The sequence below is a fragment of the Nocardia rhizosphaerihabitans genome, from assembly GCF_014646295.1.
Lineage (GTDB): Bacteria > Actinomycetota > Actinomycetes > Mycobacteriales > Mycobacteriaceae > Nocardia > Nocardia rhizosphaerihabitans.
On record NZ_BMNE01000002.1, the window covers coordinates 683440 to 740212 of the forward strand.

General features: G+C 68.1%; 55 protein-coding genes and 2 pseudogenes. 22 read left to right on the forward strand and 35 right to left on the reverse strand.

The genetic code is table 11. The features are described 5' to 3' along the window. The first annotated feature begins 51 nt into the window (after nt 1-51). The gene (locus IEY60_RS09585; protein ID WP_189026213.1) at nt 52-1188 is read left to right on the forward strand and encodes a Fic family protein; all 1137 of its coding nucleotides are present in this window, start codon (nt 52-54) and stop codon (nt 1186-1188) included. A 321-nt stretch (nt 1189-1509) separates the two neighbouring features. On the opposite strand, the gene IEY60_RS09590 is transcribed toward IEY60_RS09585, so the two are convergent. The 8 genes and pseudogenes from IEY60_RS09590 to glpX all read right to left on the reverse strand — a co-directional run bounded on the left by IEY60_RS09590 (nt 1510) and on the right by glpX (nt 11226). Next, on the reverse strand, nt 1510-2103 hold the full coding sequence (locus tag IEY60_RS09590; RefSeq protein WP_189026215.1) for a hypothetical protein: 594 nt from the start codon (nt 2101-2103) through the stop codon (nt 1510-1512). A gap of 63 nt (nt 2104-2166) precedes the next feature. Then, entirely contained in the window at nt 2167-2763 is a 597-nt protein-coding gene (locus IEY60_RS09595) for an IS5 family transposase (protein WP_308426093.1), read from the reverse strand. A 26-nt stretch (nt 2764-2789) separates the two neighbouring features. Beyond that, nucleotides 2790-2990 (reverse strand): annotated as a pseudogene (locus IEY60_RS35605) (transposase); the annotation flags it as partial. A gap of 416 nt (nt 2991-3406) precedes the next feature. Then, on the reverse strand, nt 3407-3667 hold the full coding sequence (locus tag IEY60_RS09600; protein ID WP_189026219.1) for a DUF7660 family protein: 261 nt from the start codon (nt 3665-3667) through the stop codon (nt 3407-3409). After that, complete coding sequence (locus IEY60_RS09605) at nt 3655-9066, reverse strand: putative T7SS-secreted protein (RefSeq protein WP_189026221.1); 5412 nt, start codon at nt 9064-9066, stop codon at nt 3655-3657. The genes IEY60_RS09600 and IEY60_RS09605 overlap by 13 nt, the downstream gene beginning before the upstream one ends. Beyond that, nucleotides 9067-9678 carry a hypothetical protein gene (locus IEY60_RS09610; protein WP_189026224.1) on the reverse strand — a complete coding sequence of 204 codons (612 nt, stop codon included), beginning with the start codon at nt 9676-9678 and terminating at the stop codon, nt 9067-9069. It lies immediately after the preceding gene. Between the two features lie 3 nt (nt 9679-9681). Next, the gene (locus IEY60_RS09615) at nt 9682-10080 is read right to left on the reverse strand and encodes a hypothetical protein (RefSeq protein WP_229739675.1); all 399 of its coding nucleotides are present in this window, start codon (nt 10078-10080) and stop codon (nt 9682-9684) included. Nucleotides 10081-10182: 102 nt separating this feature from the next. Beyond that, the gene (gene glpX / locus IEY60_RS09620) at nt 10183-11226 is read right to left on the reverse strand and encodes a class II fructose-bisphosphatase (RefSeq protein WP_189026226.1); all 1044 of its coding nucleotides are present in this window, start codon (nt 11224-11226) and stop codon (nt 10183-10185) included. A gap of 126 nt (nt 11227-11352) precedes the next feature. On the opposite strand from glpX, the gene IEY60_RS09625 reads away from it, so the two are divergent. Then, entirely contained in the window at nt 11353-11919 is a 567-nt protein-coding gene (locus IEY60_RS09625) for a DUF4245 domain-containing protein (RefSeq protein WP_189026228.1), read from the forward strand. 68 nt (nt 11920-11987) lie between these two features. On the opposite strand, the gene IEY60_RS09630 is transcribed toward IEY60_RS09625, so the two are convergent. From IEY60_RS09630 to IEY60_RS09640, 3 genes are all read right to left on the reverse strand, one after another. Then, on the reverse strand, nt 11988-12242 hold the full coding sequence (locus IEY60_RS09630; protein WP_189026230.1) for an exodeoxyribonuclease VII small subunit: 255 nt from the start codon (nt 12240-12242) through the stop codon (nt 11988-11990). Beyond that, nucleotides 12239-13555: an exodeoxyribonuclease VII large subunit gene (gene xseA / locus IEY60_RS09635; RefSeq protein ID WP_189026232.1), complete on the reverse strand. Its 1317-nt coding sequence runs from the start codon at nt 13553-13555 to the stop codon at nt 12239-12241. The genes IEY60_RS09630 and xseA overlap by 4 nt, the downstream gene beginning before the upstream one ends. 84 nt (nt 13556-13639) lie before the next feature. Next, on the reverse strand, nt 13640-14242 hold the full coding sequence (locus IEY60_RS09640) for a lipid droplet-associated protein (protein ID WP_189026234.1): 603 nt from the start codon (nt 14240-14242) through the stop codon (nt 13640-13642). A 114-nt stretch (nt 14243-14356) separates the two neighbouring features. On the opposite strand from IEY60_RS09640, the gene IEY60_RS09645 reads away from it, so the two are divergent. After that, nucleotides 14357-15376 (forward strand): 4-hydroxy-3-methylbut-2-enyl diphosphate reductase, encoded by a 1020-nt coding sequence (locus IEY60_RS09645; RefSeq protein ID WP_189026236.1) that lies wholly within the window; start codon nt 14357-14359, stop codon nt 15374-15376. A 56-nt stretch (nt 15377-15432) separates the two neighbouring features. Here IEY60_RS09645 and IEY60_RS09650 read toward each other — a convergent pair whose 3' ends face one another. Both IEY60_RS09650 and IEY60_RS09655 read right to left on the reverse strand, forming a co-directional pair. Further along, nucleotides 15433-16254, reverse strand: coding sequence for a DUF6542 domain-containing protein (locus tag IEY60_RS09650; protein WP_189026238.1), 822 nt, complete (start codon nt 16252-16254; stop codon nt 15433-15435). A gap of 51 nt (nt 16255-16305) precedes the next feature. Beyond that, complete coding sequence (locus IEY60_RS09655) at nt 16306-17454, reverse strand: DNA recombination protein RmuC (protein WP_189026240.1); 1149 nt, start codon at nt 17452-17454, stop codon at nt 16306-16308. 145 nt (nt 17455-17599) lie between these two features. Between IEY60_RS09655 and IEY60_RS09660 the strand changes: the two genes are divergently transcribed. Beyond that, a complete protein-coding gene (locus IEY60_RS09660; RefSeq protein WP_189026242.1) occupies nt 17600-18796 on the forward strand; it encodes an exonuclease SbcCD subunit D in 1197 nt (398 codons plus the stop codon). 40 nt (nt 18797-18836) lie between these two features. Further along, a complete protein-coding gene (locus IEY60_RS35610; protein WP_229739676.1) occupies nt 18837-22667 on the forward strand; it encodes an AAA family ATPase in 3831 nt (1276 codons plus the stop codon). A gap of 171 nt (nt 22668-22838) precedes the next feature. Here the strand turns inward: IEY60_RS35610 and IEY60_RS09675 are convergent. Further along, nucleotides 22839-24062, reverse strand: a pseudogene (locus tag IEY60_RS09675) (MFS transporter); the annotation flags it as partial. A gap of 77 nt (nt 24063-24139) precedes the next feature. On the opposite strand from IEY60_RS09675, the gene IEY60_RS09680 reads away from it, so the two are divergent. After that, complete coding sequence (locus IEY60_RS09680) at nt 24140-24766, forward strand: TetR/AcrR family transcriptional regulator (protein WP_189026244.1); 627 nt, start codon at nt 24140-24142, stop codon at nt 24764-24766. A gap of 9 nt (nt 24767-24775) precedes the next feature. Here the strand turns inward: IEY60_RS09680 and yczE are convergent, their stop codons facing one another. The 7 genes from yczE to IEY60_RS09715 form a co-directional block, all read right to left on the reverse strand. Further along, nucleotides 24776-25396 carry a membrane protein YczE gene (gene yczE / locus IEY60_RS09685; RefSeq protein ID WP_189026247.1) on the reverse strand — a complete coding sequence of 207 codons (621 nt, stop codon included), beginning with the start codon at nt 25394-25396 and terminating at the stop codon, nt 24776-24778. Nucleotides 25397-25509: 113 nt separating this feature from the next. Beyond that, the gene (locus tag IEY60_RS09690) at nt 25510-26022 is read right to left on the reverse strand and encodes a methylated-DNA--[protein]-cysteine S-methyltransferase (RefSeq protein ID WP_189026249.1); all 513 of its coding nucleotides are present in this window, start codon (nt 26020-26022) and stop codon (nt 25510-25512) included. A 24-nt stretch (nt 26023-26046) separates the two neighbouring features. Continuing rightward, nucleotides 26047-27498: a DNA-3-methyladenine glycosylase 2 family protein gene (locus IEY60_RS09695; protein ID WP_189027448.1), complete on the reverse strand. Its 1452-nt coding sequence runs from the start codon at nt 27496-27498 to the stop codon at nt 26047-26049. Between the two features lie 155 nt (nt 27499-27653). Continuing rightward, nucleotides 27654-27824, reverse strand: coding sequence for a YbdD/YjiX family protein (locus tag IEY60_RS09700; protein WP_189027450.1), 171 nt, complete (start codon nt 27822-27824; stop codon nt 27654-27656). Between the two features lie 95 nt (nt 27825-27919). Further along, the gene (locus IEY60_RS09705) at nt 27920-30172 is read right to left on the reverse strand and encodes a carbon starvation CstA family protein (protein WP_189026251.1); all 2253 of its coding nucleotides are present in this window, start codon (nt 30170-30172) and stop codon (nt 27920-27922) included. Nucleotides 30173-30297: 125 nt separating this feature from the next. Continuing rightward, complete coding sequence (locus IEY60_RS09710) at nt 30298-30708, reverse strand: VOC family protein (protein ID WP_189026254.1); 411 nt, start codon at nt 30706-30708, stop codon at nt 30298-30300. A 4-nt stretch (nt 30709-30712) separates the two neighbouring features. After that, nucleotides 30713-31555 (reverse strand): AraC family transcriptional regulator, encoded by an 843-nt coding sequence (locus IEY60_RS09715; protein WP_189026256.1) that lies wholly within the window; start codon nt 31553-31555, stop codon nt 30713-30715. Between the two features lie 228 nt (nt 31556-31783). Between IEY60_RS09715 and IEY60_RS09720 the strand changes: the two genes are divergently transcribed. From IEY60_RS09720 to IEY60_RS09740, 5 genes are all read left to right on the forward strand, one after another. Then, entirely contained in the window at nt 31784-32695 is a 912-nt protein-coding gene (locus IEY60_RS09720) for a quinone oxidoreductase family protein (protein ID WP_189026258.1), read from the forward strand. 80 nt (nt 32696-32775) lie between these two features. Continuing rightward, nucleotides 32776-33855, forward strand: coding sequence for a redox-regulated ATPase YchF (gene ychF / locus IEY60_RS09725; protein WP_189026260.1), 1080 nt, complete (start codon nt 32776-32778; stop codon nt 33853-33855). 158 nt (nt 33856-34013) lie between these two features. Then, complete coding sequence (locus tag IEY60_RS09730; RefSeq protein WP_189026262.1) at nt 34014-34379, forward strand: BlaI/MecI/CopY family transcriptional regulator; 366 nt, start codon at nt 34014-34016, stop codon at nt 34377-34379. Beyond that, nucleotides 34376-35326, forward strand: a complete 951-nt coding sequence (locus IEY60_RS09735; protein WP_189026264.1) for a M56 family metallopeptidase — start codon at nt 34376-34378, stop codon at nt 35324-35326. Before IEY60_RS09730 ends, IEY60_RS09735 begins: the two co-directional genes overlap by 4 nt. An 82-nt stretch (nt 35327-35408) precedes the next feature. Next, complete coding sequence (locus tag IEY60_RS09740; protein ID WP_189026266.1) at nt 35409-37373, forward strand: amidohydrolase family protein; 1965 nt, start codon at nt 35409-35411, stop codon at nt 37371-37373. 23 nt (nt 37374-37396) lie between these two features. Here the strand turns inward: IEY60_RS09740 and IEY60_RS09745 are convergent, their stop codons facing one another. Beyond that, nucleotides 37397-37975, reverse strand: a complete 579-nt coding sequence (locus IEY60_RS09745; RefSeq protein WP_189026268.1) for a TetR/AcrR family transcriptional regulator — start codon at nt 37973-37975, stop codon at nt 37397-37399. Between the two features lie 42 nt (nt 37976-38017). On the opposite strand from IEY60_RS09745, the gene IEY60_RS09750 reads away from it, so the two are divergent. Then, a complete protein-coding gene (locus IEY60_RS09750; RefSeq protein ID WP_189026270.1) occupies nt 38018-38872 on the forward strand; it encodes a phytanoyl-CoA dioxygenase family protein in 855 nt (284 codons plus the stop codon). A gap of 25 nt (nt 38873-38897) precedes the next feature. Here the strand turns inward: IEY60_RS09750 and IEY60_RS09755 are convergent, their stop codons facing one another. Further along, a complete protein-coding gene (locus tag IEY60_RS09755) occupies nt 38898-39047 on the reverse strand; it encodes a hypothetical protein (RefSeq protein WP_229739677.1) in 150 nt (49 codons plus the stop codon). A gap of 321 nt (nt 39048-39368) precedes the next feature. Here IEY60_RS09755 and IEY60_RS09760 point away from each other — a divergent pair, with 321 nt between their 5' ends. Continuing rightward, nucleotides 39369-40322 (forward strand): alpha/beta fold hydrolase, encoded by a 954-nt coding sequence (locus IEY60_RS09760; RefSeq protein ID WP_189026272.1) that lies wholly within the window; start codon nt 39369-39371, stop codon nt 40320-40322. On the opposite strand, the gene IEY60_RS09765 is transcribed toward IEY60_RS09760, so the two are convergent. Then, a complete protein-coding gene (locus IEY60_RS09765) occupies nt 40323-41456 on the reverse strand; it encodes a zinc-dependent alcohol dehydrogenase (protein WP_189026274.1) in 1134 nt (377 codons plus the stop codon). It abuts the gene before it with no gap. After that, complete coding sequence (locus tag IEY60_RS09770; protein ID WP_189026276.1) at nt 41456-41881, reverse strand: tautomerase family protein; 426 nt, start codon at nt 41879-41881, stop codon at nt 41456-41458. Before IEY60_RS09770 ends, IEY60_RS09765 begins: the two co-directional genes overlap by 1 nt. An 81-nt stretch (nt 41882-41962) precedes the next feature. Here IEY60_RS09770 and IEY60_RS09775 point away from each other — a divergent pair, with 81 nt between their 5' ends. Next, on the forward strand, nt 41963-42541 hold the full coding sequence (locus tag IEY60_RS09775) for a TetR/AcrR family transcriptional regulator (RefSeq protein WP_189026278.1): 579 nt from the start codon (nt 41963-41965) through the stop codon (nt 42539-42541). A 9-nt stretch (nt 42542-42550) separates the two neighbouring features. Here IEY60_RS09775 and IEY60_RS09780 read toward each other — a convergent pair whose 3' ends face one another. Further along, a complete protein-coding gene (locus tag IEY60_RS09780) occupies nt 42551-43159 on the reverse strand; it encodes a class I SAM-dependent methyltransferase (RefSeq protein WP_189026280.1) in 609 nt (202 codons plus the stop codon). A 145-nt stretch (nt 43160-43304) separates the two neighbouring features. Between IEY60_RS09780 and IEY60_RS09785 the strand changes: the two genes are divergently transcribed. Together IEY60_RS09785 and IEY60_RS09790 are read left to right on the forward strand one after the other, a co-directional pair. Then, nucleotides 43305-44288: a DoxX family protein gene (locus IEY60_RS09785; protein WP_189026282.1), complete on the forward strand. Its 984-nt coding sequence runs from the start codon at nt 43305-43307 to the stop codon at nt 44286-44288. Nucleotides 44289-44487: 199 nt separating this feature from the next. Continuing rightward, on the forward strand, nt 44488-44778 hold the full coding sequence (locus tag IEY60_RS09790; RefSeq protein WP_189026284.1) for a hypothetical protein: 291 nt from the start codon (nt 44488-44490) through the stop codon (nt 44776-44778). Between the two features lie 5 nt (nt 44779-44783). Here IEY60_RS09790 and IEY60_RS09795 read toward each other — a convergent pair whose 3' ends face one another. Together IEY60_RS09795 and IEY60_RS09800 are read right to left on the reverse strand one after the other, a co-directional pair. Then, a complete protein-coding gene (locus IEY60_RS09795; RefSeq protein ID WP_189026286.1) occupies nt 44784-45107 on the reverse strand; it encodes a hypothetical protein in 324 nt (107 codons plus the stop codon). Nucleotides 45108-45126: 19 nt separating this feature from the next. Next, on the reverse strand, nt 45127-45612 hold the full coding sequence (locus IEY60_RS09800) for a MarR family winged helix-turn-helix transcriptional regulator (protein ID WP_189026288.1): 486 nt from the start codon (nt 45610-45612) through the stop codon (nt 45127-45129). A 68-nt stretch (nt 45613-45680) separates the two neighbouring features. On the opposite strand from IEY60_RS09800, the gene IEY60_RS09805 reads away from it, so the two are divergent. Beyond that, nucleotides 45681-47117 carry an MFS transporter gene (locus IEY60_RS09805; protein ID WP_373291705.1) on the forward strand — a complete coding sequence of 479 codons (1437 nt, stop codon included), beginning with the start codon at nt 45681-45683 and terminating at the stop codon, nt 47115-47117. 7 nt (nt 47118-47124) lie between these two features. Here IEY60_RS09805 and IEY60_RS09810 read toward each other — a convergent pair whose 3' ends face one another. Both IEY60_RS09810 and IEY60_RS09815 read right to left on the reverse strand, forming a co-directional pair. Continuing rightward, entirely contained in the window at nt 47125-47856 is a 732-nt protein-coding gene (locus IEY60_RS09810; protein WP_189026290.1) for a helix-turn-helix domain-containing protein, read from the reverse strand. A 60-nt stretch (nt 47857-47916) separates the two neighbouring features. Continuing rightward, a complete protein-coding gene (locus IEY60_RS09815; protein ID WP_189026292.1) occupies nt 47917-48651 on the reverse strand; it encodes a helix-turn-helix domain-containing protein in 735 nt (244 codons plus the stop codon). Between the two features lie 421 nt (nt 48652-49072). Here IEY60_RS09815 and IEY60_RS09820 point away from each other — a divergent pair, with 421 nt between their 5' ends. The 3 genes from IEY60_RS09820 to IEY60_RS09830 all read left to right on the forward strand — a co-directional run bounded on the left by IEY60_RS09820 (nt 49073) and on the right by IEY60_RS09830 (nt 51866). Beyond that, on the forward strand, nt 49073-49657 hold the full coding sequence (locus IEY60_RS09820; protein WP_189026294.1) for a CHAP domain-containing protein: 585 nt from the start codon (nt 49073-49075) through the stop codon (nt 49655-49657). 188 nt (nt 49658-49845) lie between these two features. Then, complete coding sequence (locus IEY60_RS09825; protein WP_229739678.1) at nt 49846-50994, forward strand: hypothetical protein; 1149 nt, start codon at nt 49846-49848, stop codon at nt 50992-50994. A 161-nt stretch (nt 50995-51155) separates the two neighbouring features. Beyond that, nucleotides 51156-51866, forward strand: a complete 711-nt coding sequence (locus tag IEY60_RS09830; protein WP_189026296.1) for a DUF1906 domain-containing protein — start codon at nt 51156-51158, stop codon at nt 51864-51866. Between the two features lie 43 nt (nt 51867-51909). Here the strand turns inward: IEY60_RS09830 and IEY60_RS09835 are convergent, their stop codons facing one another. Next, nucleotides 51910-52305 (reverse strand): RidA family protein, encoded by a 396-nt coding sequence (locus IEY60_RS09835; protein ID WP_189026298.1) that lies wholly within the window; start codon nt 52303-52305, stop codon nt 51910-51912. Nucleotides 52306-52399: 94 nt separating this feature from the next. On the opposite strand from IEY60_RS09835, the gene IEY60_RS09840 reads away from it, so the two are divergent. Next, nucleotides 52400-53365, forward strand: a complete 966-nt coding sequence (locus IEY60_RS09840) for a helix-turn-helix transcriptional regulator (RefSeq protein ID WP_189026300.1) — start codon at nt 52400-52402, stop codon at nt 53363-53365. Here IEY60_RS09840 and IEY60_RS09845 read toward each other — a convergent pair. Beyond that, entirely contained in the window at nt 53362-53721 is a 360-nt protein-coding gene (locus IEY60_RS09845; protein ID WP_189026302.1) for a hypothetical protein, read from the reverse strand. The two genes, IEY60_RS09840 and IEY60_RS09845, sit on opposite strands and share 4 nt — an antisense overlap. A 100-nt stretch (nt 53722-53821) precedes the next feature. Continuing rightward, nucleotides 53822-54601 (reverse strand): Rv1157c family protein, encoded by a 780-nt coding sequence (locus IEY60_RS09850; RefSeq protein ID WP_189026304.1) that lies wholly within the window; start codon nt 54599-54601, stop codon nt 53822-53824. Nucleotides 54602-54856: 255 nt separating this feature from the next. On the opposite strand from IEY60_RS09850, the gene IEY60_RS09855 reads away from it, so the two are divergent. Further along, the gene (locus IEY60_RS09855; protein ID WP_268241463.1) at nt 54857-56140 is read left to right on the forward strand and encodes a mannosyltransferase; all 1284 of its coding nucleotides are present in this window, start codon (nt 54857-54859) and stop codon (nt 56138-56140) included. A 3-nt stretch (nt 56141-56143) separates the two neighbouring features. On the opposite strand, the gene IEY60_RS09860 is transcribed toward IEY60_RS09855, so the two are convergent. Both IEY60_RS09860 and IEY60_RS09865 read right to left on the reverse strand, forming a co-directional pair. Further along, nucleotides 56144-56437 (reverse strand): 4a-hydroxytetrahydrobiopterin dehydratase, encoded by a 294-nt coding sequence (locus tag IEY60_RS09860; protein ID WP_189026306.1) that lies wholly within the window; start codon nt 56435-56437, stop codon nt 56144-56146. 55 nt (nt 56438-56492) lie between these two features. Further along, complete coding sequence (locus tag IEY60_RS09865) at nt 56493-56669, reverse strand: hypothetical protein (RefSeq protein ID WP_181696559.1); 177 nt, start codon at nt 56667-56669, stop codon at nt 56493-56495. Between the last annotated feature and the right edge of the window lie 104 nt (nt 56670-56773).

Below are 56773 nucleotides of genomic sequence, written 5' to 3' on the forward strand. Positions count from 1 at the left end.
GCGCGATGGCGATGCATTGACGTAATGATCACGTCAATGCATCATGGAGGGATGTTGTATCCGACACCGCAGCTGAACAGCCAGGACGAGACGGTCCTGGCTGAGGTCGACAGCATGCGGGAGCGGCTGCGGCACCAGGTGCAGAGCGTCCCGGCGAAGTGGGCCGGTGGCCTCCGGAAGTTCCTCACCGCTGACGCCGTGGCGGCGTCGAACTCGATCGAGGGATTCAAGGTCTCCACCGTGGATGTCGAGGACCTGATGGCCGGAGAGCAGGACGTCGATGTGTCCGACGAGGACCGCGAGGAGACCCTGGCCTACCAGCGGATGATGACCTACCTGCAGACGCTGCACGACGCCCCGGACTTCCGTTTCAGCAAAGGGCAGTTGAACGCGCTGCACTGGATCCTGCAGGGCCACCGCCACACATCCCGCAAGCCCGCCGGTCAATGGCGCTCCGGTCCGGTCTACGTAACCGACGCGCGAGACCCCAGTATCGCGGCCTATACAGCTCCCGACGCCGAACAATTACCCGCCCTCGCGGACGAACTGGTGGCCTGGCTGAACACTCCCGACGACACGCACGCACTCGTCCGAGCGGCAATGGCTCACCTCCACCTGGTATCGATTCACCCTTGGTGTGACGGCAACGGCCGAATGTCGCGGTCCTTGCAGACCCTGCTGATCGCGAGGGAAGGCGTACTGGCGCCGGAGTTCTCGTCGATCGAGGCATGGCTCGGACGCCCAGGAAACACCTGGGAGTACTACCAGGTGTTGGCCCGCCGCGGCGCGCACTACCGACCTGATCAGGATGTCTCCGAATGGATAAGCTTCAACCTGCTCGCCTATCACCAGCAGGCGCAGACAGTGCACGCGCGGTTCCAACGGTCCGGCAGAGTATGGGAACAATCGTCGGAGTTCGCGGCGCAGACCGGACTCGACGATCGGATCGTCTCCGCCCTGCATGATGTGGCGATGGCCGGGCGAGTTCGCAGGTCACGATACGGGGAAAGCGAAGGGCTGAGCGTGCAGCAGGCCCAACGTGATCTGAAGGTACTGGCGCAGCGAGATGTATTGCAGCCGGTCGGGCGAACGAGAGCGCGCTATTACATTGCGGGGGAGAGATTTCCGCAGAACGTATTGGAGACGGCCCGAACGCCGACCAGTCTGGTGGATCCCTATCGGCCGTAGCGGGCATGTGCCGGGGCGTCGGTGCTGCCGGCTGGGCACCTATCGAGGCTCAGTCCGATGATTCGCGGACGCTCTCGCGTGTCTCCATAGATGCGATCAGGTCTCGTCGCGTGCGTGGTTCCGTTCGCCGAACATTCTCATCCAATGAAGGATTTCTGATGTCTCAAGATCTGCGAGGAGGAAGGTGTACCATCCGCTATGATCAGCGATATAAATCATCAGCAGCGTTCGGTGACGTCCCACCATGTCCATGCGCGGTATGGTATGGCGGGGGTGTATCGTTTCGTGTGTTTCCAATTTTTATGGAATAAAAGCTCGCCACTATTGGTCCCCGTAGAATCTTCTGCCGATGCGGAGCCATCGATGCTCCAACTCTGACGCAACTCTGCCAGTTATGTGTTGATTGCTTTCGAAACCCACTGTCAGGGCCACGACCTCCCATCCGTCGAGAAGATCGGCATCCGTCAGAAGAACTCGAAGATATCGAATGTTGAACTCGAATGGGAGACGTGATCCGATGTCTATTACTTCGGCGAAGGTGCCGCCTCTGTTCAAGAGATCACTAACCGAAGTTCTTAAAGCTGCAATCAGTGCGATCCGTTTGTCGGGACTTATCTCGACAGCTGGAATGACGATGTAGCGACTACCCGTATAGGTTTGTATCGATACTGCTACGCGATCTCCGGCGTCATAATCCACATTGTCTAGGTAGGGAGGGTGAATTTCGACGATGGCGCCACTATCGAGTTCGAGAACGGCTTTCATGTCCGAAACGGACACGATCGTGCCATCGACAACGGTGCCGTCAGGAATAGAATCTTTTGAATCGCTTGCCATCGACCCTTCCCTTTCCATAGTGTGTTGAAAATTGGCGTTCTGTCGCTGCGCGATTATTTCGAGTTCGCCCAGAACCACTCGGTTAGCTTAAAGTGCTCAATCCCTCTGTGATGTTTGCACCTCCAGCGCTAAGATCGTGTCTCATGTCGCGAGTCGGGCCTTGGCCAGCTTCTTGAAACAGGTGAATGCAGCGGCGAGGGTCAGGAACCCGAGGAAGTGTTCGGCTTTGCGGTCGTAGCGCAGGTTGAGCCGGTGGTAACCGGTCAGCCAGGAGAATGTGCGTTCCACGACCCACTGGTGCCGCCCGAGGCGGTCGCTACGCTCGACACCCTTGCGGGCGATACGGACTCCGATACCCCGGTCAGCGACCCAGCGGCGCAGCTCAACGATGTCGTAGGCCTTGTCCGCGTGCAGTTTCGCGGGCTTGCGCCGGTGCGGTCCTCGCCGCGACCGCACCGCCAGGACCGCCCGAACGAGTGGGCGTAGGGCTTCGGCATCGTTGGTGTTGGCTGCTGAAACAGCTACGGCCAGGCGGATTCCCGCACGGTCGGTGAGGATGTGGAGCTTGGAACCGGGTTTGCCACGGTCGACCGGACTCCGCCCGGTCTTCGGACCCCTTTTATCGCGCGTACCGACGCCCCGTCGATCACCGCGCGTGACCAGTCGATCAAACCCGACCCACCGAGTTCGTCCAAGACAGCGCGATGCAGCCGCCGCCATACCCCGGCCCGGGTCCATGCTGTGAACCGGCGATGCGCGGTCGGCACACTGACACCGAACGACGGCGGCAACAAACGCCACGCGCAACCGCTGGTCAGCACGAACACCACCGCGGTGAACACCGCTCGCTGATCGGTCGGCGCGGTACCACCGCCCTGGCTACGTGCCGGGAACACCGGCAGTAGCGGCTCGACGATCACCCACAACTCATCCGGCACCAACCGCCGCGACAGCTCGTCCACCACAACCGAACATCATGCCCCACAACCGATCACGACGTGAGAAATGGTCTTAACATCAATTCCGTGAAGATGATCGACTAGCTGCCTCAGCTGCTCCCTTTCGCGGTGAAGAAGGAGTTTCTTCTGCAGCTGTTCGCTGGCCATCTTTCCTATCTGGGGTGGTAGACGTGAGTTTGTCTCCGACCTACCGGTAGCGCTTGCCCATCATGCTGGCATTGTGGCCACCGCCCTTCGGCTTGCAGGCATGGAGGTGCGGATTGATGCTTGATGTCACTGGTCTGCTGCGCAACTACGCGAGTGCCGGGGGCGTCTCGCGCTGATAGTATCTGCCGCGGCTTCCTGGATTCTCATCGAAGACATAGTTGCTGACGCGATGACGTTGAGCTTGAAATCTGTGGCCCAAAGAGGCTTGTTTCTCCCTACTCGTACATTACGCCTGCGTAGATAAGGAGTGCGACGAATTTCCAATCCGATGGTCTGCCGGGAATTCCCATACGCTGTAGGTTATCCTCGCTATCGAGGTCGAGGTCATCTAGCCAGGCGCCCGAGCCTTCGAGAAAGGACTCCAGGGTGCCGTTTTCGACCTGCTCAGGATTAGTCTTCAGTAGCGAAGTTAACTGCTGGATGAACTCGACCAAGTCCGCACGGCTGGTGACGGTATCGTAGTTTAATTCGGCCATATCATCCCACCTTCTCCTCGAATTCTGATGCTCTGCCCGTCTGTCTTGCTTGTCATTTTAAATGCATCCCTGGCTACTTGAGCCGGGGTTGCGGCGGTAATCGGTACATCGACTCCAGCCATTTGAAACGCCGCCAACCTTCTGTTGTCAAGCGAATAGAGGTTTCCATCTCGTTCGAAAACTCTGATTGGTGGTATGTCGGAGGGTATCACCTGCCCGGTTCTAAGGGACTCTGATAGATCAAATACTGAACTTCCATCGCGGAAATTTTGGCTAATCGAATCCTGGGTGAATCTGATCTCGCGAGGATTCGCGTAGTCTGGGATCAGTCCGAGTGGATCGATCCAATATGTAGGGTTGTGGGGGTAGGCGAATGGGTTTGATGCTGCGGTTAGGCCGAGCGGATCGGAGGTGAGGAAGCGGGCCGTATTGGGATCATACGTTCTGTAGTCGTTGTGGTGGAGACTGGTTTCGTGGTCGTGGTATTGACCCGGGTATCGGATGGGGATCGTTGTGCCAGACCAGGTGGTGTATCCCCAATGGTTCTGCGATGCGGCTCCATCTTCTTCTGCGGTAACCGGATTGATGAGGGTGGTGGGTATCCCTGAAACGCTTCCAAGAACAACGGAATTTACTGTATCGGTGTGTGTTTGGAGCGATTGGGTGAGAGGGGTATTCGTGCCCGGCCTGTAGTGCCAGCGGGAGGTTACGGAGGTGGCGGTGTCATACTGCTCAGCGAGTTCGCGCGTGTCGTATGTGAACTCAATGCTTTGGCGGATTTCGTCGGTGTTTCCGTCGCGAAGCTGCTTGGCGGTTCGGCGGCCGTGAGCGTCGTACGAATATTGCCACCATTCCTGGTTTGGTGAATAGACATCCGTCAACTGGTCGAAGGCGTTGTAGCGGTAGTGCCAGACGGCGGATTTGCGGGAGAGTCGGGTGGTGACTTTGCGGATGAGGCGGCCAGCGGGGTCGTAGTAGTAGTGGTTACGGCCTTCTCTCACGAGGAGGTTGTTGTGGTATTCGCGGCCCTCCATCTGGCGATGTGCGGGCGGTGCGGCGGGGGCGGGGTCGACAGCGGCGGGGATGCTAGCGGTGATGTTGGAGAGGGCGTCGTACTCGTAGGCTTCGGATATGTGGTTGTTGCGGGTGATGGTGTTGACGCGGCCGATGGGGTCGAGGGTGTAGGTGGCCCGGGTGGTGGCGGTGTCGGGGCGGGTGGTGGTGGTGTGGTGGTGGGTGAGGTAGCCGTCGGGGCGGTAGATGTAGTCGTCGCGGCGGATGGTGAAAGGGTCCGGGCGGTTCGTAGTTGGTGAGCCGAAGTCGCCTAGATCGAGGGTGAATTCTCGTGCCGGGAAGCCGGTGACGTGTTGGGAGGCGATGTTGCCGGTCGGGGTGAACGTGCGGTCGACCTGGACTTCTCCGATGCGCCAGCCTGTGAGGCGGCCTGCCGAGTCGTGGTTGAAGGTGATGTCAGTGTCATCGGCGGTCATGGCGGTGACATGGCCGAGGGCGTTGTGCCGCCAGGTTGTAGTACCGCCGGTGGGGGTGGTGCGGCGGATTCGGCGGTTGCGGTGGTCGTATTCGTTGACCATCGGCGGCTGGTCGTCGAGCTTTTGGGTCGCGACCTGGCCGGTGGGGGTATAGGTGAATTCGAGGGTGTGGGTGCGGGTTTCGCCGGTGCCGTTGATGGCAGTGAGGATTCGGCCCAAGGGGTCGTGGGTGTAGGCGAGGTATTCGCCGGTGTCGGCGGTGATCGAGGTGAGGTTGCCGAGGAGGTCGTAGCGGTGGTGGCGAGTGACGCCGGTCGCGGGGGTTACGGTGGCGATTCGACCGGTGGCGGTGTGGGTGTAGGTGGTGGTCGCGCCCGTGTAGTCGGTTTCGGATTGCAGGCGACCCGCGAGGTCGTATTCGTAGGTCCAGCGCTGGCCGAGGGGATTGATGACAGCGGTGAGGGCTCGTTCGGTGTTGTAGAGGTAGCGGTGTACCGAGCCGTCGGGGTCGGTGCGCGTGGAGATCTTGTCGAAGCCGCCGTAGGTGTACGACGTGACATGGCCTGCGCGGTTGGTATGGGTGAGGAGGTTGTTTTCTCCGTCGTAGGACCAGGCTTCCGAGTGGCCGTCGGGGTCGATGCGGCGGGCGGGCCGGCCTTCGGGCGTCCATTCGTAACGGGTGACGGCACCGAGTTGGTCGGTGACCTGGATGGGGCGGCCGAAGAGATCGCGCTGGATTTCGGTGGTCGCGCCATACGGGTCGGTGACCTTGATCGGCAGACCCGCCGAGTCGGCTTCGATGTAGGTGCGGGCGCCGTCGGGATCGCGGATTTCGGCGACGGCACCGCATTGGTGGTGGTGGTACTCGGTTCGTGCGCCCGCGGGGTCGGTGACGGCGACGAGGTTGCCTGCCTTGTCCCACTCGCGGTGCTGGGTAGTGCCGTCGGCGTTGGTGATTGTCGACGGACGGTTGGGATATGCGTAGTCGATAGTGATCTGGCGGCCGTCGGGGCGGGTGATGGCGGCGACATCACCGTCGGAGGTGTAGATGTAAGTTGTTGTCGCGCCGTCCGGTTCGGTCACCGTGAGGGGTTTGCGGGCGGCGTTGTAGTCGATGTGGCGGTGGCCGCCATCGGGGGCGCGGAGATCGCGCAGGCGTAGGTCGCTGTCGAATCCGTAGCCGGTGACACCGCCGCGGGAGTCGGTCATACGTGTCAGCCGGCCGGTGCCGTTGCCGAATTCGAGATATTCGTATTCGGCGTCGAAGACGCCATCGGCGCCGCGCTGGGAGACAACCCTGCCGGATTCGTCATAGGTGTTGGTCACCCAGCTGCCGTTGGAGTCCGTCCACGACAGCATGCGGTGTTGGTCGTCGTAGGCGAAGCGGGTGACTCCACCGACACCGTTGGTCACGGAGGTCAGTTCGCCGTTGTCGTATCCGAATTCGCGTACCAGGGTGGAGGTTTCGGTGCCGTCGACCTCGCCGGCGACTGAGATCGCAGTGATCCTGCCGTCGGCGGAGTCCAGGACGACGCGGTAGCCGCCGGAGTGGGTGACCTCGGTCGGGTCGCCGTTGCTGTTGTAGTGGAATCTGATTCGGTTGTGGTGGCGGTCGGTGATCGCGGAGATCGCGAGGTTTCCCAGGAGTGTGTCTAGGCCGCCCAGAGCAGATTCGGGGGCAAAGTGCCACACCAATTCCCGGTCCGGGTCCCACAACCGATAGCCGCCGGTGTCGGTGCGGGTCAGCTTCCAGCGTTGGCCACCGGTGATCGGTTCCACCCCGACGCCTACCTCGGCGTGGGGGTAGGGCAGGAGCATGCCGTCTTCGAACACGACGGTGACACACTCGTCTTCGACGACAACGCGCATGTCGAGGGTGGCCGACCAGGATGAGCCGAACCAGCGGCCGTACCGATAGTTGGAGTGGTGGGCTCGTTTCAACGCGAGGCGCAGGATGCCGGGTAGATCGAGATCGGTGAGGGGGAGCAGGAACTCGCCGGTCGCGATATTGACCGGGTCTCCTCCCTCGGTGGTCTGATCGCGGGTGGAGTCGGTTTCGGGTGGATTGCGTTGCCCGGTATCGCCGACACTGGGTTCGCCGTTTCCACCGTTGTCGTTGTTGGCGCGGAGTTCGGGCTTGGTGTTGTCGGGTTGATCGGGCGTGTTGCCGTTGTCCGGACTGAGACCGCCTGGCTGGGTGCCGTCGTTGCTGTCACCTGGGTTGGCGTCGCCCTCGTCAGGGCGGGAAGCCGGACTGCCAGGATCGGCGGCACCTGGAGAGTTGTCACCGTCATTGTTGGTCGGCGGGTTGTCGGTGTCGGGCGTGGCGGCGGGGGAATCGCCCTCCGGTGATGTCGCCGCCGGGTTCGGCCCTGCCCCGTCGGGTTCCGGCGTCGGTCGAACCGGTGGTGAATCGTCGGCACCGTTCGTCGTGTCCGGTGAACCATCGTGGGGCGAGGATGAATCCGGATCCGGGGTACGCGGAGCGTCAGGCGTGTCGGGAGTCGACGGGGCATCGGGGTTTGCGGCCGGGGAATCCGGGCTGGTCCCAGCAGGATTCGTCGCCGGGGCATCACCCGTTTGCGCAGCAGGGTTCGGGGCGCTCTCCGGAGTGGGAGCTGCTGGGTTGGTGCCTGGGCTTTCCGGTGTGGGTGCAGGTGCATCACCGGTCTGGCCTGCGGGATTTGTCGCGGGGGAGGCCGGGTTGTCCGGCGTGGTGGTTTTGGGTGTGTCGGGGACGTTTCTCCCGGCAGTCCCGGCCGCGTCGTCGACGACATTGCGGCCCGCATTGCCGAGGCGGGCGGCATCGGAGGCTTTGTCGACAACAGTCGCACCCGCCTTGGCCGCACCACCCGCACCACCGGTCGCCACGGTCAACAACGCGTCGCCGGTGAGCGCGCCCAACGCTTCGGACGGGTTCGTTTTGAACCCCGCCAGCATCGCCGCCCCGGTCGCTTTCGGGTCGGCCGCGGCCAACACCATGCCGGTGCCCAGATCCGACATGCTCGACATGTACTCGGCCGGGTGGGTGATGTTGTAGGCGTCGATCGGAGAGATCGAGCGCACGAACTGCACCATCCCGGTCAGCGAGGTCAACAACCCGGTACTGAAGTTCAGCCGCGCCTGGTCGATTGCCGCGCCCAGGTCTTCGAAATTGCTGCCCCATCGCGATAGAAACGGTGGTTCGGTCGGCGCGGTCGCGGTCGCCGCGCTGATCGCGGCCACCGCGGCATCGGCGGCATTGTCGCGTTGCGTGCGGGCGCCGGTCAGGATCGCTTTCGCGGCGTTGCGGATGTCGGTCCAGGTGTCGGTGAGGTTCTTGCCCTTGCGCTGATCGTCGGTCAGCGCGTTCCACTCGTTCTTGCGGTCGCGTTCTTCGCGATCGGCGGCTTCCCATTTCGCGATCGCGTCGGCGGCCTTGGCCTGGGCGGCGGTGACCTCGTGTGACCAGGCGTCCAGTGCGGTCTTGGCCTTGCCCATCGCATCCGCGCCGTCCCACCACAGTTTCGGCTGCTTGGCGAACTCCTCGTCGAATGCTGTCGCGGCTTCACCGGTCCAGTCGGCGGTGTCGATCTTGCGCAGCGCGTCACCGGTTTGATCGATCGCGGTGCCGATCTTGCCCAGGTGTCCGACGACCTCGTTGATCTTGCCGACATCGCCCCGGATCAATTCCTTGGGATCGCTGGTCTGCCCGAGTTCTTTCTCCGGCACCGCACCGCCGGTCGCGTCGACGACCTTGTCGCCCAGATCATCCAGCCATTCCGACAAGCCGTCGGCGCCAACAGCTTTCGCAACCTTCGACTCGGCATCGAGGACCGTGTTGTAAGCCTGCCCGACCTTTTCGGTGGCGGTCTCGAGCCCGTCTTCGATCTTGTCGCCGACGCTGTTGAGGAAATCCCCGATTCCCATCTACGGTTTTTCCCCCGTCTTGGCCGCAGGCTGCTGTGATTGCTGGATCTCGGCGAGGTGGGCGGCGACGCCGGTATCGAGGCTGTAAGCCTTGTCGGGGTTGTCGAGCAGGTACTGACCTGCCTCCCCCAACGTGGACACGTTGTCTCCTATATGGGAGAACGCCTCGGAGAACGACGAACCGCTGTAGTCGGGCTGCGCGGCCAGATTCCAGGTGTTGTTCGACAGCACCTGACCCCAGTCCATCTCCTCGATGTCGGCCTTGCTCATGTGCGGGTTGCCGGCCAAGTGGGTGAACATCTGCTTGAACGAGTTCGAAATCTGCTCGTCCATGAGGTAGTAGCGGCCCGCGGACAGGTCCAGGATCTTGGCGATCTCGTTCCCGGACTGGACCAGCGCCCGCACGCCCCACGACCACCGCTCGGCGAACTCCTCGAACGTCGACTGGACGTTCGCCTTGCCCGCCTCCATCGCCGACAACGTCAGCTGCGCGAAGCCGCGCCCGACCGCACCGGTTTCCCCGATACCCAGCTCGGACAGTTCACTGATGATCCCGGTGATGCCGGTCGCGGCTTGAGTCAGCAACGCGGGATCGACATTGATATCCGACATCGGTTACTCCCGGACTCTGCCGGCGGAATCGTCGGGTACGTCCGGTGGGAAGGTCATCGGGCGGGCGCCGAGCATGTCGACCGCCACGCCCGTCGGATCTGTCTGCGCCGCCGCGAACTCGCGGAGACGACGGCCCAAAAAGGTGTGGAAGCGGTACTCCTGGTCGGCGACAACGCCCCTCGTGGTCATGAACCGCGCGTACTCGGCGACACCGGTGAACGCACATAGCCAGGCGATACCGCCGGACTCCAACGTGAAGACCCGGTCTTCCGGGCCGGTCAACGGCACCAGCAGCGCCGAGGACTCGAACGCCGCCGTCAGCTCGCCCGGCGCACCGAACCCGGCGTAGAACGCCGCGATCTCCGACCGCAATCGCCCGGAGTCCACATCAACGACACCCACGTCTTTACCCCCCGTCCCCTCGAACCCTGCCAGCCACCGTAGTGAACCGTGCTGGGGTCGATCAAGGATCGGGCCGCGCACCGGGGTGCGCGGCCCGTCACATCACGGCAGTGGCGGGTTGGCGCTGTCGTCGCCGTCGAAGTCGACGGAGGAGTATTCGCGGAGTTTGGTGAGGCGGTGGTAGGCGTCGATCATGCGGACGGTGCCGGACTTGGAGCGCATGACGATCGACTGGGTGGAGGCGCCGCCGCCGAAGTAGCGGACGCCGCGCAGCAGGTCGCCGTCGGTGACGCCGGTAGCACAGAAGAAGACGTTCTCGCCGGCGACCAGGTCGGTGGTGGACAGGACGCGGTCCAGGTCGTGGCCCGCGTCGATGGCCTTCTGGCGCTCTTCGTCGTCCTTGGGGGCGAGCATGCCCTGCAGTTCGCCACCGAGGCAGCGCAGCGCGGCGGCGGCGATGATGCCCTCGGGGGTGCCGCCGATGCCGACGAGGATGTCGACGCCGGACTCGGGGCGCGCGGCGGCGATGGCGCCCGCGACGTCACCGTCGGAGATCAGGCGGATGCGGGCGCCCGCGTCGCGGGTCTGCTGGATGATCTCGGCGTGGCGGGGGCGGTCCAGGATGCAGACGGTGAGGTCGGAGACCGAGGACTTCTTCGCCTTGGCGACGCGGCGGATGTTCTCGCCGATCGGAGCGGTGATGTCGATCGAGCCCGCGGCGTCGGGGCCGACGGCGATCTTGTGCATGTAGAACACGGCCGACGGATCGAACATGGCGCCGCGCTCGGCGACCGCGAGCACCGAGATGGCGCCGGGGGAACCCTTCGACATCAGGGTGGTGCCGTCGATCGGGTCGACGGCGAAGTCGACGTCGGGTCCGGTGCCGTCACCGACCGCCTCGCCGTTGTACAGCATCGGCGCTTCGTCCTTCTCGCCTTCGCCGATGACGACGACGCCCTTCATGGAGACGGAGCTGACCAGCTGGCGCATGGCGTCGACGGCCGCGCCGTCGCCGCCTTCCTTGTCTCCGCGGCCGACCCAGCGGCCCGCTGCCATCGCGCCTGCCTCGGTGACGCGTACCAACTCGAGTGCGAGGTTGCGGTCGGGTGCCTCGCGGCGGCTGGGGGCGGGCGATGATGCCGTCATTGCGGAGTGCCTCCTTGGCGTTGGTGTACGGGGGCAATTGTCGCATTCAGATCTGGCACGCTCGTGCACCACCTCCTCGGACGCCCGCTGACAGCCCTGGTCGGCGTCGAGTGGATACTGGTAGCCGTGGCCCAGCAGAAGCACCGGATCTTCAACGACTATCGCGACCTTTTCTGGTCGCTGATCCCGTTGGTGCTGATCGCGATCGTGCTCGCGGGCGCCGCGAGCCAGTGCACGGTGGCCACGAACGGCCCGACGCAAGGTCAGGTGCCGCATTTCGACGCCGACTCGGCGCTGCGCGCCGACGCCAAGTCGCTGCCGTTCCCGATCCGCAAGCCGGAGCTCCCGCAGGACTGGGTGTCGAACTCGGGCAGCCGCGAGACCATCGTCGCGGCGGGGGGCGGCCCCATGAGCACCGTCGGCTACCTGACCCCGCAGGGCACCTACATGCGGTTCTCGCAGAGCTCGGCGTCCGAGGAAGCGCTGGCCAGGCACGTGCTCGGCTCGCGCTACGCCACCGGAACGCAGGACGTGGCCGGGCAGAAATGGGTCGTCTTCACCGAGCCGACCGAGGAGTCGGCCTGGATCGCCGACCTGGGCGGTGTCCGGGTGCTGATCACCGGCGCCGGCAACGAGGCCGCGTTCACCACGCTGGCGAAGGCGGTCACCACCGCGCAGCCGCTGTCGAAGTGAGCTCCGCACGCTGAATACCGGTTGTCGAGCCCGCAGAACTGCCGAGTTCCACCGGTAGGTCGGCGGACCTATTCGCCGGTGTCGTCGGCGTGCGACGCGATGGCATCCTCCACGCGCTTGCGCGCACCGGCCAGGTGCTGCTCGCAGCGGGTGGCCAATGCCTCGCCGCGCTCCCAGAGGGCGAGCGAGTCGTCGAGGTCGAGGCCGCCCTGCTCGAGCATCTTGACCACGTTGACCAGTTCGTCGCGGGCGCGTTCGTAGCCGAAGGCGGCGATCTCGGCGAGGGTGTCGGCGGGCTCGGTTCCGGCGTCGGGCACGGTCATTTCCTCTTGTCGTCGGTGGCGGGTGTCAGGCGCTGGGTGCCGAGCGCGGCGGCGGTGACGGCGCCGTCGGCGACGCGGATGCGGAGCTGGCTGCCCGCTGGGGCGTCCTCGATCGCGCGAACCACATGACGTTCCGGTCCGGCGACGCGTTGCACGACAGCGTAGCCACGGGCCAGCGTCGCGGCGGGACCGACAGCGGTGAGCTTTTCGCGCAGGTGCACGGCCGCGGTGGATTCGGTGCGCAGCGTCTGCTCGACCGTGCGGCGCGCCGCCAGGCGCAGCCGCTCCACCTCGTCGTGGCGGTGCCGCAGTTCGCGCAGCGGATCGGCGAGGACGGGGCGCGAGCGCAACTGGGCGATGATGTGGGTCTCGCGCTGCACCCAGCCGCGCAGCGCGGCGGCCGAGCGGGCCCGCATCTCGCGCACACCCGCGAGTTCGGCGGCGGCGTCGGGGACGATGCGTTTGGCGGCGTCGGTGGGCGTCGCGGCGCGCACGTCGGCGACGAGATCGCTGAGCGGGGCATCGGGTTCGTGGCCGATCGCGCTGACGATGGGGGTGGTCGCGGCGGCGATGGCCCGGCACAGCGCCTCGTCGGAGAACGGCAGCAGGTCTTCGGTACTGCCGCCGCCGCGGGCGAGCACGATCACGTCGACGGCGGGGTCGCGATCCAGCGCGGCCAGCGCGTCCAGCATCTGCGGCACCGCTGTCGGCCCCTGCACCGCGGTGTTCTTCACGACGAAACGGACTGCGGGCCAACGGTTCTGGGCGACGGTCAACACATCGCGTTCGGCCGCGCTGGCTCGTCCGGTGATCAGCCCGACGGTGCCGGGCAGGAACGGCAGCGGCCGCTTGAGTCGCGGATCGAACAGCCCTTCGGCCGCCAGCAGCGACTTCAATCGCTCGATCCGCGCGAGCAGCTCGCCGATGCCGACCGGCCGGATCTCGGTGACCCGCAGCGACAGCGTGCCGCGCCCGGTGAAGAACTGCAGCTTGCCGTAGACGACGACGCGGCTGCCCTCGGTCAACGGGACGGGACTGCGCCGCAACAAGTCCGGATCGCACGTCACCGACAGCGACATGTCCGCCGAGGTATCGCGCAGCACCAGGAACGCGGTGCGCGTGCCGGGGCGCAGATTGATCTGGGTGACCTGCCCCTCCACCCACACACTGCCGAGCCGGTCGATCCACTGCGCGACCTTCACCGCGACCGAACGCACCGGCCACGGCTGCTCCGCCGAACTGCCCGGTGCGCCTGCCTGCGCGGCTGTGCCGGAGGCCGCCGGGGCGGTGGTGCCGGAGCCGTCCTCAGTCATAGGTCAGGTATACGCGGCGCTACCGACACAAACAAAAGCGACCGCAATCAGCGCGGATTGCGGTCGCTTCGAGACGGAACAGGCTTACTGCGCCTGGACGGTGGCGATGCGGTTGGTCAGCATGGTGACGAAGGGGGCGCGGGCGCGGGTCTGCTGCTCGAAGGCCAGCAGCTGGGCCAGCTCCTCGACGGTCAGCATGCGCAGCCGGGCGCGCAGCTGGGCCAGCGTCATCGCCGGGTAGTCGTAGCGGACGGCGACCTCGGGGGCCTGCACCTCCTCGGGCTCCGGCTCGGCGGCGGGCTCCTCGGCCTCGGCCTCGGTCTCGAGCAGCAGCAGCGACGCGGGCGTGGCCTTGCCGTTGGCCTGCTCGGCCGGGTGCTCTTCGGTGTACAGATCGAAACGGCTGGCGTGGCCGTTGGTGGCGACCGCGGGCTCGGGCGCGATGTCCTCGTCGAAGGTGGCCCACTCCGGCTGTTCCTGCGGAGTCGAACCTAGACGTTCGAACACGAGGTCACCCTTGAGCGCGAGGCTGGTGACGAACTGCTGCACATGCATGGTCGTCTGCAGCACGCGACTCAGCGCGGTGATCGGGAAATTGACCGCGGCGACGGGTAACCGCCGGGTCTCTTCTAAGGCGTACACGGCGGCGCCGGCGGCGACCCGGGCCACGAACGGAGGACGGAACATGGTCCCAGCCTGCCGCAAACCGCCTGTGATGCAAAGGTCCAGGCTGCCCAGATGTGACTTTCGCCCCTTGATCCGCCCTGATCCCGCCCGCGCGACGCACGTAAGCTGTGGATCATGACCTCGGCAATTCCCTTGAACGTCGGTATCACGCGCTCCGCGGGCGCGTCCGCTGCCGGTGGCAAGCGCGTGCTGCTGGCCGAGCCGCGCGGCTACTGCGCAGGCGTCGACCGCGCCGTCGAGACCGTGGAGAAGGCGCTGGAGAAGCACGGCGCCCCGATCTACGTCCGTAAGGAGATCGTGCACAACCGGCACGTGGTGGAGACGCTACGTGAGCGCGGCGTCATCTTCGTCGACGAGACCGACGAGGTGCCGGAGGGCGCGCTGGTCGTGTTCTCCGCCCACGGCGTCGCGCCGATCGTGCACGAGACCGCCGCCGAGCGGAACCTGCGCACCATCGACGCGACCTGTCCGCTGGTCACCAAGGTGCACCAGGAAGCCAAGCGCTTCGCCCGCGACGACTACGACATCCTGCTGATCGGCCACGAAGGCCATGAGGAAGTCGAGGGCACCGCCGGTGAGGCGCCCGAGCACGTGCAGCTGGTCGACGGCCCCGATTCGGTGGACAAGGTCTCCGTGCGCGATCCGTCGAAGGTGATCTGGCTGTCGCAGACCACGCTGTCGGTCGACGAGACCATGGAGACGGTCCAGCGGCTGCGCGAACGGTTCCCCACGCTGCAGGACCCGCCCAGCGACGACATCTGCTACGCCACCTCCAACCGCCAGACCGCGGTCAAGGCGATGGCACCCGAATGCGATCTGGTGATCGTGGTCGGCTCGCGCAACTCCTCCAACTCGGTGCGCCTGGTCGAGGTCGCCCTCGGTGCGGGCGCACGTGCCGCGTACCTGGTCGACTACGCCCGCGAAGTCGACCTCGCCTGGCTCGACGGCGTGCAGACCATCGGCATCACCTCGGGCGCGTCGGTGCCGGAGATCCTGGTGACCGGTGTGCTCGATCTGCTCGCCGAGCACGGCTTCGGCGAGGTGCAGCCGGTGACGACGGCCAACGAGACGCTGGTGTTCTCGCTGCCGCGTGAGCTGCGCGCCGCGCGTCGCGATGCCGCGCCGCAGGACTGACAGAGGCCCAGAAAGAAAGAATCCCCGTCGCGAGATCGCGGCGGGGATTCTTCGTTTCACACGTTGTCGGGTCGGCGCCGTTCGGTGCGGCCGGTGTCGGCGCGGTCGCGATAGCGCACGGTCGGCTGTGGGTGCGGCTGCGGGTCGGCCCTTCGGCGCGGCGTGCGCGCAGGCTCGGCCTCCCGCGGTGCGGCGCCACGGCCCGTTCGCGGTGTCCTTGCGGCGGCGGGGGCGCGCTTGGGTTCGGTCGCGCGCGGGGCGCGGCGGGCCGGGCTGGCCATGTCGACTTCGGTGACCGGCTCGTCCAGGACGGCGGTGGCGCGGCGGGTGCGCCTGCCGCGGGTGGCCTCGTCGAGCGTCTCAGGCCTGCGTCGGCTGGCCGGCTTGGATTCGGTTTTGCGTTCGGTCCGGCGTTCGGCGGCGGGCCGCGCGGTGCCGGGGGCGCGCTTGGCGATCGCGATCCTGGCGCCGCCGATCGCCAGCACGAGCACGGTGGCCAGCATCATCGTCGGGAAGCGCTCCACCAGCGGGATGATGAGGTTCATCAGCACGTCTTTGATGGAGGTGGTGGCGCGCCCACCCAGCATCTGGCAGGCCAGCGGCACCGCGACGAACAGCAGCAGCGGCGGCATCACCATGGTGGAGAACAGGCCGCGGAACCGCACGGCGCAGACGGCGAGCACGCAGCCGAGCACATACAGCGCCGAGAACGTGCCGGTCGGGTAGGTCTCGCCCCCGAGCCCATCGATCAGGAACCCGAACATCGTCATGCCCGCGGCAAGCAGAATCGCGGCCCAGGCGGGGATGCCGGGCACCGAGGGCATGATCGAACGTTGCGGCGCGGGCACCCGGGGTCGCGCACGTTGGGAAGCAGCCACCCTATGACACTAACCGCACAACGCGCCGTCAGGCGCTGCGGCACGGGGATCTCAGACGCGATCCTCGGCGTCGGCGAAGGCCACGACCCGCGGTCTGGTCTCGGTCAGCCGGATTGCCGGGAGCTCCTGATCGGCGATCCCGAGATCGTGCATCCGGCGTGCCGTGACCATCACCCGCGACTCCACGGAACCGACGGTCGCGTTGAAAGCCGCTACTGCCTTACCGAGATTCACGCCCAGATTGTCCAGATGTTCGGCCACCTTGCCGACCCGCGTGTAGAGCTCCTTGCCCAATTGCTGCACCGTTGCCATATCGCGCGACAGCGCTTCCTGCCGCCAGCTGAACGCGACCGTGCGCAGCAGCGCGATCAGCGTAGTGGGGGTTGCCAGGATCACGTTCCGGCCGAACGCGTACTCCAGGAGCCCCGCATCGGTGGTGAGGGCGGCGTCGAGGAACGGGTCGCCTGGCACGAACAGGACGACGAACTCGGGTGCCGGATCGAAGGCCGTCCAGTACGCCTTGTCGGCCAACTGGTCGACGTGGGCGCGCAGATGCTTGGCGTGGCGGGCCAGCAGTTGGTCGCGTGTGGTGGGGTCGTCGGTGGTCGCGGCGTCGAGATAGGCGGTGAACGGCACCTTCGCGTCGACGACGATGTGCCTGCCGCCGGCCAGCCGCACCACCAGGTCGGGCCGCACTCCGGCGCGATCGTCGCCGCCGGCGCGGTGGACCTGGGTGTCGAAATCACAATGCCTGGTCATGCCCGCCAGCTCGACGACCCGCTCCAGCTGGATCTCGCCCCAGCGGCCGCGGACCTGCGGCGCGCGCAGCGCCGCGACCAGCTGACCGGTCTGATCGGAGAGCCGATGCGAGGTGCGCTGCATCCCCGCGACCTGCTCCCGTAATCCCGAATACGCGTCGATCCGGTGATGCTCGACCTGGCGGATCTGCCGCTCCAACGCGCCGACCGCATCACGCAGCGGATCGACCATCGCCCCGATCGCGGCCGAATGCCTGCGCGCCGCATCCTCGTTCGCCGCGTGCAGCGATTGCTGCAGCAACCGTTGATTGTCCCCGGCGGCGGCGAGCCGGGCTTCCGCCGCGGCGGCGCGTTGCCCGCCCCGGGCGGAATGCCCCAACCAGCCGAGACCGAACCCGGCAGCGAATACCAAGACGAGCGCGACGAGCATCGAGGCGGTCATAGCGGCGATAGTGCCCGAGCCCACCGACAAACTCGCAATCGCCGAGCAACCCGGCGTGGTGACTCGCCGGGCGCCGCGCCGAGGAATTACACGTGTGTAGTGCGTCGATTGAATTCTGTCGGGGGTGTGGCCTAAGTTTCGCGGCATGCGCATCCTGCACACCTCCGACTGGCACATCGGGCGCACCTTCCACGGTGTCGACCTGCTGGCCGACCAGGCGCGGGTGCTGGCATCGATCGCGGAACTGGTCGCGACCGAATCCGTCGACGTGGTCGTGGTGCCGGGCGATGTCTACGACCGGTCCATTCCGAATGCCGATGCCATCGCGGTCTGCAACGGCGGCTTCGAGGCGATCAGGGCCGCGGGCGCGCTGATCGTCGCGACCTCGGGCAACCACGATTCCCCCGCCCGGCTCGGTGCGGGCGCCAGCTTCGCGGCGGCGGGCGGGCTGCATCTGTGCACCCGGGTGTCCGACGCCGACCGGCCGGTCCTGCTCGCCGACGCGCACGGCGAGGTGGCCTTCTACGGCATCCCGTACCTGGAGCCGGAGATCACCCGCGCCGAACTGGGTGTGCCGCAGGCGCGGTCGCACGCGGAGATCCTGGATGCGGCGATGGGGCGTATCCGCGCCGAACTCGCGGGCAGGCCTGGCACGCGCACGGTGGTGCTCGCGCACGCGTTCGTCGTCGGTGGGGAGGCGACGGGGTCGGAGCGGTCGATCTCGGTGGGCGGGGTCGAGACGGTGTCGATGTCGGCCTTCGACGGGATCGACTATGTGGCGCTGGGGCACCTGCATTCGCCGCAGACCCTCTCGGAATCGGTGCGCTACAGCGGTTCTCCGCTGCCGTACTCGTTCGCCGAGAATTCCCACCGCAAGGCGGTCTGGATCGTCGACCTCGACGCGGACGGTCTGGCCGCGGTGCACCGCCACGATCTACCGCTGGTGCGCGGGCTCAGCAGGCTCACCGGCACGCTCGACGAACTGCTCACCGACGCCGGATTCGCCGACGCCGAACAGCATTACGTCTCGGCCACCCTCACCGACAGCGCCAGGCCGGTCGACCCCATGCGTAAGCTGCGCGAGCGGTTCCCGCACGCGGTGCACGTGGAATGGGCTCGCCCCGAGGGCAATCCGGAGTTGCACTATCGCGAGCGGGTGCACGGCCGCCGCGATGTCGAGGTGGCGGCGAGTTTCCTGACCGACGTGCGTGGCGAGCCGAGCGAGGGGGAGATGGTGTGGGTGGAGCGAGCCTTGGCTGCCGCGGTGCGCGAAACCGACTCGGGGCGTGTCGAATCGGAACGAGAGATCGACGGCGCGGCTGCCATGGAAGTATCCGCGTGAGCATCGAGACCATGTCCGGCGCGGTAGCCGGTGGTGCGGCATGAGACTGCATCGACTCGAGATGGTCGCCTTCGGTCCGTTCGCCGACAGCACCGTCGTCGACTTCGACGCGCTCGGCGCCGACGGACTGTTCCTGCTGCACGGGCACACCGGCGCGGGCAAGACCACCGTGCTCGACGCGATCGCGTTCGCGCTGTACGGCCGCGTGCCCGGCGCGCGGGGCGAGGGCAAGCGACTGCACTCCGATCACGCCGACCCGCAGACACCGCCGTGCGTCACCCTGGAAGCCACCCTGGGCGGCAGGCGTCTTCGCCTCACCCGGAGCCCGGCTTTCGAACGGCCGAGCCGGGATGGCACCAAGACCAGGGAGATCCAGGCCAAGGGCACTCTGGAATGGCTCGACGGCTCGGGCGAGAACCTGTCCAGGCTCACCGATATCGGTGACGAGGTGCTGCGCCTGCTCGGGATGAGCGCCGACCAGTTCTTCCAGGTCGTCCTCCTCCCGCAGGGCGAATTCGCCCGATTCCTGCGCGCCGAGAACGAGGACCGCGAGAAGCTGCTCGAAAAGCTCTTCGACACCCAGCGATTCGGCACCGCCGAACAGTGGCTCGCTGATCGCCGTCGCGCGGCCGCGGCGGACCTCGACACCCGTAAGCAGGGCATCGACCGGCTCATCACCAAGGTCGGCATGGCCGCCGGCTACAGCGGTTCGGAGTCGGTCGGCGTCCTGGACGCGGTCCGTTGGTCGCAAGATCTGCTGGCGACGGCCCGCACCGAGCTGGCCGAGGCCAACACGAATACCGAACTGCGCCACAAGGAATCGGCCGAAGCGCGCACCGAGGCCGAGGAGCAGCGGCGTATCGCCGGGCTGCACGCCCGGATGGCAGCAGCCCGCGCCGAACTGGCGACCTACACGGCGGATGCGCCGCGCCGCGCCGAGCTGGAACGTGAACTCGAACAAGCCCGCCGGGCCGAGCCGGTCGTTCACGCCATCGACGAGGCTCGTTCGGCGGTCCGCGCACTGCGTCGTGCCGAGTCGTCGACCCGAACCGTCGCCGGTGAGTTGGCCGTCCAGCTGGGGGCCGAGGCAGCTGCCGACATCGCGGGGATCGACCTGCTGACGGTTGTTCTCGACGAGCAGACCGATGCCGCTGTGAGCCGTGATGTCTCGGCTGACGCGTCGGACGGACGGCCCGCGCAATCAGGTCCTGGCGCCAGGCGGCCCAGCCGATCGGTCGCCCCGGGCGGCTCAACCGACGCGGACGATGCGCAGTCTGCACGCCGATCGGTGCCGGGTGCCGGGAAGTTCGCCACGTCATCCGAGGCGGAGGTCATACCGCACTCTCGGCCGGGAGCCAGGTGGTCTGTCGACCCCCTCCGTGTGCGGGACGTCGAGGGTGACCTCGATGGCGCGGTCAGCCAGTGGAATGGCCTGCTCGGTGTGCTCGGTGAGGTGCGGGCCGATGCGGAGACCGCGCATCAGCTCACCGCCGACCTCGCCGCGCACGAGGCCGAAGCGGCTCGCCTGACCGAGCGGGCGACGGCGCTGGCCCAGCGCCGCGTCGAGTTGCCCGCGGTGATCGCCGGGGCGGGGGAGCAGTTGCGGGAGGCGACCGATGCGGCCGCCGCACTGCCCGGACTGCGCACCGAACTCGGCAAGTGGCAGGAATCGGCGGCCGCTGCCGTCGAATTGGCCAAGCAGCGAACGGCTTTGGATCGGGCGCAGGCCGAGTTCGATACCGCGCGGCGAAACCACCTCGACGCCAGGGAGCGCGTACTCGACCTGCGCACGCGCCGGTTGGCCGGTATGGCCGCCGAGCTCGCGGGCGCGCTGACCATCGGCGCACCCTGTGCGGTGTGCGGGTCTGCCGAGCACCCCGACCCCGCACGGCCCACCGACGACGCGGTGTCCAAGGACGCCGAGGACGCCGCCACCGCTGCCGAGCAGGCGGCCGAAGCGGCTCGCGACCGGATCGCCGAGCGCATCGGTGTCATCGAACGCGAGATCGAGGCACTGATCGCACGCGGTGGCGATGCCGACCCGGTCACCCTGGCCGATGCCGTCCGCACCGCCACCCACCGCTTCGACGACGCCGCCGACACGGCCGACCGCGTCGCCGCGCTCACCACCCGCCTCGACACCCTGCGCGCCGAGGAAACCGCCCTGCACGAGCAGTCCCGCGACCTCGACACCCGCCTCGGCACGGTCACCGCGACCATCGCCGCCACCCGCACCCGGCTCGACGAACTCACCCTCCGCCTGCGCGCCGCCGCGGGCGCCGACGACTCGGTCGACGCCCGCACCACCCGCCTCGAATCCCTGATCACCGCCGCCACCGCCCTGCGCACCGCCCGTCTCGAGGAGTCCACCGCCCGCGACGCCGTCCGACAGATCGCCACCCGAGTCGAAAACCTGGCCCGCGCAGCCGGTTTCGTCCCCGTAGGATTCGAGGAGGCTGGCCCTTCGGCGAACGCCCAAGCCGCGCCCCCCGCTGCGAAAGCGGATGCTTCCGTGGCCGACAACGGCACCGGAACACCGGCCGCTTCGGCGACCGATGGAGGTGCCAGTTCGGGGAATGGATCGCCAGCCGACGCCAGGACGGTGGCTACTTCCGCCGCCGACGGCGCTGCCGGGTCAGTGCATGGTTCGGTGGCCGGGCCCAGTGGGGCGGGTACTGCGGCGGCCGAAAGGGGTCCAGAGGCGGCGGATGCGTCCGAGACAGACCGTGCTGTCGGGCCAGGGAGTAGTTCGGCGGTCGATAGTGGCGTCACGGCATCGGACGCTTCGGAAACTGACGGCGGTGTCGGAGTGCAGGCCGCTTCCTTCGACGGCGATTCGACCGATGGCCGAGGTGAAGCACCATCGCGTCCCGGACGCGGTGCACGTCCGGTGCGTGTCGAGCCCGATATGCCCACTCTGTTCGACCTTTTCGACGACGACCTGGTCGACGACGAGCCGGAACCGGAGGCCGAACCCGCGCCGCCGCGCGACGACGTCGCCCTGCTCACGGCCTACGCCCAGGTCGTCACCGCGGTCGCCCGCACCGCACAGCAACAGTCGGCCATCGAGACCGAACTCACTGCCGCCGACCGGGCCCGCGCCCATGCCGACGCGGTGCTGGCCGAACCGCAGATCCAGGCCGTCGCCGAGCAGGTCCCCGGCGATCTGACCGCGCTGGAACAGCGCTTCGCCGAAGCCCAGCACGCACTCACGGCGGCGGTCGCCACGCAGTCGGCGGCGGCGGAGCGGGTCGCGCAGCTGGAACAGCTCGGTACCCAGCTGTGGGGTGAGGTCGAGCGGATCGCGCCCAGACAGCAGGAATTCGACGAACTGGCCACGCTGGCCGAGGTGGTCGCGGGGCGTGGTGAGAACAATCGACGGATGTCGTTGCGCTCCTACGTGCTTGCCGCTCGTCTCGAGGAAGTCGCGGTGGCGGGATCGCTGCGGCTGCGCCGGATGTCCGGCGGCCGTTACGAATTCGTCCACTCCGACAAGGCGGGGCCGCGCGGCAAACGCGGTGGGCTCGGCCTAGACGTCCGCGACGACTACACCGGCGCCATCCGCTCCGCGAAGACCCTCTCCGGCGGCGAAACCTTCATGGCCTCACTGGCTCTCGCCCTGGGTCTGGCTGATGTGGTCGCCGCCGAATCGGGTGGTCTCGTCCTGGATACGCTGTTCATCGACGAGGGGTTCGGCAGTCTGGACGCCGACACCCTCGACGCGGTGATGGGCGTCCTCGACGAGCTACGCGCGGGTGGTCGCGTCGTCGGCGTCGTCAGTCACGTCGACGAGATGCGCCAGCGCATCCCCAGCAGGCTCCACGTCGTCCGTGGTCGTTCCGGTTCCCGGCTGGAGGCCACCGTCGCCTGAACCGGTGTCCCGCAGCATCGCGACGGCGAGCACCGAGCCGGCCGCCGCCAGCGCGGCCGCGGCGAGGAACGCCATGGCCAGCCCCGTTCGGTAGGCGATGCCGGGTCCGGCCGCCGACGACTCGGTCACCTTCTGTGCCAGCAGCAACAGCGCCGTGACACCGATCCCGGACCCGATCCGGCCCGCCGTGTTCACGATCCCGGCCGCGGTGCCCGCCTCCTTCTGCCCGACCGCGGTGACGGCGGGCTGGGTGACCCCGACGAACGCCGCGGGCAGTCCGATGCCGAGCAGAAGCGCGCCGGGCAGCACATCGACGACGTAGCTCGCCTGCTCGGGCATCCGGGCGAACAACAGCATCGCCAGAGCCTGCAGCCCGAGCCCCGCCGCCAGCACCCACCGTGCCCCGAACCGGTCGAGCATCGCCGGCAGGACGGTGCGCGACACGATGATGTTGACCACCGCGACCGGCAGCACCGCGAGCCCGGACAGCGTGGGGCTGTAGTGCTGCGTGTGCTGCAGGTAGAGCGCGAGCAGCGCGAACACCGGCACATGCGCGGCCCCGACCAGGAAGTTGACCACCGCGGACCCGCTCACCTGCCGCACACCGAACATCGACAGCGGCATCAGCGGATGCGGGCTCCGCAGCTGGATCAGCACGAACACCACCAGCAGCGCGACGCCCGCGCCCAGCAAGGCGATCGGACGTACACCCTGATCGGGAGCGCCCAGCGCGCCGATCCCGTAGCCGATCAGCAGCAGCGACACGGTGCCGGTGACCGCGCCGGGCAGATCGAGCTGCCGTAGGGCCGCTCCCGCGCGCTGAGTGTCGCCGGGCAGCAGCCGGATTCCGGCGAGGGCGAGCACTCCGACGGGCACATTGATCAGGAAGATCGACGGCCAGCCGAAGACATCGGTGAGTGGTCCGCCGAGCGCGGTACCGAGGGCGGCGCCCGCCGCGCCCATCGCACTCCACGTCCCGAACGCGCGGTTGCGGGCGGCCGGTGTGGTGAAAACCGCGGTGAGCAGCGCGAGCTGGGCCGGAATGAGCAGCGCGGCGCCGACGCCCTGCGCGGCGCGGGCGCCGATGAGCACCGCCGCCGACGGTGCCAGCCCGGCCAGACCCGAGGCCAGCGTGAACACACCGAGCCCGAGCGCGAACATGCGCCGTGCGCCGATGAGGTCGGTGGTGCGGCCGCCGAGCAGCAGGCAGCCGCCGAAGGCGAGCAGATAGGCGTTGGTCACCCAGCCGAGCCCGGACTCGGTCAGACCGAGATCGGCGCCGATGGTCGGCAACGCCACATTGAGCACCGTCGTGTCGAGGAAGACGACGAGTTCGACGGCGGTGATGAGCAGCAGGATCAACCGCTCGCGCGGTGACGGAAGGGAACCTGACATGTCCGAACCTCTCACTAGAGCATTACTCTAGCGAGAGTGTCACTGGAGTTAAGCTCTAGTCAAGTAGGATCGAAGACATGACGGAACGCACCGCCGGGGTTCGTGCGGCCAAGACCATCGCCAACCGGGCCAGGATGCTCAGCGCGGCCAAGGAGTTGTTCATCGACCGCGGGTACGCGGCCACCACGATGAAAGCCATTGCCGAGCGGGCGGGCATGGCGGTGCAGACGCTGTATTTCACCTTCGCGAACAAGCGCGCGATTCTGCTCGAGTTGCTCGACACCGAGATCGCGGGCGACGCCGAACCGATCGCGACGATGGACCGCCCGTGGTTCGCCGAGGCGGTCGCCGCGCCGCCCGCCGAGCAGATCCGGTTGCAGGTGGCCGCGGCGGCGCGGATCCACGCCAGGGTCGCGGCCATGCTCGAGGTGGTGCGCTCCGCCGCCGCCACCGATCCGGAACTGGCCGAGATCTGGCAGACCAATCTTGCCCAGCGGCTGACCGTACAGCAGCGGCTCGTGACGGAGCTTGCGGCAAAAACTGAACTGCGAGAAGGTATTTCGGTGGATCGTGGTGCCGATATCGCACTCGCGCTCACCGCGCCGGAGACCTACCGGCTACTCGTCGGCGAGCGCGGATGGTCGGCTCAGGAGTGGCAGGAATGGGTCACCGGCGCACTGACCGATCAGCTCCTCGGCCGATAGCGGCCGAGGTCACGCGGCGACCGGCTGTGGTTGCGGCTTCGGGGCGAACCCGGGCAACCACCCGTCGACATACGGAATCATCAGCTGGATCAGCGGCCCGATGCCGAAGGCGTAGACCAAGGTGCCGATTCCCACGCTGCCGCCGAGCAGCCAGCCGGTGATCAGCACCGTGGCCTCGATGCCGGTGCGGACGGACCAGACCGGCCAGCCGGTGCGGGCGACCAGTCCAGTCATCAGTCCATCGCGGGGCCCTGGACCCATACCCGCCCCGATGTAGAGGACGGTCGCGGCGGCATTCACGATCACCGCGACGACCATCGCCAGCACCCGGACCCACAGGGCCTCGGCCGCCGGGATCAACCACAGGCCGGCGTCGACCGCGATCGCGATGACGACCACATTGCTGACCGTGCCGAGCCCCGGCCGCTGCCGCAACGGAATCCACGCGAGCAGCACGGCGAGGCCGGTCACCGCCGTCACCGCGCCGAAACTCAGCGGCACGTGCGCGGCGACGCCCTGATGGAAGACGTCCCACGGATCGAGCCCGAGCCCGGCCCGGATCATCACCGCCATCGACGTCCCGTACAACCACAGACCGGTGTAGAGCGCGATCAGGCGACGAGTGAGCATGCGTTCCAGCATCCGGTCCCACTGGACCTCACAAAAGAGCCAATCACCAGATACTGGCCTGATCGACGACGGCGATTCGGCAATCCAGCCGGCGGGACACCAGCAACTACTGCTCAACTCTCGTGCGCGAGCAACCACCGCTTCGCCTCGAGCCCCCACCGGAACCCACCCAGCTGACCGCCGATCCGCAACACCCGATGACACGGCACGAACAACGCCGCCGCATTACGCGCGCACGCGTTCGCGGCAGCCCGGGTCGCGGCAGGCCGACCGGACAGCCCGGCGAACTCGGTATAGGTGACCGGCTCTCCCGCAGGCACCTTGCGCAGGATTTCCCAAGCGTGGGTGAGGAATTCACCCGAGTGCTGACGCACCGGGATCGAGTCGATCGCGGTCAGATCGCCCGCGTGATAGTCGATCACCGCCTGGGTGACCTCGCCGAGGGAGTCCCGCAGCCGCAGTTCGGTGGGACGCAACGAGGAATGGACGACGCGAGCCAGCTCGGTCGGATCGCCGGTCCAGCCCGAGGCGAGCACCGCGCCGTCGGTGTCGACGACGGCCGTGAACGGTCCGATCGGCGTGGGCACCGTCGCGACGTCGGCGAGGCGAGTGATGGTGGCAGTCATGGTTTTTCGCTTCCAGTCGAAGGTTCACACGTGGACGAGCACGGCGCCGCGATGCGCGAGCGCCCGCTTCCACAGATGCATGGACAGGTAGGAACGCCACGGCGCCCACCTGGTGGTGTTGTCGAGTTCGATGCCGGTCAGCGTCGCGCCCTGGCGGACCACCAGGTCGGTGCCGAGCAGGATGTCGGGATCGGCGAGCAGCCGCATGGTCACGTAGTCGGCGGTCCACGGCCCTACCCCGTCGAGCGCGAGCAGGTCGCGGCGCAGGTCGGCCGCGGTACGGCCGGTGTGCAGGGCCAGTTCTCCGTCGGCGATCGCCCGCGCGGCCGCGACGACGGCGGCGATGCGTCGCGCCGGTCCGGTGAGCACCTCGGCGCCGCGCTCCGCGATCACCGACGGCGTCGGGAACAGCTGGGGCACCGCCCCGTCGATCCGCTCGCCGAGTGCCGCCACCAACCGCGCCGTGTGGGTGGCCGCCGCCTGCACCGAGATCTGCTGGCCGATCATGGTGCGCAGCAACAACTCCGGACCGTCGAGGCAGCCGGGAACGCGAATGCCCGGCGTGAACCCGGCCGGGTCAGGATCGCCGATTCCCAGCGCGTCGTCGATGCCTTGCGGATCGGCGTCCAGATCCAGCAGATGCCGCACCCGCGCCACCGTCGGCGCGAGATCACGCATGTCGCGCAGCGCCAGCTCGGCCCGCACATGTCCCGGCTGGAACGACAGCCGGATCGTCGCGTGCCCGTGCGGCGTGCGCAGGCTGCGCGTGTAGACGCCGTCTTCCCAGATCTCCATGCCCGGCACGGTGTGCGCCGAGAGGAACCAGGCCAGCCAGCCGGTGTCGAGTGGCTCCCGGTACGGCAGCCGCAAGGTCAGCAGGCCGGGCGTGGCCGGGGCGACGACATCCGAGCGCGGGGAACGTCGTGATTCGGTCCGCATGGTCGTCGGGCTCACCGCGAAGACCTCGCGGACGGTGTCGTTGAACTGGCGGATACTCGCGAACCCGGCCGCGAAGGCGATGTCGGACATCGGCATCTCGGTGGTCTGGATGAGCAGCCGCGCGGTGTGCGCGCGATGCGCCCTGGCCAGCGCGAGCGGGCCCGCGCCGAGTTCGGTGGTGAGCACCCGGGTGAGCTGACGCTGCGAATAGCCCAACGTCGCGGCCAGCGCCGGAACGCCACCGCGCTCGATCACCCCGTCCCCGATCAACCGCATGGCCCGCGCGGCCAGATCGGCCCGCACATTCCACAGCGGCGACCCGGGCGCGGCGTCCGGCAGGCACCGGCGGCAGGCGCGATACCCGGCCTGCTGCGCCGCCGCCGCGGTCGGTAAGAACGAGACGTTGGCGCGTTTGGGCGTGATCGCCGGGCACGAGGGCCTGCAGTAGATACCGGTCGTGCGCACCGCTGTGAAGAACTGCCCGTCGAAGCGGGAGTCCCGGGTCGACACCGCTCGGTAGCAGCGCTCGAAGTCCATCGCCGTGATCGTCACGGGTACCACAATGCCCGCATCCCGATCGGGGTGCTAGCGGAAATCGGCCACTTATCCCCGAGGCTCCGCGACGGAATTTCGTCGCCGATGAGGTCGCCCGGTCGGCATTGCGGCGTGCACCACCGACACGTCGGCGACTCTCAGCAGCAGCGGGTCGTCGGGTTTCGCTCGGCCTCGTCGTAGCGGTCGCGCCAGTACTGGCGCTCACTCGGCACCGGGCAGCCGGGGTGAGTGCGGCGCAGATGGTCGACGTAGCGCTGGTAGTCCTGCCCGCCGTTGATCGCGCTGTACCACCGGGCGACCCCGCGCACGCCCGCCCACAGCCGCGACAACAGTGCCCGCGTCGTGGCCGCAGGGGAGTGGACAGCCGATCCGACGAACCGGCCGTCCATCTCCCGCGACGCACTCACGACACGTGCGCCGATCCGGGCGCGGTCACCTTGCCCTCGGCGATCAGCACATCCCACTCCTTCTGCACGTCCTTCTCCGCGGCGGTGGCGACAAAACCGCTGGGCGCGAAGATCTTCGACGGCTGCTCCTCGGTCTCGGAGCTCGACACCGTGCCCGAACGGATCGCCCGCGCGCACACGATCGCGCCGACCACGGTGACGATCAGCACCAGCACCGCGAACACGATCGAGAGCGTGCCCTGGATGAAGGTGTTGCGGATCGCGATGTCGACCTGCTCGGGTGTCTTCGCCGTCAGACAGCCCTTTCCCGCATCCTTGGCGGCCTGGCACAGGCTGTGCTGCTTCCAGTAGCCGAGCTTGGGATCGTCGGAGAAGATCTTCTGCCACGACGCGGTCATCGTGACAAGCAGATCCCACGCCAGCGGAACACCCGGAATCCACGCCCACTTCCACTGCCCGCGCTTGACGATGATCGTCAGCACGACGGTCAGCGCGATCGCGGCGAGCAGCTGGTTGGCGATACCGAACAGCGGGTAGAGCGCGTTGATGCCGCCGAACGGATCGTTGACGCCCATCAGCAGCACGCCGCCCCAGCCGGCGACGACCAGCAGCGAGCACACCCACGCGCCGACCCGCCAGGACGGATCACGGAACTTCTTGAACCCGCCGCCGAAGTTGCCCAGCGCGTCCGAGACCAGGAACCGCGCGACACGGGTGCCCGCGTCGATCGTGGTGAGGATGAACAGCGCCTCGAACATGATCGCGAAGTGGTACCAGAACGCCTTCATCGACTCGCCGCCGAGGAACTTGTGGAAGACCTCGGAGATGCCGACCGCCAGGGTCGGCGCGCCACCGGTGCGCGAGATGATCGAGTTCTCACCCACATCGGAGGCCGCGTCGGCGAACAGCTCCGGCGTCGCGGGCGGGCCGGACAGGCCGAGCGTATTGGTATAGGCCGCAGCCTTTTCCGGGGTGCCGCCGGTGAGACCGAGCGGCGCGTTCATGCCGAAGTACAGGTGCTGATCGATGATCGAGGCCGTGATGATCGCCATCACCGCGACGAACGACTCCATCAGCATGCCGCCGTAGCCGATCATCCTGGCATTGGATTCCTTGGCCAGCAGCTTGGGCGTCGTCCCCGAGGACACCAGCGCGTGGAAGCCCGACAGCGCACCACAGGCGATGGTGATGAACAGGAACGGGAACAGGCTGCCCGCGAACGCGGGACCCGTTCCGGTGTGCGCGAATTCGGAGACCGCGGGCGCCTTCAGCACCGGCATGGTGATCAGGATGCCCGCCGCCAGCAGCACGATGGTGCCGACCTTCATGAATGTCGACAGGTAGTCGCGCGGGGCGAGCAGCAGCCACACCGGCAGCACCGAGGCGAAGAAGCCGTAGGCGATCAGGCACCAGGCGATGGTGGTGCGCGAGAGGGTGAACCAGTCTGCGCCCCACTCGGTTTCGGACACCCAGCCGCCGCCGACGATCGCCGCCAGCAGCAGCACGATGCCGATCGCGGAGACCTCGCCGACCTTGCCGGGGCGCAGGAACCGCAGGTAGACGCCCATGAACAGGGCGATCGGGATGGTCATGGCGATGGAGAACACGCCCCACGGGCTCTCGCCGAGGGCGTTGACGACGACCAGCGCGAGCACCGCGAGCAGGATCGTCATGATGGCCAGGATCGCCACGATCGCGGCGACACCGCCGACCGCGCCCAGCTCGTCGCGGGCCATCTGCCCGAGGCTGCGGCCGCGCCTGCGCGTGGATGCCCACAGCACCAGGTAGTCCTGCACCGCGCCGGCGAACACGACGCCGACCACGATCCAGATCGTGCCGGGCAGGTAACCCATCTGCGCGGCGAGCACCGGGCCGACCAGCGGCCCGGCGCCCGCGATGGCGGCGAAGTGGTGACCGTAGAGCACCCGCCGGTCCATCGGCATGAAATCTTTGCCGTTGTCGTAGATCTCGGCAGGCGTGGCGACGTCGTCGCGCGGCTTGGTGATCTTCCATTCGATGAACCGCGCGTAGAACCGGTACGCGATGATGTAGGTACAGACCGCCGCGATGACGATCCACACCGCGTTGACCGACTCACCGCGCACGAACGCGAGGATCGCCCACGCGATGGCGCCGAGCACGGCGATCCCCGCGAACACGGCCTTCTTGGCGGGCGTGATCGGCGTGCGATCGACGACACCGACCGGAGGCAAGTCCGGGTCGGTCCGCAGATATTCGATGGTCGCCATCAGTCAACTCTCCTGGTATAACGCGCAGAGCCTTGGGGTGAAACATCGACAACGTAGCCGATCGGCCCAGCGCGCCGGACAGGATCACACACGTCCGCGGCCATTATGAAATTTTGTTCAGGCGCTCATTCGCCGCGGTAGGTGCCGAAGCTCCAGAGGTTGCCTTCGGGGTCGGCGGCGCTGAAACCGCGGGAGCCGTAGTCCTCGTCGCGCAGGCCGCGAATGACGCGGGCGCCCGCCGCGACCGCGCGATCGTGCAGGGCATCGGGTTCGTCGGTGACCAGGTAGAGCGAGGCGACGCCGGCCGGTCGGGTGCCGAAGGGACTGTCGTCGCGGCCGGTGGAGCCGAACATGATGCCCCCGCCCGCGGGCCAGCGCAGTTCGCCGTGTTCGACGACCGAGGCGTCGTCCTCTCTGGCGTAGACCGCCGCGACTTCGAAACCGAAGGCGGTGGTGAGGAATTCGATCATGGCGCGAGCGTCGTCGAAGGCGAGGCAGGGCCACACGGTGGTCTGGGTATTGGTGGAAGTGTCCATGTCTTCAGCCTTCCGCCGCGGGGGCGTTCGGGTCTTGGACGGATGGAATCTCCTCGGCCAGCCAGGTCGTCGGTGCGCAGCCGGCGAGCTCGGCGAAGTCGCGGTTCAGGTGCGCCTGGTCGTAGTAGCCGCAGGCGGCGGCGACCTGGGCGATGGAGACATAGGACGGCGTGTTCGCGAGCATCCGGCGCGCCCGTTCGAAGCGGATGATCCGCGCCGCCAGTTTCGGGCTAGCGCCGAACTCGGCGGTGAACTTGCGGGTCAGGTGCTGGCGGCTCCAACCGATCCGCTCGGCCAGCGGGGTGATCTCGCAGGTGCCGCCGGTGCCGACCAGCGTGCGCCAGGCCCAGGTGAGTTCGGGGCCGGCGAGGGCTTCGGAGCGCGCGGCCGCGGTCAGCGCGCGATCGCAGGCGGCGAAGCGGCCGGGCCAATCCGGTTGCGACTGCACGGCATCGGCGAGTTGATCGCCCAACGGTCCACTGGCATCGGCACATTCGATCGACATGTCCCACAGTTCGCTCGCGGGCATCCCGAACAGGACCCGGCTGCCCAGCGGAGTCAGTTCGATCGCGACGCCTTCCTGGAAGCCGGTGTGCGCGATCATCGCCGGGGTAGCCTGCAACCCGCTCAGCACGCAGCGGTAGTTGCCGGGGGCCTGGTGCGGATCGGTCTGCTCGACGACGTCGATCGTGGGGCCGATGGCGACGATGAAGGTCATGTGCCGTGACGGCAGGCCCCGGTGCAGGCCGGGTTCGAATCCCGCGAGCCGGTAGCCGATATAGCGGTCGATGAATGCCGCCAATATCGGCGCGGGGGCCGCGGTCACCACCTCCGTGGTCGCCTCCATACGGTCACGCTACGCCGGAGACGGCCGCGGCGACCAGGGCTCGAGGACGGTCGTGACGGTGTGGCGTGACGCACGCGTCCCGGGTGCCCCTGCGGGGTAACCATTCTGTGAAGGTGCTCTCCGTGCCCAGCGCACGGCGGTGAGATTTAGCACTCACAGGTCCGTGAGCTGTGGTTACGCGCACTCGTCCGGTTACCGTTGCGCCTTCGCCCAATCTCAGGAGGTGTCATGCGGCGAGTTCGGTACGAGCGCAGCGGTGGTCCGGAGGTGCTGGAGGTCGTCGCGGCCGAGGTGCCGGTGGCCGGTCCCGGTGAACTACTGGTCAAGGTCGAGGCTGTCGGGGTCACCCTGTCGGCGATCCGGCGGATCAGTGGTCCGCAGGAGTTGCGGGCCGAGGTGGCCGGTGAGGTCGTCGCGGTCGGTGACGGGGTGGACGGATACGCGGAAGGTTACCGAGTCGTCGGCCTGTGCGCCGACGCCTACGCCGAGTACGTCGTGCTGCCCGCCGATCAGGCGTCCGCGATTCCCGACGGCGCCTCCGCGGTCGACGCGGTCGCGTTGATGCGCAGCGGTCTGGTCGCGCTCGGCGCGCTCGACACCGCCGCACCGCGCGAGGGCGAGACCGCCCTGATCACCGCTGCCGCCGGTGGCGTCGGCCACCTGGCCGTGCAGCTGGCCCGCGTCCGCGGTGCGGGCTGGGTCGTCGCCGCGGTGTCCGACGAGACCAAGGCCGATTTCGTGCGCGGCCTCGGCGCCGACGAGGTCGTCACCTACGACCGGCTGCAGGCCGCCAAGCAGGCCGACTTCGCCCTCGACGGCGTCGGCGGCACCGGTCTCGGTGCGGCGATCGGCGCGCTCGCCGAGGGCGGCCGGGTCGTCACCTACGGCACCGGCGGCGGACTCATCGACACCGAGGACCTGCTGGCAGGCGGCAAGACGCTGTCCGGTTTCCGCATCGGCCGCCTCGCCCAGCGCGACCCCGCCCGCTACGAGGACCTGCGCCAGGAGGTTTGGCAGTTCTACGCTTCCGGCCTGCTGCACCCGGTCGTGCACGCCGAGTTCTCGCTCGACGACGCCGCGGCCGCGCACGCGGTCATCGAGCAGCGCGTCAACCTGGGCAAGGTCGTCCTGGTTCCGTGATCACCGTCGGCCCGCCCTGCCTGTGCGGGGCGGGTTCCGGTGGTTCGGCGGCAGGCCGCACCGCGTAGACTCTGCTCCTCGTGAGCCTCACCCTCGGAATCGTCGGCCTGCCCAACGTCGGAAAGTCGACGCTGTTCAACGCGCTGACCAAGAACGACGTGCTGGCCGCGAACTACCCGTTCGCGACCATCGAGCCCAACGTCGGCGTGGTCCCGCTGCCGGACCCGCGCCTGAACAAGCTGGCCGAGATCTTCGGTTCCGAGAAGATCGTGCCCGCCGTCGTGTCGTTCGTCGACATCGCGGGCATCGTGAAGGGCGCCTCCGAGGGCGCGGGCCTGGGCAACAAGTTCCTGGCCAACATCCGTGAGGCCGACGCTATCTGCCAGGTGGTGCGCGTGTTCGCCGACGACGACGTGGTGCACGTCGACGGTCGCGTCGATCCCACCGCCGACATCGAGGTCATCGAGACCGAGCTCATCCTCGCCGACCTGCAGACCCTCGAGAAGGCCATCCCGCGCCTCGAGAAGGAAGCCAAGGTCAAGAAGGACCGCAAGCCCCTGCTCGACGCCGCCAAGACTGCCCAGGAATTCCTCGACGCGGGCACCACCCTCTTCGCGGCGGGCAAGAAGATCGACGCCGAACTGCTGCGCGAACTCTCGCTGCTCACCATCAAGCCGTTCCTCTACGTCTTCAACGCCGACGAGTCGATCCTCACCGACGAGGCCAAGGTCGCCGAACTCAAGGCCGCCGTCGCCCCCGCCGACGCCGTCTTCCTCGACGCCAAGGTCGAAGCCGAACTCCTGGAACTCGACGACGAGTCCGCTCTCGAACTCCTCGAGTCCATCGGCCAGACCGAACCCGGCCTGCACGCCCTGGCCCGCGCCGGTTTCCACACCCTCGGCCTGCAGACCTACCTCACCGCAGGCCCCAAGGAAGCCCGAGCCTGGACCATCCACCAGGGCGACACGGCCCCCAAGGCCGCAGGCGTCATCCACACCGACTTCGAACGCGGCTTCATCAAGGCCGAACTCGTCGCCTACAACGACCTGGTCGACGCCGGTTCCATGGCAGCAGCCAAGGCCGCGGGCAAGGTCCGCATGGAAGGCAAGGACTACGTCATGGCGGACGGCGACGTCGTCGAGTTCCGCTTCAACGTGTAGTCGCTCGCGAGACCAGTTGTCCGCGTGAACATCGCGGGCGGCACGGGCTCCGGCTCCTCGGTGATGTCGACCCGGAAAACTATGTCGCATAGTAGATTGGGCGTCCGGCATTTGGCGTGGTGACGTCGCCGGGAGGTGACATCCCGAATGGGGGAGCGATGAAGGGGCTCGGGGCGCTCGAGAGCCAGGTGATGGCTGTGCTGTGGGAGGAGCCGGACGCGTTGTCGGTGCACGATCTGGTCGATCGCCTGGACAACGGCGAGCGGACACCCGCGTACACCACGGTGCTGACGGTGGTGACGCACCTGTGGGAGAAGAACTGGGTCCGGCGGGAGAAGGTCGGTCGTTCCTACCGGTACCGGCCGACCCGGACTCGCGCCGAGGCGACCACTGATCTGCTGCGCGAGATCCTGGATGCCAGTCCGGATGCCCCCGCGGTGCTGTTGCACCTGGTGCGCACCGCCAGCGCGCGCGAGGTCGACGCGCTGCGCCGGGGGCTCTCCGACGATGCGCACGGCCCATGATCCTCATCACCGCGCTGCTGGCCGCGGGTGTCGCACTGGCGGTGCTCGCTCCAGCGGTACTGTCGCGAGCCGATTTCACCGCCGCCCCGGTGGTCGGGATGGCTGCCTGGCTCGGCGCGGTCGCCGCCACGGCCGGGTGTGGCGTGCTGGCGTTGATCGCGTTGGCGTGGCCGGGTGATCCACCGGGAAATGTGTTGGCGGGCAGGCTGGTCGAGAGCTTGGCCGCGGTCGAGCCGGTCGTCGTCACCTGGACGGCGGGGTTGATCATGCCGGTCGCGGTGATCGGCATGATCGTGCCGACCGGGCAGTTGGCGCGCATCGTCGTCGGACACCGTGGACGCGGGGCCGCGCTGCGCCGCAGGCACCGGGAACTGGTCGAGATCGTGGGCCGCGTCGATGCCGCGGGCGCGAGACTGGTGCGGCTCGACCATCCGGTTCCGCTGGCCTACAGCGTCGCCGGGCGCGGCGGCTATGTCGTGGTCACCGACGGGCTGGAGCGCTGTCTCACCGAGGCGCAGTGGCGCGCTGTCCTGGCTCACGAACACGCGCATCTGCGCTGGTTCCATCACCACATTCTCGGCGTCTGTCAAGTCCTCGCCCAGGCCTTTTCGTGGATTCCGCTGTTCGCCGCGGCGCCGGCCGCGGTGACCACCCTGGTCGAATTCGCCGCCGACCGCGCGGCCGCGGCCTCGACCGACCCGCAGGCTCTCCATTCCGCGCTGCACACCGTCGCCGCGCACGAGTCGGCCATGCCGACGGCTCGGCTGAGGTTGATCGACGAGTCGCTGCCGATGCGTCTGGAATGTCTGGCGGCGGCGCCGGAATCCCGTTCGGCCGCACGCCGCACGGCGACCACGATGCTTGTCGTGACGATGTTGCTCGCGCCTGCCGCGGCGGTCGTCGCGGTCGGGCTGAGCGCGGCGATGGTGTGCTTCATCACGGTCTGAGAACCGGCCACGAAAAACTATGCTCCATAGTATTTTGGCGTGAGGTCATTGTGAAATAGAGCTAGTTCAGAAATGAGAAGCCTTGCGTTCCAACCTCCCCCACGCGGGTCAAGCGCGATCGAAATCCCTGCTGGTGCTCGCCGTCGCCGTGCTGGCAGCGGGTCTCGCCGGGCCGGGTCCAGGGTCCGTCGCGGCGGACCCCGCCGCCGAGCAGACTCGCTATTCGCTGGTCAACGGCTGCTACCGGATCGACACCCCGGCCGGGCCGCTGGCCCCGGCGTCAGGCCCGTATCGGATGCGTGCGTCGGCGCTCGGCGAATATCTGCTCTATGGGCGACAGCGCGAGGTGCTCGCGGTCTCGGAAGGGGTGATCGGCCCCGCGAAGACCCCGTCCGCCGCCGCCGTGTGGAAGGTGGACGGCACCGGCGCCGGCGGATTCATCCTCGCCAACGGCGCGACCCAGACCAGCACGCCCGCCACCTTCGTCCCGGACAGCGGTTGCGCGGATTTCCCCGAGGCGCAGACCGGCGCGGAGGGAACGCCGGGTCCCGGCGTCGGCGCCGACGGCTCGATCGTGGGCACCATCGACGCGCACGCGCACATCACCGCCTACGAGTTCATGGGCGGCAACTTCCACTGCGGCCGCCCCTGGCATCCCTACGGGGTGACCTACGCGCTGCCCGATTGCGCGCAATACCGCACCGGCACCAATGGTCTGATCGCCGACTTCCTCGACTACGGTGCACCGTTCCAAGGCTCCGACACTCGCGGCTGGCCCAGCTTCCGCGACTGGCCGAAACCCTCCGTGCTCACCGCCGAAGGCGCCTACTGGACCAGCATCGAGCGCTCGTGGAAGGCGGGTCTGCGCGTGATGACGGTCGACCTGGTGGACAACGAATCGCTGTGCGCGATGATGACCGACCGCCGAAACCCCTGCGACGATATGGATTCCGTGCGCATCCAGGCCGACAGCCTGCGCGCGCTGCAGGACTACATCGATGCCCAGTCGGGCGGCCCGGGGCAGGGCTTCTTCCGGATCGTCACCGAACCGGCCGAAGCGCGGCGGGTTGCCGCGTCCGGCAAACTCGCCGTTGTCCTCGGTATGGAGTTGTCCGACCCGATGGGGTGCGGCGTGTTTCTCGGGCAACCCGAATGCACCAGGGCCGACGTGGACCACTGGCTGGCCGAACTCCGGCGCATCGGTGTCAGCAGCTTCTTTCCCGTCCACAAATTCGACAACGCCTTCGGTGGCACGAAAATGGACCACGATGTCACCGGCCTGCTGGTGAACGCGGGCAACTTCATGCAGACCGGCACATTCTGGAACGTCCAGCCCTGCCCCGGCCCCGAACACGACAGCACCCAGCCCTCGGTGCCCATCGCCGGCCACATCAACCAGTTCCTCGCCAATCTCACCGGCCCACTGCTCGGCGGCGCACCGCTGCCGCTGTATCCGGCGGGATCGCACTGCAACGCACGCGGACTCACCGATCTGGGCGCGTACCTGATCGACAAGATGATCGATCACGGCTTCCTCATCGAGATCGATCACCTGAGCGAGGCCACGGCCGACGAAGTCATGACCATCATCGAAAGGCGTGACTACCCGGGCGTGCTGTCCTCGCATGGCTGGGACTCGTCGAAAACCACCGAACGTGTGTACGCCGCAGGTGGTTTCGCCACTCCCTATGCGGGCGGACCGCAGAGCTTCGTGCAGGCCTGGCGCGAAGCTCGCGTATTGCCGCGGCCCGCAGGGGATTTCGGCTTCGGCTTCGGCTCCGACATGAACGGGATCGCCGGTCAGGGTGCCCCGCTGGGCCCCGATACCATCCGATACCCCTTCCTCTCGCACGACGGACGGGTGACCTTTCACCGGGAACGCTGGGGCGATCGGACGTTCGACATCAACACCGACGGCACCGCGACCTATGGAACCTACGCCGACTGGCTCGAAGCGGTCCGCGTCCTCGGCGGCCCCGAGATCATGACCGACGTCTTCCACGGCGCGGAGGTGTACTTGCGGCTCTGGGATCAGGTCAGGCGATAGGCCCTGGCGCCGCGCGTTTCCGGTCAGGCGATTCCGAGGGCCGAGGCGGTCAGGTGCCAGAGGCGGGCGGTTGCTTGTTGCTGGTCGGCGGGGGGCGTCGACTTCAGTTGCTGGGCGATGCCGTGGCGTAGGCCGCCGATGACATAGGCGCCTGCGCTGGCGGGGTCGAGGTCGGCGGGGAGCTGGCCGAGGGCTTGGCCGTGGCGGATGTTGTCGGCGGCCATGGCGCTCATGGTCTCGATGTGGACGGCTTCGAGTTCGGCGAGGTCGGGGTCGAGGGCGGCGCGGGTCAGCAGGATGGGGGCCAGCGGGTCGGCGAAGTGGTAGGCGACGAAGAGGCGGGTGCGTTCGCGTTCGCGGGTGCTCCAGTCGGCGTCGGCGGGGAGGTGGGCGTCGGCGATGGCGTGGCGGAGGCCGTCGTAGAAGCCGTCGTAGATCGCGGCGAGAAGTCCGCTCTTCGAGCCGAAGTGGTGGTAGAGCGCGCCGGTGCTCAGCTTCGCCCTGCGGGTGAGCGCGCTCAGTTCCAGCACGCCGTTGCCGCGGACCAGTTCCTCGCGTGCGGCGGTGAATAGTTGTTGACGTCCGATCGGGGCGCGTGCCATATTCGAAACATAACAGAACTCAGTTATGTTCTAGGAGTCGCCGTGAGCAGCGAAGTGTCGTCGTTGACCGATTTGGGTGGCGATCTGGCCGGTACGTATCGGCGGACCGTGAGCAGTGGGACGACCGTCGATCCGGCGCTCGCCGAGGCGGACCTGGCCGCGGTGCTGCGCGACGGGTACGTCATCCTGCCGGACCTGCTCACGCCGGACGAGCTGGACGACATCCGCGAATCGGTGCGGCCGCTGCTGGATCGGCACGGGCGCAATCAGTTCGAGGGCCACACCACCCAGCGGGTGTACAGCGTGCTGAACAAGACGGCCAGCTGTGACCGCATCGCCGACCATCCGCGAGTGCTGGCCCTGCTCGATCGGCTGTTCCTGCCCAACTACCTGCTGTCGATGCTGCAGGTGATCAACATCCTGCCCGGTGAGCAGGCGCAGATGCTGCACACCGACGACGGCTTCTACCCGATTCCGCGACCGCGTGCCGCGCTCGGGGCGGCCACGATCTGGGCGATCGACGACTTCACCGCCGACAACGGCGCCACCGACATCATCGCGGGCAGTCACCGGTGGGGCGATCGGCTGCCCGCGGAATCCGACCGCGAGCCCGTGGTGATGTCGGCGGGTTCGTGCGTGTTCTTCCTCGGCACGTTGTGGCACGGCGGTGGCGCCAACCGAAGCGATCGGTCGCGCTTGGCGGTCACCGCGCAATACTGTGAGCCGTGGCTGCGGCCCCAGGAGGCATTCACGCTGTCGACCACCCGGGACACCGCACGCCGGGTGTCCGAAGATCTTCGGCGCATGCTCGGCTACAGCATCCATCCGCCGTTCATCGGTCAAGTCGACGGCATGCATCCGAAGCGGTTGCTGGAACCCGGCGCCCAGGCGCTGTAATCCGTTGCGCCGGAGATGAATCGGGCTAGCCCACTTCGAGTTGGATTGCGCCGGCGAGGAGTTCGCGGGCTCGGAACAGGTCGAGAGAGCCGCTGTGCCGGCGTTCGCTGAGGCCTTCGACCAGGGCGGTGAGGCGTTCGGCGGCTTCCAGGATCTGGGTACGGCGTTGCGGCACGGTTCCTCGCCGTAGGGGCCGGGGGGCGGCGAATCCGCCGGGGTGGCGCAGCGGGTTCCTGCTGGGTGATGCAGTGGATGCCGTCGCCACCTGCGGCGAAATCGTCGTTCTCGAACTCGGTCGACGGGCCGGTCAGCACCTCGACCTGCGAGGGACGGCTGTGGGCGTCGGTCGCTGAGCCCAGGATGTCGAGGTAGTCGAGTCACCTTGGTGGGTTTCTGCACACCCTCGGGGGAGCGGGACCAGCACTCGGGGCCCTGCCGACGACGTCCGATCCGGCGCAGAGTTGATCCTGTCACCGCACGCCACCTGGAGGTTCCGATGTCGGACATCAGCACCAACGCCCACTCGGCGCAGCGTCGTGTCTCGGTATCGACCGGTGACGGGGTGGAACTCGCGGTTCGCGAATACGGGCGGCGAGACGCGGACCTGACGATTGTCCTCGTGCACGGGCACTGCCTGCGCACCGCGTCGTGGGCCGCCGTGCGCGCCGCCCTGCTGCGTGACTACCCCGGCGCGCGGGTCGTCTGCTACGACCACCGCGGCCATGGTGACTCGGCCACGGCGTCCAGGCAGACCTACAACCTCGAACAGCTCGGCCACGACCTGCACGACGTGCTCGACGCCGTCGCGCCCACCGGGCCGGTCGTGCTGGTCGGCCATTCGATGGGCGGCATGACGGTGCTGACCTACGTCAACCGATACCGGCACGAGATCGGCACCCGCATCGTCGGTGTCGGACTCGTCGCGACCGCGGCGAGCGGACTCGCCGACGCCGGCTTCGGGCGGCTGCTGCGCAACCCGATCATCTCCGTCTTCCAGTCGGCCGTCCGGCGCGCACCGCGCCTGATGCAGCAAGTCAAGGTGCTGGCCTGCAAGGTTTTCGCCCCGGTCGTGCGCGCCGCCGAGTTCGGCGATCGCAAGGTCAGCCCCCAGGTGCTCGCGCTGGCCGAGGCGATGCACAACGCGACATCGATCGTGACGATGGCGAGCTTCCTTGGCGCTTTCAAGGACTTCGACCGCACCGACGCGCTGGCGCTGTTGTCGGAGATCCCCACCCTGGTCCTGTGCGGCTCCGCCGACCTGATGACACCCCCGTCGCATTCGGTCGCCATGGCCGCCGCGGTCGACTACGCGGACTTCGTGACGATCGACGGCGCGGGCCACTCGGTGATCCTCGAGCAGCCCGCGCGGGTCGCCGAGGCCATCGCCCGGCTGGTCGGCCGGGCGAGCAGCGAGCAGGTCCAGATCGCGAGCCTGGCGCTCGCCGCCTGATTAGGCGGTGACGCCCAGTGGCGCCCGATGCAGGACGAGCTTGGTCGTGTGGGCGCGGTAGGCCTCGGGGGCGTCGTCCCAGTCGGCCAGCAGGGTCGTGACCGTCTCGGCGGGGAATTCGGTGTCGGCGATGAAGTCGAGCAGGTCCGGTAGGTGCGGACGCACATGGGACACACCGATTTTCAGTGTCGCGTCGTTCGCGTACATGTGCATCAGCGGCACCTTGGTGCCCGGCGCGAGGTAGTAGCCGACCGGGGTGCAGATCCCACCCGGCCGCAGGGCGCGCAGGGCCGTGTCGACACCCGCGGCGGTGGAGGTGCCCTCGACGGCGATGTCGTAGTTCCGTGACGGCAGGTCGGCTCGGCGGAGCTTGCCCTTGGCGACCGGATACGCTCGGGCACCGAGCTTTTCGGCGATCGCGAGGCGTTCGGGGCGGTGGTCGACGTAGTCGACGACCTCGGCACCGTGGGCGACCGCCAATCCGGCCGCGTAGAGCCCGATGCTCTGCGCCGCACCGCCCAGGACGAGCACCGAACCGCCGGGACGCTCGGCGAGCGGCCCGACGACGCAGCGCCAGGCATCGGTGAGATTGTCACTGGCGGCGGCGATCCGCAGCGGGTCGACCCCGGCGGGCACCCGGACAAGCATGTGGTCGGCGTGGGGGATACGCAGCAGGTCGGCGACCATGCCGCCCCACGGTCCACTGGCCGGGCCGAACCCGAACGCGGCCAGGGTGCTGGTCCGGGTCGTCGAGCACTTGGCGGTGAGTCCGCGCTCACATTCGGGGCATTCCCCGCACGACACCGCCCACGGCACGACCACCACGTCACCGGGGACCAGCCCCGTGACATCGGCGCCGACCTCGACGACCTCCGCGATGCATTCGTGCCCGATGCCGAACGGGCCGCGGAACGGGACGTCCCCGCAGATGCTCGCGACCACCGGATCGATGAGTCCGGCCCGCAGCCCGACCTGCATGGCGCGGGACACGTGCCGGTGGATGGGCATGGTGTCGCCGTCGCAGCGTCCGGCGACGAACGGGCGGACGATCGCGTCGCCGGGTTCCGACAGGACCGGGTCGGGTCGTTCGCGCCAGGCGAGGTGGTGGGCGCGGACGAGTTGCAGCTCCCGCATTACCCGCGTGCTCCGGCCGCCAGTGCCTTCAGCTCGGCGAATCGGATGATGTTGCCCGCGGCGCCCCACGTGCCCTCGGGCTGTTCGTGGATGAGCACCCACACCCGCAGCGCGTCGGCCTCGGTGAGCCCGGCGGCGGCGAGGACGTCGTCGGTCACCTGCTTGATCAAGCCCGCTTTCCGGCGTTCGGACAGCGCGCCTTCGGGCACGGTGGCGTCCACCCGGAAGCGCGGCAGGTCGTCCTCGGCGGTGCCGAACGCGCCCGTGGGCACCTCGTGGATCAGGCACCAGGCCTGGGCGCGGAAGAACGCGGTGTCCGGTGCGCCTTCCCAGGTGAGCAAGGTCGCGGCGAGCGTCTTCTGCAACTGCTGCCGGACGTCGCCGGTCAGGACGCCTTCGGGCAGCGTGAGCTGGATCATCGGCATGGGGAACACCTCCGTTATAACGACTGTTATAGATGGGCGACGGTACGCTATGACGGTCGTTATGGTCAAGGGAGGTGCTGGATGGCGCAGTCGGATGCGCGCGATCGATTGGTGGCCGGTGCGGCCGACATGCTGCGGCGCCGTGGCCTGAACGCGACCAGTGTGCGGGAGCTGGCCAAGCACTCCGGCGCGCCGCTGGGCTCGACCTATCACTACTTTCCCGGGGGCAAGTCGCAGCTGGCCGCCGAGGCTGTTCGTCTGGCGGACGCGCTGACGGTGCGTAAGCTGACCGCCGAGTTGCCCTCAGGCCCGGTCGACGGCCTGCGCGCCTTCGTCGCCATGTGGCGAAAGATCGTGGTGGACAGCGACTTCGAGGCCGGCTGCCCGGTGCTGGCGGTGTCGGTGGAGGACCAGCCCGCCGACGACGACGAACCCCGGCGCGCGGCCGCCGAGGCCTTCGATCATTGGACCGACCTGCTCGCCGGATCCCTGTGCGAGCATGGCGCGACCGCCGACGCCGCCGACCGGACCGCGACCCTGATCGTGGCCGCGATCGAGGGCACCGTCGCCATGTGCCGGGCCCAGCGCAGCGTCCGCCCGCTCGACCAGACCGCCGAGGCCTTGGAAGCCGTCGTCCATGCTGTCATCGCTGTGGACTGAGGGGTCGAGCTACCGACCGCGTGAGGCCGCGAGCATGGCGTGGGGGCGGACCTCGCCGACGCGCGGGCGTTGCTGACGTTCGAGTTCGGTGAAACCGGCCGAGCGGAGCAATTCGGACATGTCGTCGACCGGCCAGCGATAGGCCGATGTCACTTTGTGCGGGAACATTTCCACGTGCTCGGTGCTGTCGAAGAAGCCGATGACAAGTCGTGCGCCCGGTGCGAGAATCCGGCTGAATTCCGCCAGGATGTCGGGTAGTTCGGCTGGTGCGAAGTGGATCAAGGAGAACCACGCGAGCACGCCGCCGATCGTTGCGGTGGGGGCGTCGACGGCGCGGAGTGAGTCGACGCGGAACGGCACGTCGGGGTAGCGGGATCGTGCGTGGGCGACGAACTCCGGGACGAGATCGATGCCGGTGGCGGCGAGGCCCGCCTCGTGCAGGACATGGGTGAAATGGCCGGGACCGCAGCCCAGATCGAGGACGGGACCTTCGGCGTCCGCGAGGTGGCGCAGGACGAAGGCGGTGTCGTCGGGGGCGAGGTCGGTGGGACTACCGAAAAGGTCGATGTACAGCTCGTTGATCGCGCTGTAGGCGGTTCGGACGGTGGCGTCGGACACGAGGTCGACGGTAGCGCGACATCGTCGAGGCAGACACTGGACAGGGCATGCTCCATCCGATGGATCGTTTGTGCCCGCGGGTCCCGGGTAGTCGAATGGGGAGGAGCCGTACGCACTCCCCAGTCGTAGACGAAGGGATCCGACGATGCCGATCAAGCCTGTTCGCCGCGTTGCTCGCACACTGCTGGCGACGACATTCGTAGCCGGGGGCGTCACCGCGTTGATGAATCCGAAACCCCGTGCCGCGGCGGCGACCGCACTGGCCGACAAGGGCAGGGCCGACCTGCCCGACTCGCTCGCCGCACGGGTGCCCGACGATCCGAGCCGGTTCGTGCAGATCAATGCCGCCGTGCAGATCGCGGGCGGTCTGCTGCTGGCCAGCGGGCGGGCGCCGCGCCCTGCCGCGCTGGTGCTGGCGGCGACGGTGGTGCCGGGCACGGTCACCGAGCAGGACTTCTGGGCCGAATCGGATCCGGATCGGAAGGCGGCCAAGCGGGCGGGATTCCTCAAGGATCTCGGGCTGCTCGGCGGTCTGTTGATCACTGCGTCCGACACTGCGGGCAAGCCGTCGCTGGGCTGGCGGGCCAGGCAGGCGCTGGCGCGCCGGGAACCGGAGAGCGCGGCCTTCGTCGACGCGGCGAAGGTCCGCGGCGCGCATCTGGCCGAAGTGGCGGGCGAGCAGGGCTCGCATCTGGCCGACGTGGCCCGCGAACGTGGCCCGCAGCTCGCCGAGGCGGCGCGGGAACGGGGTGCGCACCTGGCCGAGGTCGCCAAGGAGCGCGGGCCCGAGCTCGCCGAGGCGGCGCGGGAACGGGGTGCGTACCTGGCCGAGGTCGCGAAAGAGCGTGGTCCCGAGTTGGCCGAGGCGGCACGTGAGCGCGGTGCGCAGTGGGCCGAGGTCGCGAAGGAACGCGGTCCCGAATTGGCCGAGGTCGCGCGGGAACGAGGTGCGCATCTGGCCGAGGTCGCCAAGGAGCGCGGGCCCGAGCTCGCCGTGGCCGCGCGGGAACGGGGTTGGCACCTGCTCGATATCGCCAGGGCCCGTAGCGCGTACGCGGCCGAGCTGGCTCGGGAACGGGCCGAGCGGCTCGAAGCGGCGGCGCGGGAACACCGGCCCGCCGCTCGCTGAGAATTCCACTGCCCCGAGATCCGTGGTCTGTCGAACGCGATGACCACGGCGGAGAATGAACACGGGTCGGGCCGTGTCGCCGAAAAATGCCCTCCGAGAACAGCGCAATGAGGTCAATCCGCGCGAATCGGGCTCGGAGGGCAGTTTCGGCATGAATACTGCATATTCGCAGTGCATTTCGGAGAGTGGGATTTATCTGATGTTGTCCGGTCGTGAAACGTCCAAGCCGTATGCCGTTCGAGTCGCCTTGGTCGGCGTCGCGGTGACGATCGGGCTGCTCGGCGCGGCGGCGCCCGCCTCGGCGCTGCCGGGCTCGGGCTCGGCGACCGGGTCTGCCACCGGATCCGCCGATCTGGCCACGGGCTCGGCTACCGGGTCGTCGGGTGCGGCCGCGGCGGGTGCCGCAGGCGCGTACCTGACCTGGCAGTCGGCGCAGTTCATCCAGAAGACGATCCAGATGCTGCTCGCCGTCCCGCGTAATCAGCTGTAGGACAGCTACTTCCAGGCCCTTTCCCAGCGCTCGGCCGCCCAGTCCCGCACATCGGGACTGAGCGCGATCGCGGGCAGCAGCAGCGCGAAGCCGATGACCAGCACGGCCAGCCGCACCCACACGCTGAGTTCGCCGAGGGCGCGTAGCAGCGCGGGCAGCACGCAGATCGCCGCGAGGACGACGAGGACGATCGCCGCGAGATTGCGGCCGGGGCCCGCGATCAGCGCGGCGCAGGTGCCGAAGCACAGGCCCAGGACCAAGCCGCCGACGCCGACGAAGTAGTTGTCCCAGGCGAGCCAGCTCGGGCGGGTAGACCGTTGAGTGACCACGCGGCGGAGCTTAGCGCGCTCAGCTGTCCGTGCGCTGAGGTCTGGGCCACGGGTTTTCCTCGATTCGCTCGACCGAGCGATTGAACTTCCGCATGAGCCTGCTCAACTCGCTGACATCGTGGGCGTCCCAGTCGGCGACGACGGCGCCGATACCCGCGGCGCGGTGCTCCTGATCCGCGGTCAGCGCGGCCCTGCCCGTCGCCGTGGCGCGCACCTTGCGGGCGACGCCGCCGTCGGGGTCGGGCACCCGTTCCACCAGTTCCTGCTTCAGCATCGCGCCGACCTGGCGGTTGATCGTGGAGATGTCGAGCTGGAACGCCGCCGACAGCTCGCGCAGGCTCAGCGGTTCGCTCAGCTCCAAGCGCGTGAGAATGAGGAACGCGGAGCGGTCGAGCAGGAAGCCGGGTCGGCGGCGCGTCGTGGCGAGGGAGTGGCGCGAAATCAGGTTCAGCTCGAACACCAGGCGGGTGAACGGCGTGTCGTCGACGGGGCCGGAATCGGACATACGCCAACTATGTCGCGTGGGTCACCGCGAATCCAAATTGTGCACCATACACATGATGTGTACGGTGCATATTTGTGTCTGTAACCGCCGCCGACGTCACGCCGGCCACCTCTGAAACCCGCGGCGTCTCGCCTGCCGTGCTCATCGCGGTGCTCAGTACCGTCGGCGTCGTCGTCTCGCTCATGCAGACGCTGGTCATCCCGATCATCCCGTCGCTGCCAAGCCTGCTGAACACCTCGGCGTCCAACGCCTCCTGGGTGGTCACCGCGACGCTGCTGGCAGGCGCGGTCGCCACGCCCATCGCGGGCAAGCTCGGCGACATGTTCGGCAAGCGGCTGGTGCTCGTCGCCAATCTCGGCTTCATGATCGTCGGCTCGGTGATCTGCGCGAGCTTCTCCTCGCTGCTGCCCGAGATCGTCGGCCGCTCGCTGCAGGGCGCCGCGGTGGGCGCGATCCCGCTCGGCATCAGCATCATGCGCGACGAACTGCCCGCCGAGAAGGTCGGCGGCGCGATGGCCGTGATGAGCGCGACCCTCGGCGTCGGTGGCGCGGTCGGCCTGCCGTTCGCGGCGGTGATCGCGCAGAACGCGAACTGGCACATGCTGTTCTGGATCGCCGCCGGGCTCGGTGCGCTGTGCGCGGTGCTGGTGTTCGTCTTCGTGCCGGAATCGCCGGTGCGCACCCCGTCGAAGTTCGACTTCGGTGGCGCGGTCGGGCTGTCCATCGCGCTGCTCACGCTGTTGATCGGCATCACCAAGGGCGCGGACTGGGGCTGGGCCGGCCCCTCGATTCTCGGCCTGTTCGCTGTCTCGCTGGCGAGCTTCCTGCTGTGGGGTTTCTACGAACTGCGGCAGAGCTCGCCGCTGGTCGACCTGCGGGTCTCGGCGCGGCCGCGGGTGCTGTTCACCAACCTGGCCTCGATCGCGGTCGGCTTCGCGCTCTACGGCATGTCGCTGACGTTCCCGCAGCTGCTGATGGCGCCCACCGAGACCGGTTACGGCTTCGGCTTGTCGATGGTGGCCGCTGGTCTGGCGATGGCGCCGGGCGGTGTGGTCATGATGCTGCTCTCGCCGGTGTCGGCGCGGCTGTCGGCGAAGAAGGGGCCCAAGCTGACGCTGGCCCTCGGCTCGGCGGTGATCGGTTTGGGCTACCTCTTCGCGGTGCTGCTGATGGACAGTGTCTGGCAGATCGTGGTCGCCGGGATCATCGTCGCCGGTGGCGTCGGCCTGGCCTACGCCGCCATGCCCGCGCTGATCATGGGCGCGGTGCCGATCACCGAGACCGCCGCGGCGAACGGCCTGAACTCGCTGATGCGTTCGGTCGGCACTTCCACCTCGGCCGCGGTGATGGGTGTGGTCCTGGCGCACATGACGATGCAGCTCGGCCCGCACGTGCTGCCCTCGCGGGAAGGTTTCCACGCCGCCTTCTACATCGCGATCGCCGGCGCGGTCGTCGCGATCGTGCTGACCGCCTGCATCCCGATCCGCAAGACCGACCAGCGCTGAGTCTTGGTCAGTCGATCTGCCTCGGGGCGTAGACCACCAGCGACCATTCCCGGCGCGGGATGAGCGACGCGCCGAGGGAGTGCACCGTCATGGCTGTCGTCGCGCCGGTGCGCGGGTCGCGGCAGTACATCACCGGGTCGTCGAGGCTGTGCGGTGCGGCCGGGTCGGTGGTCCAGAACTTCGTCCACTCCGGCGCCTCGGCGCAGGCTTCGACGATCTCGGCGATCCGCTGCTGCGACGCCAATCCGGGCCCCATCACCCGGAACCCGTAGACGCACATGTGCACCTGCTGCTCCCAGTCGACCAGCGCGGTCTTGGCGCGCGGGTCCAGCAGCATCCACTCGAGCATTGATAGGCCCGTTTCCAGCCCGGGAAAGTGCAGTCGCCATGCGGCATTCGTGGCCACGACATCGTAGGTCGGGTGCATCTGCAGGCTGGCCGGGTGCGTGATCCCGTCGAGCAGCACCTGGTCGGCGGGTCGCACCAGGGGCGGCGACACGGGGTCGTAGCGGCCGGTGATCGACAGGGAGATCAGGTGGTCACGCATCACCTCGGGGACGGTGAGCGCATCGAACAGCGCGGTCAACGCCTCCAGTGTCGGCGGGCGGGTGCCCTGCTCGATCTTCTGGATGAGGGCGGGGGAGATGCCGGCCGCGGCGCTGAGCGCGGCACGGGTCAGCCCCGCTGATTCCCGGCGTTCGCGCAGGTAGCGCGCAATCGGCGGATACGGGTTCTCCACGTTGGAATCCTCTTCCATGGCCGGTGGGGGCAAAGGCGATTGGCAGGGCCGGGAAAGAGACTAGGCGGTCGTCTTCGGCACCAGGACAACCAAGGACCAGTTGCGGCGCGGCAGTGCGAAATCCAGGTTGTGCATCGCCAGCATTGTCGGTTCGCCGGTGTCGACGTCGCGCACCAGGAGTTCCGGGTCGTCGATGCCGTAGGGCGGCTGCGGCTCGGTCGTCCACAGCCGCTCCCACTCCGGGGCGCGGGAGCAGGACGCGACGATTTCGTCGATCCGCGCCCGCGGCACCAGGCCGGGGCTGGTCATCCGGAAACTGAACACACTCGCGTGGATCTGTCGTTCCCACTCCATGACCACCGAGCGGGCCGCCGGATCGAGCAGCATCCATTCGAGCAGCGTCGTTCCCGGCTCCAGCCGGGGGAACTGCCGCGCCCAGGCGGCGTTGATCGCCAGGACGTCGAAGGTGGGGAAGACCTGCAGGCTGGCCGGATGGGTGATGCTGTCGAGGAGCTTGCGCTCGGTCGCGGGGACGACCGCCTCGACCGGTGCCGGTTTGTCGTATCGATGCGACAGCGACAGCGACACGAGGTGATCGCGGAACGGCTCGGGGATCGCCAACCCGTCGCACAGCGCGGTCAGTGCCTCGATCGTGGGCGTGCGGGTGCCCTGCTCGATCTTCTGGATGAGCGCAGGTGAGACGCCGGCGATAGCGCCGAGGGCCGTTCTGGTCAGCCCGGCGGATTCGCGGCGTTCGCGAAGGAAGCGCGCGATCGGTGCATGCGGGTCTTCCACGCCAGTTCCTGTTCGGGTCGCTGGGACAAATTGGGACAGTCGTCTAGCTTGACCGAGAGTAAAGCGTTCGCAAAAATTCTCACAGCCGGGCGGGGAAAACCGCACGGCTACCAGTTCAGCGCAGCACGGTGATCCAGCCCGGCGTTTTGCGCTGGTCAGGTCGGTGGGTTCCGGAGCGGCACGTGTTCGAAACCACGTCCGCGCCCCGTGCGTGGACGTCGCCGGAGGGGACGGCACGCACGCTGGATGCGCGCCGAGAGCGCGGTAAGCGAGCCGATACCCGGGTGGTGCAGGGGTCCACCCGGTGATCACGCTCCCACCCGGCCCGCTCCGGAGCCCACTATCCCGTGACCCGATCCGGGAACCACGGGCGCCCCCGGTTCGTCTTAGAGAGCAGAAGGCTGAACGAAAGCGGGGGGCGATGACGCAAGTACAGGCCGGACCTACCGGCCGCACAGCGCGCTGGTTGCTCGGGATCTCCGGGCTGCTCGCGGCGACGGCCGTGGTGGTCGTCGGACTCGTGTGGTGGCAGCACGATTGGGGCGAGCCGTTCCCCACGCTGGACAGCGAACACCTCGACGAACAGCAACTCGCCCTGGTAGAGGTGCTGCGCCACGAATACGAGCACCCCGGCGACGGACCGAAATACGCCGAGGGGGTCGAGGAAGCCTGGTGTGCCGACTTCGTCAGCTGGACGATGCGCGCGGCGGGCAGGCCGCTGGCCAACCCGAACTCCGGTTCGTGGCGCATTCCCGGCGTCTACACACTGCAGGAGTACTACCAGAACGTCGGCCGGTTCACGCCGGGCGACGTCGGCTACCGGCCGCGTCTGGGTGATGTGGTGCTCTACGGCCCGTCGAGTCCGCTGGGTCAGCACACCAACATCGTGCTGAAGGCCGACGGCGATTCGATCACCACCATCGGCGGCAACGAGATGGGCTCGGTGCGGGTCCGGACCATCGAACTCGCCGAAACCGCCGATCTGGTCGGCTACGGGCGATTCTGAAATCGATTGTCGCTCAAGACAACTGCCCTGATCCGGAACGGCGGTACCACGGGCGTACCCGTACGATGGAATCGGTGGCGCCCGGCAGCGCCCCGGCCGACCCCTCCGTCCTGCTTCCCCCTCATCGGCAGGACGGGGGAGTTGTGCCACCAACCGGGGGTTTCCCTTCGTCACGTACCGTGTCCGATGTGCGCGAGAAGGTGGCCGGGGAGGCACGGCGAGACCCGATGTGGATCGAGTATGCCGATTTCGGCGAGCGTTTCGTCACCTACGCGGTGACCGAAGAGCGCATCGCGGCGGCCGTCGCGGGCATGACCGGCCGTGGGGTGACGATCGGACCGTTCTCGCTCGGCCCCGCCGGACTGGCCGGCTTCGTCGCCGAGGGCACGCTCGGGACACCCGTCGTCACCCGCAATCCCGGTGACGCGCTGACCTTCGGGGTGCGGGTGCCGCTGACGCTGGCCGTCAACCTCGTGCTCGGCGGCCGCAAGCTGGGCCTGGCCGCCGTGGTCGAGATCGGGCTGACGCTGCACGCGCGCACCGCCCAACCGCTGCTGGTGGTGATCGACGTTGCCCCGGTGACCGCAAGGGACGTGAGCTTCACCCTGCGCGCCGAGGCCATCGACACCGCCTGGGAAATGCTGCTCGACCCGATCGCGGGCCTGGTGCAGCGCGAGGTCGCGAACCGGGTCAACGCCATCGTCGGCGACCCGAAGGTCCGCTCCGAGCGGGTCTTCGACATCGAGGCGATCCTCGACGGCTACCGCTCACCGCATCGCCACGACACCGTCTTCGAGTGGATCGACTTCCGCGAGTTCGGTTTGCGGTTCTTCGCCGACATCGTCACCAGGGACCGGGTGCACGACGTGGTCGCGCAGATGGCGGGCAGCGAGATCGCGGTCGGCCCGCTGTCGGAGGGCCCGCGTGGCGCGGCCACGGTGACCGTGCGCGGCGCGATCGAGCAGCCGCGCGTCATCGATCGCGGGGTGGGGGAGCCGGGCGCCGCGCGCGTGTTCGACATGACGCTGCCGGTGGGGCTCGACATCACCGTCGACGTGCTCAAGGCCAACCACTACCGCGCCGACCTGGAGATTCCGCTGGTCCTCACGGCCAGGGCCGCCGAACCGCTGCAGATCGTCATCGATGTGCCGCCGCCCGCGCTCGAGGACATCTCGATGGAGTTCACGGCGAAGGGTCTGCGCGCGGCCACCCTGGCCCGGCTGGCCGGGATCAAGCGGCAGGTGGTGGCCCAGGTCGTCGCCGTGGTCAGCACCGAGCTGGCCGACCCGACGAGTCGCACCATCGACGTGGGCGCGGCCATCGACAGCGCCACCTGATCTGTGTGACCGCTGGGACGAAAGTGACTTTTGGTTCTGGCGGTTCCCGTGGGGTTGTGGTGAAATGAGTGCACGTTCGAGGCTCCCGGCGCGCGGGATTCGGGGAAGGCGCGCCGGGCACGCTGCCGGTTGAAGGTCGGGTTGCGCGAAGGAGTCCTGCGATGCGTTCTGTTCCGGTGACCCGGCGGGAATTCTTCGGATTCACCGCCGCCGCGGCCGCTGTCGGTCTCGGCGTGTCCGCCGCGCCCGCCGCGGCCCAATCCTTCGGCACCCTCGTCGACTACGCCGCGGGCGTGCCGTCCGCCGAGGCGATCAAGGCCGCCGGGCACATCGGGGTGATCCGCTACGTCTCCGACCGCAGGCCGGGCGCGGAGTGGATGGAAGGCAAGCCCCTGCTGGCCGCCGAGGTCGAGGACCTGCTGTCCGCGGGGTTATCGATCGTGTCGAACTACCAGTTCGGCAAAGGCCCGACGGCCGACTGGCGCGGCGGGCTGGAAGCGGGCAAACAGCACGCCGAACGCGGCTGGGCGCTGCACACCGCGGCGGGCGGCCCCGATACCGCGCCGATCTACGCCTCCATCGACGACAACCCGTCCGAAGCGGAATTCGACGAGATGATCGCGCCCTATATCGAAGGGTGGCAGTCGGTGCTCGGCGCCGCACTCGTCGGCATCTACGCCAACACCCCGACTATCGACCGCGCGCTCGACGCCGGGCTGGGTTCCTGGTTCTGGCAGCACAATTGGGGCACCCCGAAGGGCTACGTGCACCCCGGTGCGCAGCTGCATCAGTTCGAGATCGACAAGCGCGCCATCGACGGTGTCGGCGTCGACCTGAACCGGGTGCTGGCCGAGGACTACGGCCAGTGGTGAACTCGCCGCCCCCGGAAGTTCTCCCGGAGGCGGCGAGGTGGCGTCAGTCGACGGCGGTTCCCTCCAGCTCGATCAGCTGGCCCGGGATCGCCAGCCGGGTGACCTCGAGCATCGTGGTCGCCGGTGCCACCCCGGCGGCGCCCAACCGTGCGGCCAGTACGCCGTAGTGCTGGAACAGCAGATCGACGTCGGTGGTGTAGACGTTGAGCCGCACGAGGTTCGCCAGCGTCATTCCCGCTTCTTTGAGCACGCCCTCCACGTTGTCGATGCTCAGCGCCAGCTGTGCCGCCATGTCGCCGTCATGCTCGGGCCTGCCCTCGCTGCTCATCGCGGTCTGCCCGGAGCAGTACAGGGTCCGGGTGTGACCCGAGACGAGCTCACCCTGGTTGAAGCCCATCTCCACCGACCACGTCACCGGGTTGACTGCCGTTCGTTCCACTGCCAGCTCCATTCGATTCGTTCGAAGTACGTGGTGGTAAGCCTCGCAACGAATCACGACATCCTGTGTCGTGTATTCCCGGTAGATTTTTCGTATGCGTGCGGACCGGTTGGTGTCGCTGGTGCTGCTGCTGCGCCAGCGGGGGCGGCTGACCGCGACGGAGCTGGCCGAGGAGCTCGAGGTGTCCACCCGCACCGTGTTGCGCGATATCGAGGCGCTGTCCGCGGCCGGAGTCCCGGTCTTCGCCGAACGCGGCAGGCACGGCGGTTTCGCGTTGCTGCCCGGGTTTCGGACCGAGCTCACCGGGCTCAATCCTGACGAGGCGCTGGCCCTGCTGGTCGCCGGATCACGGCGCGGCACACAGGCATTCGGCCTCGGCTCGGCGCTGGCTTCGGCGATGCTCAAGGTCGTCGACGCGCTGCCCGAAAGCTATCGGAACACCGCGGCCGACGTGGCCGAGCGCTTGCTCATCGACCCCGAGACCGATCTGCTCTCGCGTCGGCTGGTCGCCGAGGAAGTGCCGGGCACCATCCTGGCCGAGATCCGGCGCGCGGTATTCGCCGGAAACAAGCTGCGCATCCACTACGCGGCCGTCGACCAGGCCCCGACGTGGCGCACGGTGGACCCGATCGGCCTGGTCGTCGTTCGCGACCAGGGCTACCTGCTGGCCACGAGATCCGGCGCGGACCGCACCTACCGGTTGTCGCGGGTGCTGGCTGCCGAGGAACTCACCGAACCGGCACAGCGGCCGGAGCGAGTCGATCTGGACCTGGCCTGGCAGGAACGCAGCACGCGGTTCCGGACCGGCGGTGACCAGATCGTCGTGCTCGTCCGGATGAACCCCGGGCGGCGGGAGGATCTGGTGAGTACCGCGCTGGCTGTGCGCACCGAGGAACCAGACACAGACGGGTGGCTGCGTCTGGAGGTGGCCTTCCAAGACACACGGCACGCCGAATGGGCGCTGTGGCAGCTCGGCACGGACGCGGAAGCCCTGGCTCCGCGGTCGCTGCGTATTACCCTGCGCGATCGCGCCGCCGCGATCGCTGCCCGCTACGCCTAGGTCTGGCAGTGGCAGGTCGGCGCGAGCCGCAGATCCGGCTCGTCGTCGGGGATGACTCGCAGCGCCACTCTGTCGTCGGGTTCGGCGCAGACGCCGCGCCACGACAGCAGCGACCAGCGCGACAGGCCGGACAGCGCCGAGCCGATGCTCGCGAACGAGCCGGAGGAGATCACCGACCCCAACGAGCCGACCGAGCCGATCGAGAGCACCGACCCGACCGAGCCGATCGACAGCACGGAATAGGCCGAGCCGATGGACAGAATCGAGCCCTCGGATCGATAAGACAGGATGGAGCGGCTCGACCGCCGACTCCGAATCGACCGAGCATCGCGGGATGAAACTCGTGTGGTCGCCATGGTTCTCGGTCTACCACATCGGGATGCTCGGGGGAACCCGTTGACAACGACAGAGCCCGGCCGGTTCCCGAGGGAACGGACCGGGCGGTGCGTCGATGACCTAGACCGTGAAGAAGCCGAGGGTCGGCAGGAAGTTGCAGGTGCGGGGAGCGGCGCCCTCGGCCTGCGTGGTCAGCGAACCGGAGACGACGGCGACGACACGGCCGTGGCCGGTGCTCGCGATCGCCGACAGGGTGGCCGGGCCGCCCGGGTTGATCTTGGCCTCGTCGGTCAGCGTCTGCACCGCGGACTGACGGGTGTCGAGGTTGAGCCACTGCACCGTCATCGGCGGGTTCTGCTCGGCGGTCGGCGCCTTGGTGCCGAGCGCGGTGAACACGAAACCGGCCTGACCGGCGGCGACGCCGGGCGGGGGCAGCTGAGCGGGACCGGCGACGGCCAGCGCGGTGCCGACCGAGTCGGCGCCGTCACCGATGCAGCCCTTGCCGATCGTCGGGTACAGGAACTGCGCGATGACCGGGCCGTCCTGCGGGATGTCGGGACCGCCGCCGCCGCTGCCGTCGAGGAAGGTGATGATCCGCTCGAGCGTGGCCTTGATGGCGGGCGGCAGGTTCAGGGTGGCCAGCAGGGCGCGCGCCTGGTCGAGCAGGGCGGTCTGCGGGCTGGCGACGTCGGCGGGGCCGGCGATCAGGCCGGCGACGGCGGGGGCGAAAGCGGCGAGCGCGTCGACCGGGACGCCCTCGGGCACCATCGGAACGCTGATCGGCGCGGCCTGCGGGGCAGGCGCGGGAGCGGCGATGGTCGACGCAGGCGCGGCGAGCATGGCGCTGGCCGCAATGGCGAATGCGGTCGTTGCGATCCGCGATCCTCGGCTACGAAGCACTTGTCCAGCCGTCCTTACCTCGGTGTTGCGATGGGGCGAGGGTGTCGAGCCCTTCGATGTCGGGGTCACTCTAAGGACATGGCTGCCGTGTTGTACAGCCGCCTGGCCCGTGACGGCGCGCCGACCGAAACCCTGTTCATCGACGCTAGCCCCCACTGCTGTTACCGCTGGGGATGTTGATGCAAATGTTACCGATGGTGTCGCGCGCCTACGCGTCAACCCGTGCGCGTGGCCACCCGCGCCCGCACGGTTAAGGTGATCGAAGCAACGCGACGCGGCGCCGACGCCACCCATACGACCGAAAGCCTGGCATTGAACCGACACCTCCGATGGGCTCTCGCGCTGCTCGGATTGTCCGTGCTCGCCAGGCTGTGCTGGATGTTGTTCGCCGAGAACGGGCTCAATGTCGTCGATCTGCACGTCTATGTCGACGGGTCGGCCGCGCTGCTCACCGATCGGCTCTACGACTTCACCTACGCGGAAAAGACGCCGGACTTCCCGCTGCCGTTCACCTATCCACCGTTCGCCGCGCTCGTCTTCTTCCCGCTGCACTATCTGCCGTTCGCGGCGGTCGCGGTCGGCTGGATGCTGGCGACGGTCGCCGCGCTCTACGGCGTCATCCGGATCAGCTTCGAACTGCTGATCGGCGCCGAACGGGCCAGGCAGACGCGCTGGATCACCGCGGCGGTCGGGTGGACGGCGCTGGGCGTCTGGCTCGAGCCGGTGCGGACCACCATCGACTACGGCCAGGTCAATGTGTTCCTGGTGTTCGGCGCCATGCTGGCGGTGCGCAGCGCGCGCTGGTGGATCTCGGGCACGCTGGTCGGCGTGATCGCGGGCATCAAGCTGACCCCGGCGATCACCGGCCTGTATTTCGTGGCTCGCCGCCGTTGGGCGACGGTGCTGTGGTCGGCGGCGGCCTTCGGGCTGACGGTCGCTGTGAGCTTTCTCATCAACGCGCACGAGGCGCGGCGCTACTTCGGCACGCTGCTCGGCGACGCCGACCGGATCGGGCCGGTGGGCTCGGTGTGGAACCAGTCGCTGCGCGGCACGCTGAGCCGGATCCTCGGCTACGACGTGCAGTCGGGACCGTGGTGGATCGCCGCGGTGCTGGTCACGGCGGTGCTGGCGTTCCTGGCGTGGCGCGCGCTCGGCCCGGACGACCGGCTCGGCACCCTGGTGCTCGTGCAGCTGTTCGGGGTGATGATCTCGCCGATCTCCTGGTCGCACCACTGGGTCTGGCTGATCCCGACCGTGCTGTGGCTGCTGTACGGACCGCTGCGCGCCCAGCGCACCGCACGGATCATCGCCGGGTTCTGGGTGCTGACGATGCTGATCGGCGTGCCGTGGGTGCTCTCGTTCGCGCAGCCGACCATCTGGACGATCCCGCGGCCCTGGCCGCTGGCCTGGCTGGGCGCGGTCGACGTGATCGGGGTGTTCGTGCTGCTGGGCTGGCTGGTCTGGCACGGTCGCGACACCCTGCGCGCGCAGGCGCGCGCCATCGCCCGCCGGCCCGCGGTCGAGGTTCCGGCGAGCTGAGACTCAGCCGCCGACGATCTCGTCGATGGTGTGCGCGAGCGCGGTGTCGTTCGCGGTCAGGCCACCCACGGAGTGCGTGCTCAGGGTGAAACGCAGTGTGCGCCACCGGATATCGATGTCGGGATGATGGTCGGCCGCCTCGGCCGCCATGGCGACCCGGCGGACCAGGTCGATCCCTGCAGGGAAAGAGGAAGCCTTGAATGTGCGGGTGATCGCGTCGCCGTCGCGCGACCACTCCGGCAGCGTGGCCAGGGCGATGGTGATCTCGGGGTCGGAGAGCAATGCCGGTTTACCCATACCTGCAGTTCTACGCCTCGTTCGGGCAGCACGCATCGCCCGCCGTCGATGCGCCTCAGGCGGCGCGCGCCTGCTTCAGGGCCTTTTTGAGATCTTTGCCGCACACTCCGGCGGCCTCGGCCTTCTTCATTCGCATGATGACGACGGGGCATTTGAAGCAGCGCGTCTTCTTCCTGCAGCACTTTTTCTTAGGCTTGAGGCTGGAAACCTTCTTCGCCTTCACCTTGCCCATATGGGTTAGCGTACCCTAAGTACAAAGCCTGACACGTGCGTGCCACTCTCGTACCGGTACGGTGTAACAGGCCGCGATGCCAGATGAATGCGCGCCAATACACC

Coding starts and splice junctions, on each gene's coding strand:
- IEY60_RS09800 (WP_189026288.1), bottom strand. CDS start 45,612: ATGTCCGATTCCGGCCCCGTCGACGACACGCCGTTCACCCGCCTGGTG.
- IEY60_RS09645 (WP_189026236.1), top strand. CDS start 14,357: ATGACCTCGGCAATTCCCTTGAACGTCGGTATCACGCGCTCCGCGGGC.
- IEY60_RS09715 (WP_189026256.1), bottom strand. CDS start 31,555: ATGGAGGCGACCACGGAGGTGGTGACCGCGGCCCCCGCGCCGATATTG.
- IEY60_RS09765 (WP_189026274.1), bottom strand. CDS start 41,456: ATGCGGGAGCTGCAACTCGTCCGCGCCCACCACCTCGCCTGGCGCGAA.
- xseA (WP_189026232.1), bottom strand. CDS start 13,555: ATGACTGAGGACGGCTCCGGCACCACCGCCCCGGCGGCCTCCGGCACA.
- IEY60_RS09600 (WP_189026219.1), bottom strand. CDS start 3,667: ATGGCCGAATTAAACTACGATACCGTCACCAGCCGTGCGGACTTGGTC.
- IEY60_RS09730 (WP_189026262.1), top strand. CDS start 34,014: ATGAAGGGGCTCGGGGCGCTCGAGAGCCAGGTGATGGCTGTGCTGTGG.
- yczE (WP_189026247.1), bottom strand. CDS start 25,396: ATGCTCACTCGTCGCCTGATCGCGCTCTACACCGGTCTGTGGTTGTAC.
- IEY60_RS09845 (WP_189026302.1), bottom strand. CDS start 53,721: ATGGCGACCACACGAGTTTCATCCCGCGATGCTCGGTCGATTCGGAGT.
- IEY60_RS09660 (WP_189026242.1), top strand. CDS start 17,600: ATGCGCATCCTGCACACCTCCGACTGGCACATCGGGCGCACCTTCCAC.
- IEY60_RS09775 (WP_189026278.1), top strand. CDS start 41,963: ATGGCGCAGTCGGATGCGCGCGATCGATTGGTGGCCGGTGCGGCCGAC.
- IEY60_RS09785 (WP_189026282.1), top strand. CDS start 43,305: ATGCCGATCAAGCCTGTTCGCCGCGTTGCTCGCACACTGCTGGCGACG.
- IEY60_RS09695 (WP_189027448.1), bottom strand. CDS start 27,498: ATGGACTTCGAGCGCTGCTACCGAGCGGTGTCGACCCGGGACTCCCGC.
- IEY60_RS09595 (WP_308426093.1), bottom strand. CDS start 2,763: ATGGACCCGGGCCGGGGTATGGCGGCGGCTGCATCGCGCTGTCTTGGA.
- IEY60_RS09830 (WP_189026296.1), top strand. CDS start 51,156: ATGCGTTCTGTTCCGGTGACCCGGCGGGAATTCTTCGGATTCACCGCC.
- IEY60_RS09760 (WP_189026272.1), top strand. CDS start 39,369: ATGTCGGACATCAGCACCAACGCCCACTCGGCGCAGCGTCGTGTCTCG.
- IEY60_RS09690 (WP_189026249.1), bottom strand. CDS start 26,022: ATGACTGCCACCATCACTCGCCTCGCCGACGTCGCGACGGTGCCCACG.
- IEY60_RS09745 (WP_189026268.1), bottom strand. CDS start 37,975: ATGGCACGCGCCCCGATCGGACGTCAACAACTATTCACCGCCGCACGC.
- IEY60_RS09630 (WP_189026230.1), bottom strand. CDS start 12,242: ATGACCGTGCCCGACGCCGGAACCGAGCCCGCCGACACCCTCGCCGAG.
- IEY60_RS09720 (WP_189026258.1), top strand. CDS start 31,784: ATGCGGCGAGTTCGGTACGAGCGCAGCGGTGGTCCGGAGGTGCTGGAG.
- IEY60_RS09770 (WP_189026276.1), bottom strand. CDS start 41,881: ATGCCGATGATCCAGCTCACGCTGCCCGAAGGCGTCCTGACCGGCGAC.
- IEY60_RS09820 (WP_189026294.1), top strand. CDS start 49,073: ATGACGCAAGTACAGGCCGGACCTACCGGCCGCACAGCGCGCTGGTTG.
- IEY60_RS09710 (WP_189026254.1), bottom strand. CDS start 30,708: ATGGACACTTCCACCAATACCCAGACCACCGTGTGGCCCTGCCTCGCC.
- IEY60_RS09680 (WP_189026244.1), top strand. CDS start 24,140: ATGACGGAACGCACCGCCGGGGTTCGTGCGGCCAAGACCATCGCCAAC.
- glpX (WP_189026226.1), bottom strand. CDS start 11,226: ATGACGGCATCATCGCCCGCCCCCAGCCGCCGCGAGGCACCCGACCGC.
- IEY60_RS09865 (WP_181696559.1), bottom strand. CDS start 56,669: ATGGGCAAGGTGAAGGCGAAGAAGGTTTCCAGCCTCAAGCCTAAGAAA.
- IEY60_RS09610 (WP_189026224.1), bottom strand. CDS start 9,678: ATGTCGGATATCAATGTCGATCCCGCGTTGCTGACTCAAGCCGCGACC.
- IEY60_RS09790 (WP_189026284.1), top strand. CDS start 44,488: ATGTTGTCCGGTCGTGAAACGTCCAAGCCGTATGCCGTTCGAGTCGCC.
- IEY60_RS35610 (WP_229739676.1), top strand. CDS start 18,837: ATGAGACTGCATCGACTCGAGATGGTCGCCTTCGGTCCGTTCGCCGAC.
- IEY60_RS09840 (WP_189026300.1), top strand. CDS start 52,400: ATGCGTGCGGACCGGTTGGTGTCGCTGGTGCTGCTGCTGCGCCAGCGG.
- IEY60_RS09705 (WP_189026251.1), bottom strand. CDS start 30,172: ATGGCGACCATCGAATATCTGCGGACCGACCCGGACTTGCCTCCGGTC.
- IEY60_RS09640 (WP_189026234.1), bottom strand. CDS start 14,242: ATGTTCCGTCCTCCGTTCGTGGCCCGGGTCGCCGCCGGCGCCGCCGTG.
- IEY60_RS09735 (WP_189026264.1), top strand. CDS start 34,376: ATGATCCTCATCACCGCGCTGCTGGCCGCGGGTGTCGCACTGGCGGTG.
- IEY60_RS09860 (WP_189026306.1), bottom strand. CDS start 56,437: ATGGGTAAACCGGCATTGCTCTCCGACCCCGAGATCACCATCGCCCTG.
- IEY60_RS09585 (WP_189026213.1), top strand. CDS start 52: ATGTTGTATCCGACACCGCAGCTGAACAGCCAGGACGAGACGGTCCTG.
- IEY60_RS09605 (WP_189026221.1), bottom strand. CDS start 9,066: ATGGGAATCGGGGATTTCCTCAACAGCGTCGGCGACAAGATCGAAGAC.
- IEY60_RS09655 (WP_189026240.1), bottom strand. CDS start 17,454: ATGACCGCCTCGATGCTCGTCGCGCTCGTCTTGGTATTCGCTGCCGGG.